The organism is Streptomyces sp. GESEQ-35 (genome assembly GCF_017948485.1).
Classification (GTDB): domain Bacteria; phylum Actinomycetota; class Actinomycetes; order Streptomycetales; family Streptomycetaceae; genus Streptomyces.
In genome coordinates this window covers 173015-220207 of record NZ_JAFFSX010000017.1, presented here as the reverse complement: position 1 = coordinate 220207, position 47193 = coordinate 173015, and the positions used below count along the sequence as shown (strand labels likewise).

Annotated in this window: 45 protein-coding genes (1 of these 45 running past the window's edge); 17 read left to right on the top strand and 28 right to left on the bottom strand. The window is 72.5% G+C overall.

Going from position 1 to position 47193, the window contains the following annotated elements:
- The first annotated feature begins 361 nt into the window (after window positions 1-361).
- The 3 genes from KCH87_RS29535 to KCH87_RS29525 all read left to right on the top strand — a co-directional run bounded on the left by KCH87_RS29535 (window position 362) and on the right by KCH87_RS29525 (window position 4070).
- Window positions 362-916: a hypothetical protein gene (locus tag KCH87_RS29535; protein ID WP_210589331.1), complete on the top strand. Its 555-nt coding sequence runs from the start codon at window positions 362-364 to the stop codon at window positions 914-916.
- Window positions 913-1716 (top strand): 4'-phosphopantetheinyl transferase superfamily protein, encoded by an 804-nt coding sequence (locus KCH87_RS29530; protein WP_210589330.1) that lies wholly within the window; start codon window positions 913-915, stop codon window positions 1714-1716. Before KCH87_RS29535 ends, KCH87_RS29530 begins: the two co-directional genes overlap by 4 nt.
- A 107-nt stretch (window positions 1717-1823) precedes the next feature.
- Complete coding sequence (locus KCH87_RS29525) at window positions 1824-4070, top strand: LuxR family transcriptional regulator (RefSeq protein WP_210589329.1); 2247 nt, start codon at window positions 1824-1826, stop codon at window positions 4068-4070.
- Window positions 4071-4390: 320 nt separating this feature from the next.
- On the opposite strand, the gene KCH87_RS29520 is transcribed toward KCH87_RS29525, so the two are convergent.
- Entirely contained in the window at window positions 4391-6148 is a 1758-nt protein-coding gene (locus KCH87_RS29520) for a 3-hydroxyacyl-CoA dehydrogenase family protein (RefSeq protein WP_247196996.1), read from the bottom strand.
- The gene (gene ccrA / locus KCH87_RS29515) at window positions 6145-7497 is read right to left on the bottom strand and encodes a crotonyl-CoA carboxylase/reductase (RefSeq protein WP_210589328.1); all 1353 of its coding nucleotides are present in this window, start codon (window positions 7495-7497) and stop codon (window positions 6145-6147) included. The genes KCH87_RS29520 and ccrA overlap by 4 nt, the downstream gene beginning before the upstream one ends.
- Before the next feature lie 156 nt (window positions 7498-7653).
- Here ccrA and tnpA point away from each other — a divergent pair, with 156 nt between their 5' ends.
- A complete protein-coding gene (gene tnpA, locus KCH87_RS29510; protein ID WP_210589350.1) occupies window positions 7654-8082 on the top strand; it encodes an IS200/IS605 family transposase in 429 nt (142 codons plus the stop codon).
- Window positions 8079-9299 (top strand): RNA-guided endonuclease TnpB family protein, encoded by a 1221-nt coding sequence (locus tag KCH87_RS29505; protein WP_210589327.1) that lies wholly within the window; start codon window positions 8079-8081, stop codon window positions 9297-9299. Before tnpA ends, KCH87_RS29505 begins: the two co-directional genes overlap by 4 nt.
- Window positions 9300-9401: 102 nt before the next feature.
- Here the strand turns inward: KCH87_RS29505 and KCH87_RS29500 are convergent, their stop codons facing one another.
- Both KCH87_RS29500 and KCH87_RS29495 read right to left on the bottom strand, forming a co-directional pair.
- Window positions 9402-10358: an aromatase/cyclase gene (locus KCH87_RS29500; RefSeq protein WP_210589326.1), complete on the bottom strand. Its 957-nt coding sequence runs from the start codon at window positions 10356-10358 to the stop codon at window positions 9402-9404.
- Between the two features lie 67 nt (window positions 10359-10425).
- Window positions 10426-11211, bottom strand: coding sequence for an SDR family NAD(P)-dependent oxidoreductase (locus KCH87_RS29495; protein ID WP_210589325.1), 786 nt, complete (start codon window positions 11209-11211; stop codon window positions 10426-10428).
- A 377-nt stretch (window positions 11212-11588) separates the two neighbouring features.
- Here KCH87_RS29495 and KCH87_RS29490 point away from each other — a divergent pair, with 377 nt between their 5' ends.
- The 3 genes from KCH87_RS29490 (at window position 11589) to KCH87_RS29480 (ending at window position 14108) form a co-directional block, all read left to right on the top strand.
- Window positions 11589-12038, top strand: a complete 450-nt coding sequence (locus KCH87_RS29490) for a nuclear transport factor 2 family protein (RefSeq protein WP_210589324.1) — start codon at window positions 11589-11591, stop codon at window positions 12036-12038.
- A gap of 238 nt (window positions 12039-12276) precedes the next feature.
- Window positions 12277-13353, top strand: coding sequence for a serine hydrolase (locus tag KCH87_RS29485; RefSeq protein WP_210589323.1), 1077 nt, complete (start codon window positions 12277-12279; stop codon window positions 13351-13353).
- A complete protein-coding gene (locus tag KCH87_RS29480; protein ID WP_210589322.1) occupies window positions 13350-14108 on the top strand; it encodes an SDR family NAD(P)-dependent oxidoreductase in 759 nt (252 codons plus the stop codon). Before KCH87_RS29485 ends, KCH87_RS29480 begins: the two co-directional genes overlap by 4 nt.
- Before the next feature lie 81 nt (window positions 14109-14189).
- Here the strand turns inward: KCH87_RS29480 and KCH87_RS29475 are convergent, their stop codons facing one another.
- Window positions 14190-15071 carry a class I SAM-dependent methyltransferase gene (locus KCH87_RS29475; protein WP_374199054.1) on the bottom strand — a complete coding sequence of 294 codons (882 nt, stop codon included), beginning with the start codon at window positions 15069-15071 and terminating at the stop codon, window positions 14190-14192.
- Window positions 15072-15216: 145 nt separating this feature from the next.
- Here KCH87_RS29475 and KCH87_RS29470 point away from each other — a divergent pair, with 145 nt between their 5' ends.
- Genes KCH87_RS29470 through KCH87_RS29460 form a run of 3 tightly spaced genes read left to right on the top strand, consistent with a single transcriptional unit; the run spans window position 15217 to window position 17396 of the window.
- Window positions 15217-15651, top strand: coding sequence for an ester cyclase (locus KCH87_RS29470; RefSeq protein WP_210589320.1), 435 nt, complete (start codon window positions 15217-15219; stop codon window positions 15649-15651).
- The gene (locus KCH87_RS29465) at window positions 15621-16493 is read left to right on the top strand and encodes an NAD(P)H-binding protein (RefSeq protein WP_308298943.1); all 873 of its coding nucleotides are present in this window, start codon (window positions 15621-15623) and stop codon (window positions 16491-16493) included. The genes KCH87_RS29470 and KCH87_RS29465 overlap by 31 nt, the downstream gene beginning before the upstream one ends.
- A 24-nt stretch (window positions 16494-16517) precedes the next feature.
- Window positions 16518-17396: an NmrA/HSCARG family protein gene (locus KCH87_RS29460; protein ID WP_210589319.1), complete on the top strand. Its 879-nt coding sequence runs from the start codon at window positions 16518-16520 to the stop codon at window positions 17394-17396.
- A gap of 71 nt (window positions 17397-17467) precedes the next feature.
- Here KCH87_RS29460 and KCH87_RS29455 read toward each other — a convergent pair whose 3' ends face one another.
- From KCH87_RS29455 to KCH87_RS29440, 4 genes are read right to left on the bottom strand one after another with little or no spacing between them, the layout of a single operon-like run.
- Window positions 17468-18415, bottom strand: coding sequence for an MBL fold metallo-hydrolase (locus KCH87_RS29455; RefSeq protein WP_308298942.1), 948 nt, complete (start codon window positions 18413-18415; stop codon window positions 17468-17470).
- Window positions 18412-18855: an ester cyclase gene (locus tag KCH87_RS29450; RefSeq protein ID WP_210589318.1), complete on the bottom strand. Its 444-nt coding sequence runs from the start codon at window positions 18853-18855 to the stop codon at window positions 18412-18414. Before KCH87_RS29450 ends, KCH87_RS29455 begins: the two co-directional genes overlap by 4 nt.
- Before the next feature lie 43 nt (window positions 18856-18898).
- Window positions 18899-19936, bottom strand: coding sequence for an alcohol dehydrogenase catalytic domain-containing protein (locus KCH87_RS29445; protein WP_210589317.1), 1038 nt, complete (start codon window positions 19934-19936; stop codon window positions 18899-18901).
- The gene (locus KCH87_RS29440; protein ID WP_210589316.1) at window positions 19933-20793 is read right to left on the bottom strand and encodes an NAD(P)H-binding protein; all 861 of its coding nucleotides are present in this window, start codon (window positions 20791-20793) and stop codon (window positions 19933-19935) included. The genes KCH87_RS29445 and KCH87_RS29440 overlap by 4 nt, the downstream gene beginning before the upstream one ends.
- 166 nt (window positions 20794-20959) lie before the next feature.
- Here KCH87_RS29440 and KCH87_RS29435 point away from each other — a divergent pair, with 166 nt between their 5' ends.
- Window positions 20960-21565 (top strand): DUF2269 domain-containing protein, encoded by a 606-nt coding sequence (locus tag KCH87_RS29435; protein WP_210589315.1) that lies wholly within the window; start codon window positions 20960-20962, stop codon window positions 21563-21565.
- A 276-nt stretch (window positions 21566-21841) separates the two neighbouring features.
- Here the strand turns inward: KCH87_RS29435 and KCH87_RS29430 are convergent, their stop codons facing one another.
- The 14 genes from KCH87_RS29430 to KCH87_RS29365 form a co-directional block, all read right to left on the bottom strand.
- Window positions 21842-22534, bottom strand: coding sequence for an indole-3-glycerol-phosphate synthase (locus tag KCH87_RS29430; protein WP_210589314.1), 693 nt, complete (start codon window positions 22532-22534; stop codon window positions 21842-21844).
- Window positions 22531-23199: an N-(5'-phosphoribosyl)anthranilate isomerase gene (locus KCH87_RS29425; protein ID WP_210589313.1), complete on the bottom strand. Its 669-nt coding sequence runs from the start codon at window positions 23197-23199 to the stop codon at window positions 22531-22533. The genes KCH87_RS29430 and KCH87_RS29425 overlap by 4 nt, the downstream gene beginning before the upstream one ends.
- Window positions 23199-23858 carry a transglutaminase family protein gene (locus KCH87_RS29420; RefSeq protein WP_210589312.1) on the bottom strand — a complete coding sequence of 220 codons (660 nt, stop codon included), beginning with the start codon at window positions 23856-23858 and terminating at the stop codon, window positions 23199-23201. Before KCH87_RS29420 ends, KCH87_RS29425 begins: the two co-directional genes overlap by 1 nt.
- Window positions 23859-23886: 28 nt before the next feature.
- The gene (locus KCH87_RS29415; protein ID WP_210589311.1) at window positions 23887-25026 is read right to left on the bottom strand and encodes an acyl-CoA dehydrogenase family protein; all 1140 of its coding nucleotides are present in this window, start codon (window positions 25024-25026) and stop codon (window positions 23887-23889) included.
- The gene (locus tag KCH87_RS29410) at window positions 25026-25400 is read right to left on the bottom strand and encodes an ectoine synthase (protein WP_210589310.1); all 375 of its coding nucleotides are present in this window, start codon (window positions 25398-25400) and stop codon (window positions 25026-25028) included. The genes KCH87_RS29415 and KCH87_RS29410 overlap by 1 nt, the downstream gene beginning before the upstream one ends.
- 16 nt (window positions 25401-25416) lie before the next feature.
- The gene (gene trpA / locus KCH87_RS29405; RefSeq protein WP_210589309.1) at window positions 25417-26493 is read right to left on the bottom strand and encodes a tryptophan synthase subunit alpha; all 1077 of its coding nucleotides are present in this window, start codon (window positions 26491-26493) and stop codon (window positions 25417-25419) included.
- Complete coding sequence (locus tag KCH87_RS29400; protein WP_210589308.1) at window positions 26486-26635, bottom strand: hypothetical protein; 150 nt, start codon at window positions 26633-26635, stop codon at window positions 26486-26488. Before KCH87_RS29400 ends, trpA begins: the two co-directional genes overlap by 8 nt.
- On the bottom strand, window positions 26628-27800 hold the full coding sequence (locus KCH87_RS29395; protein WP_210589307.1) for an anthranilate phosphoribosyltransferase: 1173 nt from the start codon (window positions 27798-27800) through the stop codon (window positions 26628-26630). Before KCH87_RS29395 ends, KCH87_RS29400 begins: the two co-directional genes overlap by 8 nt.
- A 2-nt stretch (window positions 27801-27802) precedes the next feature.
- Complete coding sequence (locus tag KCH87_RS29390; protein WP_210589306.1) at window positions 27803-28066, bottom strand: acyl carrier protein; 264 nt, start codon at window positions 28064-28066, stop codon at window positions 27803-27805.
- A 1-nt stretch (window position 28067) separates the two neighbouring features.
- On the bottom strand, window positions 28068-29561 hold the full coding sequence (locus KCH87_RS29385) for an AMP-binding protein (RefSeq protein ID WP_210589305.1): 1494 nt from the start codon (window positions 29559-29561) through the stop codon (window positions 28068-28070).
- A 154-nt stretch (window positions 29562-29715) separates the two neighbouring features.
- Window positions 29716-31002: a hypothetical protein gene (locus tag KCH87_RS29380; RefSeq protein WP_210589304.1), complete on the bottom strand. Its 1287-nt coding sequence runs from the start codon at window positions 31000-31002 to the stop codon at window positions 29716-29718.
- Complete coding sequence (locus tag KCH87_RS29375) at window positions 31002-33812, bottom strand: DEAD/DEAH box helicase (RefSeq protein ID WP_210589303.1); 2811 nt, start codon at window positions 33810-33812, stop codon at window positions 31002-31004. Before KCH87_RS29375 ends, KCH87_RS29380 begins: the two co-directional genes overlap by 1 nt.
- Before the next feature lie 37 nt (window positions 33813-33849).
- Complete coding sequence (locus KCH87_RS29370; protein WP_210589302.1) at window positions 33850-34674, bottom strand: ABC transporter permease; 825 nt, start codon at window positions 34672-34674, stop codon at window positions 33850-33852.
- Entirely contained in the window at window positions 34671-35681 is a 1011-nt protein-coding gene (locus tag KCH87_RS29365) for an ATP-binding cassette domain-containing protein (protein WP_210589301.1), read from the bottom strand. Before KCH87_RS29365 ends, KCH87_RS29370 begins: the two co-directional genes overlap by 4 nt.
- A gap of 143 nt (window positions 35682-35824) precedes the next feature.
- On the opposite strand from KCH87_RS29365, the gene KCH87_RS29360 reads away from it, so the two are divergent.
- The gene (locus KCH87_RS29360) at window positions 35825-36127 is read left to right on the top strand and encodes an antibiotic biosynthesis monooxygenase family protein (RefSeq protein WP_210589300.1); all 303 of its coding nucleotides are present in this window, start codon (window positions 35825-35827) and stop codon (window positions 36125-36127) included.
- A gap of 116 nt (window positions 36128-36243) precedes the next feature.
- Here KCH87_RS29360 and KCH87_RS29355 read toward each other — a convergent pair whose 3' ends face one another.
- The 5 genes from KCH87_RS29355 to KCH87_RS29335 all read right to left on the bottom strand — a co-directional run bounded on the left by KCH87_RS29355 (window position 36244) and on the right by KCH87_RS29335 (window position 41925).
- Window positions 36244-37866, bottom strand: a complete 1623-nt coding sequence (locus tag KCH87_RS29355) for an FAD-binding oxidoreductase (protein ID WP_210589299.1) — start codon at window positions 37864-37866, stop codon at window positions 36244-36246.
- A gap of 13 nt (window positions 37867-37879) precedes the next feature.
- Entirely contained in the window at window positions 37880-38143 is a 264-nt protein-coding gene (locus KCH87_RS29350) for an acyl carrier protein (protein WP_210589298.1), read from the bottom strand.
- A 79-nt stretch (window positions 38144-38222) separates the two neighbouring features.
- Window positions 38223-39509: a ketosynthase chain-length factor gene (locus KCH87_RS29345; protein WP_210589297.1), complete on the bottom strand. Its 1287-nt coding sequence runs from the start codon at window positions 39507-39509 to the stop codon at window positions 38223-38225.
- Complete coding sequence (locus tag KCH87_RS29340) at window positions 39506-40771, bottom strand: beta-ketoacyl synthase (RefSeq protein ID WP_210589296.1); 1266 nt, start codon at window positions 40769-40771, stop codon at window positions 39506-39508. Before KCH87_RS29340 ends, KCH87_RS29345 begins: the two co-directional genes overlap by 4 nt.
- 146 nt (window positions 40772-40917) lie before the next feature.
- Window positions 40918-41925, bottom strand: coding sequence for an AfsR/SARP family transcriptional regulator (locus tag KCH87_RS29335; RefSeq protein ID WP_210589295.1), 1008 nt, complete (start codon window positions 41923-41925; stop codon window positions 40918-40920).
- 697 nt (window positions 41926-42622) lie between these two features.
- Here KCH87_RS29335 and KCH87_RS29330 point away from each other — a divergent pair.
- The 4 genes from KCH87_RS29330 to KCH87_RS29315 all read left to right on the top strand — a co-directional run.
- Window positions 42623-43444 (top strand): AfsR/SARP family transcriptional regulator, encoded by an 822-nt coding sequence (locus KCH87_RS29330; RefSeq protein WP_210589294.1) that lies wholly within the window; start codon window positions 42623-42625, stop codon window positions 43442-43444.
- A gap of 82 nt (window positions 43445-43526) precedes the next feature.
- Window positions 43527-44291: a thioesterase II family protein gene (locus KCH87_RS29325; protein WP_210589293.1), complete on the top strand. Its 765-nt coding sequence runs from the start codon at window positions 43527-43529 to the stop codon at window positions 44289-44291.
- A 120-nt stretch (window positions 44292-44411) separates the two neighbouring features.
- Window positions 44412-45701, top strand: coding sequence for an FAD-dependent monooxygenase (locus KCH87_RS29320; protein WP_247196995.1), 1290 nt, complete (start codon window positions 44412-44414; stop codon window positions 45699-45701).
- 116 nt (window positions 45702-45817) lie between these two features.
- Window positions 45818-47193 carry the 5' portion of a class I adenylate-forming enzyme family protein gene (locus KCH87_RS29315; RefSeq protein WP_210589292.1) on the top strand. It continues 214 nt past the right edge of the window, so 1376 of the gene's 1590 nt are visible here — the first part of the coding sequence; the start codon lies at window positions 45818-45820; its stop codon lies off the right edge, out of view.

Below are 47193 nucleotides of genomic sequence, written 5' to 3'. Positions count from 1 at the left end.
GGGGGGGGGGGGGGGGGGGGGGGGGGGGGGGGGGGGGGGGCGGGGGGGGGGGGGCGCCGCGGTTGTTGGGGCGGGGGGGCTGGGGGAGCTTGGGGATGTGTCCGAACGGCCGAGCGTCGGCGGGGACGCTGCGGTCGTCGGGGTGGGGGAGATGTGGGGAATGGGTGGGCGGCAGGTTGGGGATGCCGGGGCTGTTGGTGGGGTTGTGGGGGTTACGGCTGCCGTGTTTCAGGTGGGGCAGGGGGTGCTTGCTCCGGGGCGGGGCGGGGACGGGGCCGTGCCGTGGGTGCGGGGGCGTGACGGGCACGGGCGGGAGGTGCCTCGTAGGGCTGTGGTCGAAGTGGTGGGCGACGGTGGGCTTGTGGCTCGGGCCGTTGTCGAGGAGTTCCTGGCCTTGCCCGGCGTGCCGGAGGCTCCGGTGCGGGCCGATGAGCTGGTGCTGTTGTCCGCGCCCACGCCTGCCCATCTCGCCGCCACCGCCTCCCGGCTGGCCGACTGGCTCGCCAAGGGCGTGGACACGGTCGTGCTCGCCGATGTCGCGCGGGCGCTGCGGGTGGGGCGGGCCGCCATGCCCTGCCGGGTCGTCTGTCTTGGCAGAGATGTGCCTCAACTGGTCGCAGAGCTGAGGCGGTTCGCCGATACCCGGACCGGGGGTGGCGGCCTGCGCTGCGCCGACCTGCGTGCCGGTGCGGTCGATCCGCTGGGGCTGGGCGCGGCGCCGGAGACCCGGGACTATCTGGCCGCGCTCTGGCGGGGCGGACGCCTCGAACAGCTCACCCTGCTGTGGCTGTCCGGGGTCGACGTCGACTGGGCCGCCATGGAGGAGGGCACAGGGGGACCGGGGGCCGTGCCGCCGCCGTCCGTGTTTCTCCGGCAGCCGTTGTGGCTGGACCCCGTGGAGGAGCAGGCCGGATGAACAGTGTGGCTCCGGTGGCGGTGAAACTCTGGTTCTGCCCCAATGAGGAGCTCGCCCCGGGCATCGCCGCCACCCTGGCCGCGCACTGGCTGGACGAGCACGAGCAGGAGATCGCGGGCAGGTTCCTCTTCGAGCGCGACCGGCGCCAGTATCTGGTCGCCCATGCGCTCGTGCGGCGGGTCCTCGCACTCGAGAGCGGGGTGCCGGAGGCCGAGGCCGTGATCTGGCGCACCTCGCGCGGGCGGCCGTTCCTTCAGAAGCCGCCCGAGGGACTGCCGCGCGGCGGGCGGGAGTTGGACTTCAACCTGTCCCACGCGCTCGGTCACAATCTGCTCGGCGTGGTGCGCAGGCACCGGATCGGCGTGGACGTGGAGCGGCTCGACCGCGGTGACCAGGGCTTCGACACCATCGTGGAGACCTTCGCCGAGGAGGAGCGGAACTGGGTGGCGCAGGCCGCCCCGGGCCGGCCCCGCGACCGGCGGGTGCTGCGGCTGTGGACGCTGAAGGAGGCGTACTCCAAGGCGCGCGGGCTCGGCCTCGGACTGCCCTTCGACAGCTTCGCCTTCACTCTGGCCGAGGACCGCGGAGTGACCGGTTTCCGGCCGCCGGAGAACGACCACGAAAGAGGGTGGCGCTTCGTGGAGCTGGAGCCGGTGCCCGACGTACTGGCCGCCGTGGCCGTCCTGGCCGAGCCTCAGGAGTCGCCTGTGCTTCAGCTGCATCACGGCTTTCCCTGGGGACGGGCCGCGCCCCGGGTGCTGGCTCTGCCCGAGCCCCCGAGAGTGTCGGCCCCGCGCTGACCGGCGCCGCCTCGAGCGCGGCTCAGGTCCAAGACCAGCGAACCTTCCATGATCCTGAGGAGACTTTCCGGAAGAGGCACGCGGCCTGACGCCCTGGGGGGACGCTGGTGGAGCTGGTGCGGCGAGGCGGCGAACTGGCGCTGCTCGACGAGCTGTTGGCGTCCGCCGGAGGGGTGGAGGGAGCCGCCGTACTCGTCACGGGCCGCTCCGGAACCGGCAAGAGCGCCCTGCTGGACGCCTTCGCGGCCCGGGCTGCGCAGCGCGGAGCACGCGTGCTGAAGGCCTGTGCGTCCCCGGCCGAGGAGTCCCTGCCGTTCGGCGTGGTGGGCCAGTTGCTCAGTGGCACCCGACGGGCGGCCCGCGAGGACCCCTACGAGCCCGGCGGCGGGCCCGGCGCGCTGCACGACGCGCTGTGTGCGCTGGGCGGGAACGGCCCCCTGGCCGTCGTAGTGGACGATGTCCAGCACGCGGACGAGCCGTCGGCGCGCAGCCTGCTGTATCTGTGCGGGCGGCTGGCGGACACCGGCGCCCTGCTGGTGATGAGCGGACGGCCGGACGCCGCGCTGCCGCTGCCGCTGGCCGAGTTGTTCCGGCACCCGCGCCGCGTTCCCGTACGGCTGACGACGCTCTCCGAGGCGGGGGTCGCCGGCTTCCTGCGCGGCCCGGGTGCCATGGATGCGGAGACGGCCCGGCGGCTCGCCGCCGACTGGTACCGGTTCACCGGGGGAAATCCGCGGCTGCTGCACGGCCTGCTCGACGACCACCGGGCCTGCCAACCCGTACGTCCCGCACGTCCCGTCGCCGGTACGGCCTTCCGCCGCGGAGTCGTCGACTGTCTGCGCGGCGCGGGTACGGCGGCGCTGCGCACGGCCCGCGCCCTGGCCGTGCTCGGCGACGAGGCCACCCTCACGCTGGTCGCCCGGTTCCTCCGGGTCCCCGAACGGGCCGTCGCCGCCGGTCTTGAGCAGCTCGACGCGACGGGGCTGCTCGACGGAGGGCGGCTGCGCCACGCGGGGGTGCGCGCGGCCGCGCTGGAGGACCTGTCCGCCGAGGAGAGCGGCCTGCTGCACGCGCGGGCGGCCCGGGTGCTCTACGACGACGGCGCCGAACCCCCCGCCGTGGCCGTGCACCTGGTCGCCGCCGCGGCCGACGGTGCGGCGGGGACCTCGCCCGCGTGGGCGGCGCCGCTGCTCACCGAGGCGGGCGGACATGCGATGCGGGCCGGCGAGGTGCGCCGGGCCGCCCAGTTCCTGCGGACCGCATACCGTGCGGGCGGCGACGAGCAGCACCACGGCATGCTCGAAACGCTCGCACGCGCCGAGTGGGAGAGCGACCCCGCAGCCGTCATACGGCACCTGCCCGCGCTGGAGAGGAACCTCGCGTCCGGGCGGCTCGATGCCGAGCGGACGGTGGAGGCGGCGGGGCTGCTGCTGTGGCACGGGCGGGCGGAGCAGCCGGCGCGGGCCGCCGGAACGCTCGAAAGCAGCGTGCCCGTACTGGAGTTGAGGGCCACGATCGACTACGTCCGGCCCGGTGCGGTGGGGGAGGACGGCGGCGGGCCGGACAGGGACACCGCCGCCGAGCAGGTCCTGGAGTCGATCGTCCATGGGCACGCGCCGCCGCCCTCCGTCGCCGCCGTGCTGACCCTGCTGCTGCACGCGGGGGAGACGGAGCGGGTCGCGCAGTGGTGTGCGCTGTCCGCCGGGGCCGGGCCGGCGCAGACGACGCCGGCGCGGCGGGCGGTGGCGGCCGCGGTGGCCGCCGTGGTGCAGGTGCGGGCGGAGGCGTACGACGTCGGCGCGGGGCATGCGGAGCGGGCGCTGGATCTGATGTCGCCGGGGGCGTGGGGGGTGGCGGTCGGAATGCCGCTCGCGGCGGCCGTGCGGGCCGCCACCGCGCGCGGGGCGTATCAGAAGGCGGAGCGTCTGCTGCGGGTTCCCGTCCCTGAGGTGCTGTTCCGGTCACGGGCCGGGGTGCACTATCTGCTGGCCCGGGGTGGCTGCCTGCTGGCCTCGGGACGGGCGCGGGCCGCGCTCAGGGACTTTCACACCTGCCGGGATCTGCTGGCCGAGTGGGGTGTCGAGGCGGGGGAGGCCGTCGACTGGCGGGGCCCTGCCGCGGAGGCGGTGCGGTCGCTGGCGGCCGGGGAGGCCGGACGCGATCCGATCGCCGTGCTGACCCGGGCCGAGCGCAGGGTTGCCGTGCTGGCGGCGGACGGGTGCACCAATCGCGGGATCGCCGCACGGCTGTATGTGACGCCGAGCACGGTTGAGCAGCATCTGACCAGCGTGTACCGGAAGTTGCGGGTGCGGTCCCGGGCCGGTCTGGTGGAGCTGGTGGGGGGCCGGTGCTGAGTGCGGGCCGCGCCCAGGTAGCCCGCGGTGATCAGGTCCGTGAGGGCTGTCGAGGGCTCGCACTGCGGATTCCAGAACCGGAAGTTGCGGGTGCGATCCTGGTCCGGGCTGGTGGGGTCGGAGGCTGAGTGCGTGTCACGCGGTCAGCGCGAACTCGTCGCCGTCCGCAGCCCTTTGCCGTTCTTGCGGCCCAAGTAGCCGGCCGTGATCAGGTCCGTGAGCGTTGTCGAGGGCTCGTACTGCGGATTCCAGAACCGGAAGTTGCGGGTGCGGTCCTGGTCTGGGCTGGTGGGGTCGGAGGCTGAGTGCGTGTCGCGTGGTCAGCGTGGACTCGTCGCTGTCCGCAGCCCTTTGGCGTTCTTGCGGCCCAGGTAGCCGGCCGTGATCAGGTCCGTGAGGGCTGGTGAGGGCTCGTACTCCGGAGTCCTGAAATGGGAGTGGAGGCGTTGCTGGATGGCGTGGGAGACGTCCAGGCCGATCGTGTCCAGGAGGGCGAAGGGGCCCATGGGGTAGCCGAAGCCCTGCTGGACGGCCGTGTCCGTGCGCTCCATGAGGGTGTCTTCCGCGCCCTGGCGGTCCAGGAGCGCGAGCGCCGCACTCAGGTAGGGGAACAGCAGGCTGTTGACGATGAAGCCGGTGCGGTCGGAGCACCCGACCACGGTCTTGCCCAGGCCCAGGCAGAAGGCGCGGGCCGTGGCGAGGGTGCGCGGCGCCGCCGTGTCCGTGCGGACCAGCTCGACCAGGCGCATCACCGGCGCCGGGTTGAAGAAGTGGATGCCGACGACGTCGGCGGGGCGGCCGGAGGCCTCGGCGCAGGCCGTGACGGAGAGGCTCGACGTCGTGGTGGCGAGCACCGCACCGGGAGCGCACACCCGGCCCAGGGACTCGAACAGCGGGCGCTTGACGTCGAGTTCCTCGGCCACGGCCTCGACGACCAGATCGCAGTCGGCCAGGGCCGCGAGCTCGCTGGCGCCCTCCAGACGGCCGAGGGCCGCGGACTTGGCCTCGGGGGTGGTCCTGCCCCGGCGCACCGCGCGCGTCAGCGAATCCGCCACGGCGTTCACGGCGGCGTCCGCCTTCTCGGCGCTCCGCGCCACCAGCACCGTCGGGTGTCCCGCCGCGGCGGTGACCTCGGCGATGCCCCGGGCCATGGCGCCGGAGCCGAGCACGCCGACCCGGCGCACGTCCACGGCGTCCGTGTCGGGGGCCGCCGCGGCGTCTGCCGGGAGCTGGGCGCCCGTCTCGTCGTACGCGTAGAAGCCGGAGCCGGTCTTCCGGCCCAGGAGCTGCGCCGCGACCATCCGGCTCAGCAGCGGCGCGGGTTCGAGGGAGCTGTCGCCGGTGCGCAGCCACAGCTCCATCAGGGCGGCATGGGCCGTGTCGAGGCCGATGCGGTCGAGTGTCTGAAGCGGTCCGGCCGGCAGACCGCAGCCCAGGCGCATCGCGGTGTCGATGTCGTGGTGGGTGGCGTAGCCCTCGTCGAGGAGGGCGACCGAGCGGTTCAGCAGTCCCAGGACGAGAGCGGTGGCGTCGCCGGCCGGCCGGGCGCCCACCTCGACCGGCGTGAGACCGGCCGCGGCCACGAGGGCGTCGAGCGCGGCCGTGCTCTCACGGGAGGCGAGGGCCGGGCGCACCGACTCGACGGGGCCGCCGGGGGAGGGCGGGGTGAAGAACCGCAGTCCGACCAGGTCCTCGGGGCGTGCGGTGGACAGCGCCAGGCGGGTGACGGGCAGCGCCGCCGTGGTGGTCACCAGGGTCGTGCCGGGCGGGCAGACGGCGGTGATCCGGTGCAGGGCGGAGGCCTTGGCGGCGGGGGTGTCGGGTACGGCCTCGACGACCACGGACGCGCCGCGCAGCAGGGCGTGGTCGGAGGTGAAGGTCACGGCGTCCCGCTCGGGGCCGTTGCCGTGGAGGGCCTTGAGCCGCCGGTCGGCCCGGGCCAGTACGTCGAGGTCCGTGTCGACGGCGACCACTCGGTGGCCCGCGGCGAGCAGCAGATGCAGCAGTGACTCGCCGACCGAGCCGAGGCCGACGATGCCCGTCATGGGTGCGGAGGAGTGCGGGGGCCGCTCGGTCATGAGATGTGCGCCTGCCCTTCACGGAAGCGGTTGATGGCGTGGAGGTGCCGGGCGCGCAGCTCGTGGTTGCGCACGCCGAGGCCTTCCTCGGGGGCCAGGCACAGGACGCCGACCTTGCCCTGGTGGAGGTTGCGGTGCACGTCGTAGGCGGCCTGGCCGGTCTCCTCAAGGGAGTAGACCTTGGACAGGGTGGGGTGGATCTTGCCCTTGGCGATGAGCCGGTTGGCCTCCCAGGCCTCGCGGTAGTTGGCGAAGTGCGAGCCGATGATCCGCTTCAGGGACATCCACAGGTAGCGGTTGTCGTACTCGTGCTTGAAGCCGGAGGTGGAGGCGCAGGTGACGATGGTGCCGCCCTTGCGGGTGACGTAGACGGAGGCGCCGAAGGTCTCGCGGCCGGGGTGCTCGAAGACGATGTCGACGTCCTCGCCGCCGGTCAGTTCACGGATGCGCTTGCCGAAGCGCTTCCACTCGCGCGGGTCCTGGTTGTGCTCGTCCTTCCAGAACTTGTAGTCCTCGGCGGTGCGGTCGATGATCGCCTCGGCGCCCATCGCCCGGCAGATCTCCGCCTTCTGCGGCGACGAGACCACGCAGACCGGGTTGGCGCCGCCGGCCAGTGCCAACTGGGTGGCGTACGAGCCGAGTCCGCCGCTCGCGCCCCAGATCAGGACGTTGTCGCCCTGCTTCATCCCGGCACCGTTGCGGGAGACCAGCTGCCGGTACGCGGTGGAGTTGACGAGGCCGGGAGCCGCCGCCTCCTCCCAGGTCAGATGCTCCGGCTTCGGCATCAGCTGGTTCGCCTTGACCAGGGCCAGCTGGGCCAGTCCGCCGAAGTTGGTCTCGAAGCCCCAGATGCGCTGCTCCGGGTCGAGCATCGTGTCCCCGTGTCCGTCGGCCGACTCCAGCTCCACCGACAGACAGTGGGCGACCACCCGGTCACCGGCCTGCCACCGGTTCACGCCGGGCCCGGTGCGCAGGACGACGCCCGCGAGGTCGGAGCCGATCACGTGGTACGGCAGGTCGTGGCGGGCCGACGCCGGTGACAGCGGGGCGTACCGCTTCAGGAACGAGAAGGTGGGCAGCGGTTCGAAGATGGCCGACCAGACGGTGTTGTAGTTCACCGACGAGGCCATCACCGCCACCAGCGCCTCACCCGCCGCGGGCTGCGGCACCAGCACGTCCCGCACCTGGAGCGACTTGCGCGGGTCCTTGTCCACCGAGGCCATGCCCTCGAACATCGAGACGTCTTCCTCGCGCAGTACCGCGCCGAGGTAGGACTCCGGAAGCCGCAGCCCCGCGAAGTCCTGCGCAGACGCGTCCTCGGCGAGAACAGCGCTGACGATCTCATCCATCAGGACCTAGCCAGGGGATGCCCCGCTTTAGCGGGGTGGGGAATGGCTTCTTGACCCTGCTCTGACCTCAACTGTGTGCACGGATCTGCACTGTTCACCTGAGCCCACCTTTCTGCCGCACTAGACCTGCGGCGTGTATATAGTGATCGCGTGACGGTGACCAGGAAGGTTCGTCGGTTCTCCGGAGGTGTGTACGATCTCGGGCTCCACGTGGTGTGGTGCCCGAAGTACCGCCGTCCGGTCCTCGGTGGGCGGGTCGCGGAACGCCTGGACGAACTGATCCGGCAGAAGGCCGGCGAGCGCGGGTGGGAGATCATCGCCCTTGAGCTGATGCCGGACCACGTGCACCTGTTCGTCAAGCACGACCCGAAGTCGTCGGCGTCGTATGTGGCCAACCAGTTCAAGGGCTTCACATCCCGCGTGCTGCGGGCGGAGTTCCCGCACCTGAAGTCGCGGATGCCCACCCTGTGGTCGTCGTCGTACTTCGCCGCGTCGGTCGGCGCGGTCTCGGCGGCCACGGTGGAGAAGTACATCGACACCCAGTGGGAACGCCCTTGGAAGAAGGAGAAGGAGGGGCAGCCTTGATACGGGCGTACAAGTTCCTCCTTCGCCCCACGGCCCAGCAGGAAGCCGCGCTGCGGGCGATGCTGGCCGACCACTGCTCCCTCTACAACGGCGCGCTCCAGGAGCGCCGGGACGCCTACCGGCACAGCTCGACGACGAGCATTAAATACGGCGACCAGTCCGGCCAGCTCAAGGCGATCCGGACGTTCGACCCGGAACGGCAGGGCCGCTGGTCGTTCTCCTCCCAGCAGGCGACCTTGCGTCGGTTGGACAAGGCATTCCAAGCCTTCTTCAAGCGCGTGAAGGCCGGTCTCACGCCCGGCTACCCGAGGTTCAAGGGTGTCGGGCACTTCGACACCGTGACCTTCCCCAAGGACGGCGACGGCTGTCGCTGGGACTCCACCCCGCACGACCGGCGGACCCGCGTACGCCTGCAAGGCATCGGCCACGTCCGCGTGCACCAGCACCGCCCCGTGAAGGGCCGGGTGAAGACAATCAGCATCAGGCGGGAAGGCCGCCGCTGGTACGTCGTCCTGGCCTGCGACGAAGTGCCCGCCGAGCCTTTGCCCGCGACGGGCAGCATCGTCGGAATCGACATGGGCACCGTGCACTTCTTCACCGACTCGGGCGGTGAGCACGTCGAGAACCCGAAGTTCCTCGACACGATGGCCGCCGAGCTGGCCGCCGCCCAGCAGCACCTTTCGACGTTCCCCAAACGCACCAAGAAGCGCACGAAGAAGCACCGGGCCGCAGCCCGGAAGGTCGCCAAGCTGCATGTCAAGATCCGGCGGCAGCGAGCTGACGACCACCACAAGAAGGCTCTCGCCCTGGTCCAAGAGCACGACGTGATCGGGCACGAGAAGCTGAACACGGCGGGCATGACCAAGGCGCCCGCACCCAAGCCAGATCCCGAGCAGACCGGCGTGTTCCTCCCGAACGGCGCCGCTGCGAAGGCCGGGCTGAACCGAAGTATCCTCGACGCGGGTTGGGGACAGTTCCTGAGCATCCTGGCGAACAAGGCTGAGAGTGCCGGTCGCCGAGTGATCCCGGTGGACGCCCGCAACACCTCCCGCACGTGCCCGGCCGCCCTCGGCGGATGCGGCCACGTCGCGAAGGAGAACCGTGTCACCCAAGCAAAGTTCGAATGCGTCAACTGCGGCCTGGTCGAGAACGCCGACCGCGTGGGCGCGCTCAACGTCCTGCACAGGGCCGGGCTGGTCCTCTGCGACGGTGCCTAGCCACCGACCCAGGAAGCCCGCGACTTTAGTCGTGGGTGGAGTCACGTGAGTTCCCTGATTCCCTTGAGATACGAGGACGGCGAAGGGCCTCGGAGTGCCCCGTCACCGGGTCGCGAGGGCCGATTCCGCGTGCTGCCTGGCGAGGTTGAGGGTGGCGGTGGAGTTGCGGCCGAGAGCCTCACGGACGTAGCGGCGTGCCTGCTCGACGGTGGCGTCCGCGCCGAGCACCCGCGTGACGGCTTCCTCGCGCAGGACCACGTCGTGCCGGGAGGTGACGGTCACACCGGTCTCGTCCGGTACGACGGACCAGGCGCCGGTGTGGGCGTCCATCAGGGCGGGCGTGGCGGTCTGCTTGTAGACGATGCGGCCGGTGTCGGGGAAGCAGACCCGGATGGACTCGGTGGTGTGCACGGAGCCGTCGGCGGTGCGCGTGTCCATGGCCATGACCTGCACTCCGGGGGCGTCCTCGGTCAGGTCCAGGCGGTCGACGTGCGGGACCAGCCGGGGCCAGTCACCGACCCGGTAGAGGAAGTCGTAGACCGGTCCGGCCGGGCCCTCGACCCGCACGCTGTCCTCGAAGGAGAGCACCAGGGCGTCCAGTTGTGGCCGGCGCTCCGCGAGGTCCTTGACCCGGTCCAGCTCCGCACGGCTGTTGGTGTCCGTGGCCCGCTCGACCCACTCGACGTCCTCGGGACGGTCCTCGCCCACCGTGAAGTCGTGCAGCAGGACCAGCCGGGACGCAGCTTCGCCCCGCTCCTCGACGATCCAGCTGCCGCCCATGCCCGTGAGCGGGGCGGCCGGCACCTCCTGGCGGAAGTCGATGCGGCGCCGGGCGGAGTCCAGCCGGCGGCGCGAAGTCCACGACTTGACCGTGCCGTTGGCGGTCGCCCACATCCGCAGCCGCTCGTCCGTGCCGTCGGACTCCAGCTGTTCCACGTGTACGTTCGGCGGGAAGAACAGCGGCCACCGCACCGCGTCCGAGATCAGCCCGTACACGACCGCCGCGGGCGCGGCGATCTCCACGTCGTGCGTCGTGCGGTGCACCTGTTCAGCCGACACCTTCACTACCTCGTCTTTCTGCGTCTCTCTACGTCTGTCTGCGTCTGTCTGCGGATGCCGGTACGGGTCAGAAGTTGCCGAGTCCGCCGCAGACGTTGAGCGCCTGGGCGGTGATGGAGGCGGCGGGTCCGGAGGCCAGGTAGCCGACCAGGGCGGCGACCTCCTCGGGGGTGGAGTAGCGGCCGAGGGGGATCTTCGCCTCGAACTGCTCCTGGACGTAGTCCTCGGTGGTGTCCCAGGCGGCGGCATAGCCCTGGCGCACCCGCTGGGCCATGGGGGTCTCGACGTAGCCGGGGCAGACGGCGTTGACGGTGACGCCGCTGGGGGCCAGTTCGCGGCCCAGGGCCTTGGTGAAGCCGACGACGCCGTGCTTGGAGGCGCTGTAGGGGGCGCCCAGCAGGACGCCCTGCTTGCCGGCGGTGGACGCGATGTTGATGATCCGCCCGTACGCCGCGTCGGACAGGCCGCCCTTCTTGAGGACCTCGCGGGTGACCAGGAAGACGCTGTTGAGGTTGGTGTCGATGACGTCGTACCAGAGGTCGTCGGCGATGTCGGCGGTCACCCCGCCGCCGCTGCGGCCCGCGTTGTTGACCAGCACGCCGATCGGCCCGAACGCCTCGACCGCGGCGGCGACCAGCGCGGTCACCGACTCGCGCGAGCGCACGTCGGCCGCGGCGCCGTCGACGGTCAGGCCCTCGCCGCGCAGGTCCTCGACCGTCTGCTTGACCTTCTGCTCGTCCCTGGCGCACAGGAAGACCGGGTGGCCGAGGCGCCCCAGCTCCCGGGCGGCGGCCAGGCCGATCCCGCTCGTCCCGCCCGTGATCAGCGCGGAGGGCTTCGTCGTTGTCGTCATCGGTGTCCTTCCAGAAACGCCGTGGTGACTCACGACCGTGTCCCGTGCCCCTTGAGGTAGGGCGGAAATTCCCTCAACCGGACCGGTGAGGGCGGGGCTTGAGGGATCTTCCAACCGGGTGCGAGAAGGCGCGTGCAGGCTCAGAGCCTGTGTCTGAACCCCCGCCTGCGCCCCGACGCCCGGCATGCACCCTCGCCGCATGTCGCCGCAGGACAGGTGGCTCCGCCACATGACCTGCAACGCCGCACTCCCCCAGCCTCCGGCCGGGGGGACCCCCAGGGCACGTATCGAACGCCGCTGCGCCCGCGCTCCGCGCGGACGACGGGGGTTCAGACACAGGCTCTGACCGGCGGCCGAATCGACCGAACGGAGACGCCATGACGATCGCGCCCGAACGTGCGCAGACCCCCGCCTGGTCCGCCGCGCTGCATGCGGAGGCCCAGCAGTTCTACGCCCACCAGATGCAGCTCCTCGACCTCGGCGAGGCCGAGCAGTGGGCGCGGACCTTCACCGAGGACGCGACGTTCGACGTGCCGACCCTGCCCGAGCCGGTACGCGGTCACGCCGGCCTCGTCGCGGCCACCCGCCGGGCCTCGGCGGAGCTCGCCGCTTCCGGGCAGCGCCACCGTCACTTCCTCGGCATGCTCGACGTCCGCCCGCGGCCGGACGGCGGGCTCGACGTCCGCTCCTACGCGATCGTGTACGCCTCGCAGATCGGCGGCGAGTCGCGGGTGCACCGCGTGTGCGTGTGCGAGGACGTCCTGCTGCGCCAGGACGGTGAACTGCGGGTCTCCGCCCGCACGGTGACCCGCGACGACCTCGCCTGAGCGGGGCTCCACCGGCACCCGGCCGCCTCTCCACCCCGCCGGGACAGCCTCGGCACAGCCGTACGGGTGCGTCACCGCTTAAGCGCTCCGCAAGAAGTGCCGCGATGGGCCGTCGATCGGCTGCGGGCCCGTCGTGGCTGGTCGCGCAGTTCCCCGCGCCCCTTCGGGGCGCGCCAGGACCGCTTAGAGCCGCGCACCGCCGTAACAACCAACTGCCACCCGATGGGGGTTTGCCGACATGACGCAGACGACGATTGCCCGGCCGGAGGCCTCGGCCCTTGAGCAGGCCGTTCAGGGCGCCGCTGACCGGCTCGTCGCAGCAGGAGCAGCAGGCGTGCAGTTCCGGGTCGCCCGCGGGGCCGAGTCCTTCGTGGTGACCTCCGGGATCGCGGAGCTGGGCTCCGACCGGCCCGTCCCCGCGGACGGCCGCTTCCGCATCTCCTGCATCACCAAGCCGTTCGTGGCCGTCGTGGTGCTCCAGCTGGTCGCCGAGGGCAAGGTGGACCTCGACCGCACGGTCGAGAGCTACCTTCCGGGCCTGCTGCCCTACGGCGAGAAGATCACCATCCGCAACCTGCTCCAGCACACCAGCGGCCTGTACAACTACATGGACTCGTTCCAGAAGCCGGGCGACCGCTTCCTGCGCGACCGCTACAAGCACTACGAGCCCCAGGACCTCATCGCCATCGCGGCCGCCAAGCCGCTGGAGTTCGAGCCCGGCACCAAGTTCGCGTACTGCAACACGAACTACTTCATCATCGGGCTGCTCATCGACAAGGTCACCGGCCGCTCGTACCGCGAGGAGATCACCGAGCGCGTCCTTGAGCCGCTTCAGCTGACGGAGACCGTGCTGCCGGGCGACGACCCGAACATCCCCGAGCCGCATGCCCGCGGCTACATGGACATCGGCGGCAAGCCCGTCGACGTGACGCTGATGAACCCCTCCGAGGCCGGCTGCGCGGGCGAGATCATCTCCACCACCGCCGACCTGGACCGGTTCTTCACCGCGCTGTTCAGCGGAAAGCTCCTGAACGAGCCGGAGTTCACCGAGATGACCACCCCGCTGCCGCCCGAGATGATCGAGAACCTGCCGATGGGCATCGGCTACGGCCTCGGCATCATGAAGCTCGAGAACGACGACGACCTCGACCTGTGGGGCCACGGCGCCGGCATCCCCGGCTACGCCACCTTCGCGGCCACCACCCGCGACCTCGGCGCCCGCGTGCAGCTGTCGTTCACGATCGGCGACAAGGACTTCGGGCCGGACGCCGAGCAGGCCGTCATCCGCGGTGTGAACATCGCGCTGTGCTCATGAGCACCGGGACGCGGAAAGCCGTCGTCGTCACCGGTGGCGGTACGGGAATCGGTGCGGCGACCGCGCGCGCATTCGCCGACGACGGCGCGCACGTTCTCGTCGTCGGCCGCAGTGAATCGACGCTGAAGGAAACGGCGGACGGTTACGAGGACAGAATTCGCGTCCTTTCCAAGGACATTCACGAACCGGACGCGCCGGACGTGGTCGTCGAGACCGCGCTGAAGGAATTCGGCCGTATCGACGTGCTGGTGAACAATGCCGCCGTCACCGGATTCGCCGCCCTGGACGGACTGGAGAGGGAATCGGTACGGGCCCAGCTGGGCACGAACCTTCTCGCCCCGGTGTTCCTGACCCAGCGCGCGCTGGATGCGCTGGAGGAGAGCAAGGGCGTCGTCGTGAACGTCAGTTCCGCGGGCTCGCTGGGCCGCCGGGCCTGGCCGGAGAACTCCGTGTACGGCATGGCCAAGGTGGCCCTCGACTTCCTGACCCGCACCTGGGCCGTGGAGCTCGCGCCGCGCGGCATCCGCTCGGTGGGCATCGCGCCCGGCGTCGTCGACACCGGGGTCGGGGTACGGGCGGGCATGCCGGCCGAGGCGTACCAGGCGTTCCTCGCGCAGATGGCGGAGCGGATCCCGGCGGGCCGGGTCGGCCGGCCGGAGGACATCGCCTGGTGGATCGTGCAGCTGACCCGGCCGGAGGCCGGCTACGCCAACGGCACGGTCCTGGCGGTGGACGGTGCGCTGTCCGTGACGTGATCGGCAGTGACATGGGTCCTGATCTGCAGTGACATGGGTGAGGCCCCCGCCAGGCGGGGGCCTCACCCATGAGCGGGGCCGTCAGCGGGACACCGTGGCCGTGACGTAGCGGACCGGGACGTCGATGTGGACCAGGCCGTCCGCGCCGCGCAGGTCGTCGAGTGCCGTGGTGAGGCGGGCGCGCAGGGCGGCGGCCTCGTCGGCCGGCAGGTGCTGCCACAGCAGCCGCATGCCCTGCGTGTGCGACCAGTCGACCCAGGCCTCGCCGGAGCGCGCCGTCATGTCCACCGTCTCGTCGGTGATCCCCACCTGGCCGAAACCGGCCGTGTGCAGAGCGGCCGTCAGGTCCGCGGGGTCCTCCAGCCAGGAGTGCAGCTGCCGGTGGAGCTGCTCGGGATGCCAGGCCGGCGGCAGGTGGCGCAGCAGGGACATCGGGATCAGGTCGGTGAACAGCGGCGGCAGGAACGGGAAGGTGTCCCGGGTGAACACCGGGCTGGTGAAGGCGATCCGGCCACCGTCGCGCAGCAGTCCGGCATAACGGGCGAGCGCGGCCCGCGCGTCCGGCAGGAAGATCACGCTGTAGCTGCCGAGCACCAGGTCGAAGGAGCGGGCGGGCAGATCCGGGTGCTCGCCGTCCATCACCCGCAGGTCGACGTTGCCGATGCCCTGCCGTGCCGCCTCCAGGCCGGCCTCCTCGATCATGGCCTCGGCGATGTCGATGCCGAGCGCGCTGCCCCCGGACCCCACCAGCCGCGCCGCGGGCAGCAGCGTGGCGCCCAGGCCGCAGCCGACGTCGAGGAGCCGCTGACCGGTCCGCGGCCCGGCGATGTCCACCAGCCGCGCGCCCATCGGCGTGAAGAATTCCACGCCCAGCCGGTCATAGGTCGCCGCGGCCCCGTTGAAGGCGGCGGTGACTTTCGTTTTGTACGTTGCCGTGTCCGTGTCCGTGACCATGTCGCCCATGCTGGGCCCGAGGCCCCGCGCGCAACTGGAGGATGACTGGAAAACAAAGGGATTCGGGAATTCTTCCCTTGCCCGCGCCGGACGGCCCCGCCCACAATTACGGCCAGGAGCCGACGCCCTTGGAGGCGACCGTGGAAGGAATTCGATGAGCAGCCAGATAACCGCGGTGCGCCGCATGATCGAGGCCTACAACACCGGTGACACCGGGGACGTCGCGGAATACATTCACCCGGATTATCTGAACCCGGCGACGATGGAACACATGGACCTGCGCGGCCCGGATTCCTTCGCGATGGCCGTCAAGTGGCTGCGTATGACGTTCTCCGAGGAGGCCCACCTGGAGGAGGTGCTGCTGGAGGAGCGCGGCGACTGGGTGCGCGCCAACCTCGTCCTGTACGGCCGTCACATCGGGGACCTGGTCGGCATGGCACCGACCGGCCGCAGGTTCTCCGGTGAGCAGATCCACCTCATCCGCTTCGTCGACGGCAAGATCCGTGACCACCGGGACTGGCCGGACTACCAGGGCACCTACCGTCAGCTCGGCTCGCCGTGGCCGGAGCCGCAGGGCTGGAGGGCCTGACCATGATCCTCGTCACCGGAGCGACGGGCAAGGTCGGCCGTGAGGCCGTCGGCCAACTCACCGCACTGGACCGCAAGGTGCGGGCGCTCAGCCGCACGCCCGAGGAGGCCGGCCTCCCCGAGGGCGTCGACGTCGTGGCCGGCAGCCCCGCCGACCCCGCCTCCCTGGCCGCCGCGTTCACGGGCGTCACCGCGGCGCTGGTGGTGCTCTCCGGCGATGTGGCGGGGGAGGCCCGCAACATCGCCGAGGCCGCCCGGGCCGCCGATGTCGAGCACCTCGTGTTCCTGTCCTCGGCGAGCGTGCTGCACCCGCTGCCGCACGGCATCGCAGAGGAACACCGGGCGGCGGAGCGGGAGATCACCGCTTCCGGCGCCGCCACCACGTTCCTGCGCCCCGGCCCCTTCCACGCCAACACCTCGTGGTGGACCAAGACGGTCCAGGAGAGTTCCTCGGTGCGCTGCTGGATCGGCAACAACCCCGGTGCGCCGATCGACGAGTACGACATCGCCTCCGCCGCCGTCGCCGCGCTCACCCAGGACGGCCACCGTGGCAAGGCGTACGTCCTGACCGGCGGCGAGGTCCTCACCTCCGAGGAGCAGGCCCGCATCCTGGGCGACGTCCTGGGCCGGTCCTTGAGCTTCTCCGTCGCCTCCCAGGAGGAGGTCGTGGAGGTCTTCGCCGGTATCACCGGCGACCGGGCGGCGGCGGAGACCAACGTGGCCGCGCTGCACAGCCCCGAGGTCCCGTGGGCCACGTCCACGACGGCCGTGCGGGACCTGACCGGCCGTGACCCCCGTCCCTACCGTGCCTGGGCCGTGGCCAACGCCGCGCTGTTCGGCTGACGAGAGCTCAGAGAGGCGTACGACATGACGACGACCGAGGCGAACGGCACGATCCTGGTCACCGGGGCCACCGGCCTCCAGGGCGGTGCCACCGCGCGCGAACTGGTGCGGCGCGGCCGGGACACGGCGGCCCTGGTGCGCAACCCGGACTCCGACGCGGCCCGCGCGCTCGCCGGACTCGGCGTGCGGCTGGTCACCGGCGACCTGGACGACGAGGCCTCGCTGCGTGCGGCCATGGAGGGCGTGCACGGAGTCTTCTCCGTGCAGACCTTCATGACGCCGAAGGGCCTGGGCGGCGAGGTCCGGCAGGGCCGTGCGGTGGCCCGGGCGGCGAAGGCCGCCGGTGTCGCGCACGTGGTGTACAGCTCGGTGGGCGGGGCCGAACGGCACAGCGGCGTCCCGCACTTCGACTCCAAGCGGCACATCGAGCGGTACCTGGAGGAGCTGGGCGTTCCCGCGACGGTGCTGCGTCCGTCGTTCTTCATGGACAACTTCGCCGCGCACGGCCCGCAGAACGTCGACGGCACACTGGTGGTGCAGCTGGCGCTGAAGCCGGACACGCGGGTGCAGTTCATCGCCGTGGACGACATCGGGTACTTCGCCGCGCAGGCCTTCGACCACCCGGAGGAGTATCTCGGCCGGGCGGTCGAGCTGGCGGGCGACGAAGTGACGGCCACCGAGGTCGCCGAGGCGTTCGCGGCCCGCAGTGGACTGCCGGCCCGCTTCGAGGAACTGCCGCTCGACGCGGTCGCGGCCAACCCGTACATCCCCAACGCCCCTGAGATCGCCCTCATGTTCGAGTGGTTCCAGGAGCACGGGTACCGCGCGGACATCCCCGCACTGCGTGCGGAGCACCCGGGGCTGCACACCTTCGCTACGTACCTGAAGGGCATCGACGTCTGACCGCACGAGAACGAGCACGAGTGAGGGGCGCGACCGCCGCACGGCGGTCGCGCCCCTCACCTCGTTGCGGGTCAGGCGCGGCAGTCCGGCAGCCTGCCGTGATACTCCGTCATCTCCTGGAACAGGGCCGGGATGTCCAGCCGCTGTCCGGGTGCGGCCCCGTGCTCCTCCGCGTAGGCCCGGTGCAGGTTCGGCACCAGCCGTTCGGCGTCCAGGAGTTCCGCGAACGGGCCGGGGCCGGTGGCCCGGGCCAGCTGAAGCGGGCTCGCCCCGTCCGCGACGCCCTTGCGGGCCAGATCCCGCAGCCAGCGGAAGTAGGCCTCGTTGGCGTCGATCACCTCGGGGCCGCCGACCGGTCCGTGGCCGGGCACGACCACCAGCGGATCCAGGCCGCGCATACGGTCCAGGGCGTCCAGGGAGCCGCTGACCGAGCCCATCACGCAGAACGGTGTGACACCGGACATCACCACGTCGCCGGTGAACAGCACCCGCTGCTCGGGCAGCCACACCGCGGTGTCGTTGGTGGTGTGCGCGGCCGGCCCGAGATGCAGCAGCTCCACCCGCACCCCGCCCGTGTGCAGGCTGAGCGCGTCGCGGTAGGTGATCTCGGGCAGCGCGAGTTCGATGTCGCCCCAGCACACGTCCGGCCACAGGGACGTCAGATGCAGGCCCGCCGCCGCCATGTCGGAGCGGGTCCGCTCGTGCGCGACGACCACGGCCTCCGGGAAGAGGTGGTTGCCGAAGGTGTGGTCGCCGTGGAAGTGCGTGTTGACCAGGGTGCGCGGCGGGGTGCCCGTATGCCGCAGCACCTCCTCGCGCAGCCGGCGCGCCCGGGCCTCGGTCGCCGCGGTGTCGACGAGCACACCGCCGCCCCCGTCGCCGACGACCAGGCCCGCGTTGCTCAGACACCAGCCGCCGTCGGGCTGCACGAAGGCGTACACCCCGTCGGCGACCTCGGTCAGCGCGGCCTCGGTCAGCGCGGCCTCGGTCAGCGCGGTCTCGAGCAGGCCGGCGCTCACATCACGTCCGCGGCGACGAAGTCCAGCTCCTTGAGCATCGGCAGGTAGTTGAAGACGTCGTAGTGCTCGATGATCCGGCCGGCGTCGTCGAAGCGCAGCTCCTCCAGCATGAACCAGGTGACCTTCTTCCCGGTCGGGGCCTTGCCCATGAACTCGCCCAGGTGGGTCGCCGTCACGGTGATCCGCAGGATGACCCGGTCGCCCTCCGAGACGGCGCTTTTGACGTCCAGGTGGAGGTCGGGGAAGGCGGCGAGGCCGCCCTGCATCGCGCCGATCATCTGCTGGGTGTCGACCTGACGGTCCTCGGAGAAGTGCCGGATGTCCGGGGACCAGTGCTTCATGATGCCGTCCAGTTCCCAGCGGTTCCAGGCGGCGGCACAGTCCAGCGCGATCTGCTTGTTGCGCTGCTGGACGGACTGCTCGGTCAGCGTCGTGGACATGGTGAATTCCTTTGTGTGATCGAAAGAGTCGGCGGCGCGCGGGTCAGGGAAGGAGGACGTGCTTGCCGACGGAGCGACCCTCCAGCAGCTGCCGCAGCGCGTCGGCGGCCCCGTCCAACTGGTGGCGGCCCGCGATCTCCGGCTTCAGCACACCCTCGGCGAGCAGTCCGTACAGGGCGTCCAGGGCGGCGTTGAAGTCCGGGCCCGGCTTGACGTAGTACATCGTCATCCGGCGTCCGCCGGTCAGCCCCAGCAGCCGGGCCAGGAAGCGGCGGGCGGTGCGCAGCAGCGCCGGGACGTGCGGGCGGAACCACTGCCCCGGCCGGTATCCGGCGACGGAGGAGTCGAACGACACCAGCGTGCCGCCCCTGGCGAGCATCGCCCAGCTGTCGTCCAGGCCCCGGCCGCCGATGTGGTCGAAGACCGCCTGCACGCCCCCGGGCGCCAGCCCGCGTACCGCCGACGGCAGGTCGGGGGTGCGGTAGTCGAGGGGCTCGGCGCCCAGCGCCCGGACGGTCTCGTGCTTGGCCGGGGACGCGGTGCCGATGACGCGCAGCCCGCGGTGGACGGCGAGCCGGGCGAGCACCGTGCCCACGCCGCCGCTCGCCCCGTGCACCAGCACGGTGTCGCCGGGCGCCAGGCCGGTCAGCCGGTCCAGCATCTGATAGGCGGTCACCCCGTTGGCGACCAGCGCGACGGCCTCGGCGGCGTCCAGGTCCTCGGGCACCGGGGCGAGGTGCTTGGCCGGCGTCTCCACGTACTCCTGCCAGGCGCCGTAGCGGGGCATGGCGGCGACCCGGTCGCCCACCCGCCAGGCGGTGACGCCCTCGCCGACCTCCGTGATCCGTCCCACCAGGTCGTAGCCCGGCACGAAGGGGAAGCGCGGCGGGAAGGGGTGCAGATGCTGGAGCATCTGGACCTCGGCGAACGACACGCCCGCCGCCTCGACCCGCACCACGACCTTGCCGCGGCCCGCGGCCGGGACCGTCTCGTGGCCGGTGACGAGCTGCTGCTCGGGCTCGCCGCTGCCCGTCATCGTGACCCGCGTACCCGTGAGCGCGGCGGTGGCGTCGACGCTCATACGGCGGCCCCCTCGGGCACGGACGCGAAGTCGCCGGCGTGGTCGGCGGCCCACCGGGCGAAGGTCCGGGCGGGTACGCCGGTGACGCGCTCCACGGTGTCCAGGACCGCGGGCGGGTTGACGACGGCGTCGGCCAGATAGCCGAGGACCATCTCCACCACCGGCGCGGGCATGGCCTGCCCCATCTGCTCGCGGGCCTCGTCGGGAGTGATCTCCACGAACGGGATCTCCCGCCCCAGCGCCCCGGCGATCGCCCGCACCTGGTCGGCCTGGGTGATCGCCTCGGGGCCGGTGAGGACGTACGCACGGCCCGTGTGCCCGTCCTGAAGCAGCGCGGTCGCCGCGACGGCCGCGACGTCCGCCTCGTGGATCAGCACGCGCGGGGCGTTGCCGTACGGGGCACGCACCACGCCCTCGGCGCGGATCGAGTGGCCCCACTTCCACAGGACGTTGGTGGCGAACTCGTCGGGCCGTACGAAGGTCCAGTCGAGGCCGGACTCCTCCACGGCACGTTCCACGGCACGGTGGTGCTCGCCGCTGTGGTTGTCGCCGGACTCGTCCAGGACGGAGGAGGACGAGAGCACGACGATACGGCGCACCCCGGCCTCCTTCGCTGCCGCGACGACCTCACGGGCGGTCTCCGGCACCGGGAAGAGATAGAGCCGCTCCACCCCGTGCAGCGCCGCGCGCAGCGTGTCGGGGCTGGTGAGGTCGCCCTCGCGGACGTCGACGCCCGCCGGCAGGCCGGCGGTGGCCGGGTTCCTCGTCAGCGCCCGCACCGGGACGCTCGCGGTCACGAGCCGCTCGACCACATGCCGGCCGACCGATCCTGTTGCACCTGTCACCAGAACTGTCACGCCTGCTCCACGAGTTCGTCGGTCATCCAAGTCGTGCTCAGCGTCCGGCGGGCCGCTGGAGGATGCCCGGAGAGCCGGTCGACCGGTCTCCACCAGGCCTCAAGCAGCGGAAGGAACCATCGGATCCGCTGTCGACACCCCCACAGGACGAAGGCGAGGCTGCGTTTTGTCCGCTCCCCAGAGCGCCGTCAGGAACCAGAACACCGCGAACGAGAACACCGCGAACCGGAAGACCGCGAAGAAGAAGAGGTTCGAACTCAGCCGCCGGGCCCGCAGGTTGACGCTCGCGATCCATGTCGTCACGTCCGTCGGCTGGGTCGGGCTGTCGCTATCCATGGCCGTCCTGGCCGTCATGGGGTTCACCACCGAGGACGCGGCGATCGCCAAGGGCGTCTTCTACGCGATGTACGTCTTCGACGACACCAGCGTCACGGTGTTCAGCGTCACCGCCGCGATCTCCGGCATCCTGCTGTCCTGCGGCACGGCCTGGGGCCTGCTGCTGCACTGGTGGATCATCGCCAAGTGGGTGATCACCCTCTTCATGACGATCTTCGCCTGGTTCGTCATCCACCCGATCGTCATCGAGGCCACCGAGAACACCGCCGAGGCGGGCGGCGTCCCGCCGCGGCCCGGCTGGCCCGCCGACTTCCTGGTGTGGAGCGTGCCGTTGCTGTTCGCCCTGCTCACGGCTGCGGCCGTGATCTCCGTGTACAAGCCGTGGGGCCGCACGGCCCGCGGCCGCCGTGTCACTGGCCGTGCCCGGCGCGCCTGAACCACTCCGAGCGTGTCCGCTCCGCTGGATAGGCGGTTCGTTGGCCGCGGGCCGGTGGGGGCTGGTCGCGCCCACGCGGCGGAGCCGCAAATCAATGCAGCCCCGCGCCCCTTCGGGGGCGCTGCCCCCGGTCTCGCCCACGCCGGTTCGTTTTCCGCGGGCCGGTGGGGGCTGGTCGCGCAGTTCCCCGCGCCCCTTTGGGGCGCTGCCCCCCCCGGGTCGTGGCGGAGCCGCATATCAGTGCAGTCCCGCGCCCCTTCGGGGGCGCTGCCGACTTCACCTCGACCTGGCCCGTGCCGTGTCCAGGGCCGTGCACCACTGCGTCGGGTGCGTTGCGCGCAGTAGGCCGGTGCCGATGAGCAGGCCGTTGAAGCCTGCGTCGAGCAGTCGGGCCGCGTCGGTGGGGTCGGTGATGCCGCTTGCGCTGACGGTGCAGCGGGGGGCGGTGTTCAGCACGGCGGGGAGCAGGGCGGCGCTGCGGTCGAGGTTGCCGGGGAGCCGCTCGCGGGTGGCGATGTCCTTGTTGTTGACGGCGATCACGCACGCGGACGGCCGGGGCACCGCGGCCACCTCGGCCGCGTCGGCGACCTCGACGAACGGGGTCAGGCCCAGGTCGAGCGCATGGTCCACCAGCCTTGCCAGGACGTCGGCGGGCAGTACCTTCACCGTCAGCAGCACTGCGGAGGCGCCGAGTTCACGGCTGCGCTCCAGCTGGCGGCGTGAGGTGAGGAAGTCCTTGCGCAGCAACGGCAGACCGGTGCACGCGGCGACCTCGCTCAGCAGCTCCTCGCTGCCGCCGAACCAGCGGCCGGTGACCACCGAGACGCACGGCGCCCCTGCCTCCTCGTACCCGGCGACGACCTCGGCGACCGTGCGCGCGCCCATGAGGTCGGTGCCGTCGGCGTCCCGCCGCTTGACCTCCATGATCACCGGACGTGCGGCCGACGTCAGTGCCTGAACGAACGTCATGACGTCCTCCAGGCGCCGGCCACCGCCGCCGCGTTCGCCGGGGCGAGCAGTCCGTCCGCGCCGCGCGCGGCGGAGTCCACGTCGATGCCGAGGAAACGGGGATGGGTGACTGCGTCGGCGAACCGGTCCCGGTTGTCCGCGCTCAATCCGCCCGCCAGGAGGAAGGGACGGGTTATACGGTCGGCCAGAGCGGTCACCGTGGCCTCGTCCAGGCTCTCCGCCGTGCTGCCGATCCGCCCCTCGGCGGTGACCGCGTCCAGCAGGAAACAGTCCGTGCCGGCCCGTTCGTAGGCGCCGATCAGCCCCGCCTCCACACAGGAACCGCCTTGTACGTGCAGCACTTTGACGATGCGTACGCCGTCGGGGACCAGTGTGCGCAGGGCGCGGACCGTTGCGGGCGGCTGGTAGCCGTGCAGCTGGATCCACGACGGGCCGCCGCCGGCCGTCAGCCGGGCCAGGGCCTCGGCGTCGGAGCCGAAGGTGACCAGCACGGCATCGAGCCGGCCCGTGGCCCGCGCCTCGGCGGCCAGCCCGGCCAGCCGCCGTACGGACAGCTCCGCGCGCCCGCCCGGAACCCCGTGCCACAGCCCGACCAGGTCGGCGCCCGCGTCGGCGACGCCCCGCACCTCGGCCGCGGTCGTGGCACCGCAGAACTTGACCAGCACTAGGCGGCCGCCTCGCGTACCAGGGAACCCTCGGCGAAGCGCTCACCCGCCGCGTCGAACAGCCGCGGGTGAGCGGTCCGCAGGTCGCCGATCACCCGCTCATAGGGAAGGTCGTCGAACTCGCCGTGCTCGCGCAGGAACTCCATCTGGCGCCGGCCCTGCACGTCGAAGGGGTGGTGGACGCTGTCGGCGGTGCCGTCGAACTCCAGCGGGGCCATCCGGTACAGCCGGCACAAGGTCTTGTTGAACACCGGGGTCGCCCTCACCCAACGCCCGTCGAGGCGCAGTGCGGTCAGCCCGTGCTGGTGGAACACGTCCCCGCCCAGCAGCTCCTTGAGCCGCTCGGACGCGAGATGGTTGCGTACGTCGGTCAGGACCAGGCGGGCCGGGATGCCGAGGGAACGCAGGGCGGCCGTGTACAGCACCGACTTGTGCAGGCACATCCCGGCGCCGGTGCGCACGACCTGACTGGCACGCAGGCCCTCGCGGGTGAGGTCGGCGCCGTAGACCTCGTAGCGGATGCCGTCCCGTACGGCGTAGTACAGGGCCACCGCCCGCTCGGTGGGGGTGGTGGCGGTCGGCGGCAGGGTCCGGTGGACGAAGGCGTGCACCTCCGGGCTGTGGTGGTCGATGAACTCGGTTGCTGCCAGGGCGGTCATGGTGGTGTGGTCCGCTTTCCTTGGGGGGTCACAGGCCGAGCATCGAGGCGATGCGGTTGCGCTGGATCTCGGACGTGCCGGAGTAGATCGTCCCGGCGACCGAGTTGCGCAGTTCCTTCTCGATGCCGTACTCGGCCATGTAGCCGTTGCCTCCGAAGATCTGCACCGCGGCGAGCGCCGAGGCGACGTTGGCCTCGCTGGTGACGAGCTTGGCGATCGCGATGTCACGGGTGACGTTCTCGCCGGCGGCCAGCTTGGCCGCGGCCGAGTACAGCCAGTGCCGGGCGGTCTCCACCCCGATCTCCATGTCCACGATCTTGTGGGACACGGCCTGGAAGGAGCCGATCGGCTGCCCGAACTGGGTACGGGTACGGGCGTACTCGGCGCAGCGCCCGACCCGGTCGCGCATCTCGCCCGCGTTGATGACGAAGGAGCACAGGATCTCCCAGCGCATCACATGGTCCAGGACGAGGAAGCCGCCGCCCCTGCGGCCGACGATCTGCGTCGCCGGGACCCGGCATTCGTCGAAGTACAGCTCGCACAGCGGGGAGGTGCGCAGCCCCATCTTCGCCACCGGCCGCCCCACGGTGAGACCGGGCGTGTCACGGTCGACGAGGAACGCGGTGACGCTCAGCGGGCCGGGGCGGTCGCTGGTGCGGGCGTACACGGTGATCACATCGGCGACCGGGCCGTTGCTGACGAAGGCCTTGCCGCCGGTGAGGACGTAGTCGTCGCCGTCCCGCTCGGCCCGGGTACGCATCGCCAGCGCGTCCGAACCGCTGTCGGGCTCGCTGATCGCATGGGCGCCGATCAGCTCGCCGGAGCACAGCCCGGGCAGATAGCGGGCCTTCAACTCCTCGGAACCGAAACGCTGCAACGGGACGCCGGTGCTGACCAGGTGGCTGCACACGGAGAAGTTCAGCCCCGCGTCACGGCAGCCCAGACCCAGCCCTTCCAGGACGTACATCGTGGTCAGCAGATCCTGGCCGAGCCCGCCCCACCGCTCCTCGAAGGGCAGGCCCAGGATCCCCGTCGCGCGCAGCAGGTCCCACTGCGCGCGCGGGAACGCGGCCTCGGCGTCCCGCTCGACGTGTCCGTCGCTGAGCTTCTCCAGCAGGGGCGCGAGACCCTCGCGCAGCCGTCGCTGGTCCTCGGTCCACGTGATCATCAGTAGTGGGAGAACCCGTCCGAGTCGAGGTGGTGACGCTCGTCGCCGCGCAGCGCCGGCGTGAACATGCACACCAGGCGCAGGTCCTCGTCCGGGCCGGCGATCAGCCAGTGCGCGTCGTGCTGGTCGAGGGCGTAGAGCGTGCCGGGGGCGATGGGATGGGAGTCGCCGCTCATGTCGACGATCTCGCCGCTTCCCGCGATGCAGTAGCAGGCCTCCAGGTGACGGCGGTACTCCAGCCGCGACTTGGTGCCGGCCCGCACGATCGTGTCGGTGACGGTATAGCCGAGGCCGTCCGACTCGGTGAGGAACCGGCGGCTGAGGCCGTTGCCCCAGTCGACGCAGCGGACGCTGTCGATGTTGCGCACGATCATGTGTGGCTTCCTTCCTTCATACGATGGTGAGGTGGCGGACGACCGGGCGGCGCAGCTCCGTGACGAAGGAGGCGAACTCCCGTACGGGGTCGCGCCGTTCGGCCAGGGCCCGCTCGATACGGGCCACGCCGGCGCTGCCGACGACGGCGGCGTCAGCGCCCAGCTCCTCCATGGCGGCGATGTCGGCCCCTGTGCGGACGCCGAATCCGACGGCGACCGGGACGCGGGTCGTGGCGCGCAGTGCGGTGAGGGTCGCGGCGAGCCGGTCGTGGTCCGGGGCGGCGGCGGTGCCGCTGCGGCCGTAGTGGGCGACCAGATAGAGGTAGGCGGAGGCGTGTTCGGCGGCCTCCGCCACGACCGCCGGGGCGGAGACCGCATAACAGGTCGTGACCAGCGGCAGTCCGGCCAGGTGGGCGGCCTCGTAGTGGGCGGCCCGCAGCCTCGGCGGCAGACCGTGCAGCAGCAGGCCGTCGCAGCCGGCGTCGGCGACGGCGTGGGCGAAGTCGCCCAGGTCCCGGTCCTTGACCGTGTGGCTCCAGTCGGCGAGCAGGGCGATCCGCAGCCGGCGCAGGGACGGGCGCACGGCTGCCACCGCGTCCAGGACGGCGTCGAGGGTGATCCCGCGGGACAGCGCACGGTCGGCGCTGCGCCGGATCACGGCGCCGTCGGTGACGGAGTCCGGGAACGGCACGGCCAGTTCGAGACAGTCGATGTCGCTGTCGTCGAGCATCGCGGCGAGCTCGGGCAGGGTCTCCAACGGAGGATCGCCTGCGTTGAGGAACACGGCGATTCCCGGGCGGCCGGGGCGGCGGTGCGCGAAGAACCCGCCGCTGCCTGCGGGGACTTGGGGGTGCGCGCCCTCGGACCCCCGGCCGGCGCTCACGCGCCCCCCGTCTGCTGTCGGCCGACGGGCGCGGCGAGGCTGTCCTGACGGCCCGGACGAGGGGCTGGCCGGGGCGTCGGCTGCGGCCCGGCAGGACGCCGACGACAGGGCCGCCACGCCCGTCACCGCGTCCGGGGCCAGGCCCGCCAGCGGCGGCGGGACGGGCACGTGGCCCGATGCCGGGGTCGTGGGCAGGAGACGCTCAGGCATGGGCTGCCTCCCTCGTCCGCAGGTGGTCGATCAAGGACAGGGCCGCCACGCCCGGTACCGCGTCCGGGGCCAGGCCCGCCAGCGGCGGCGGGACGGGTACGTGGCCCGATGCCGGGGTCGTGGGCAGGAGACGTTCAGGCATGGGCCGGCTCCCGGGTGCGCAGGCGGTCGATCAAGGACAGGGCCGTGCCGTCGTGCACCGTGGCGTGGGCCGCGCGCAGTGCCTCGTGCCAGTCGCCCGTCATCCGGCCCGCTACCGCCAGGGCGGCGGCGTTGAGGCAGACGGTCTGGGTGGCCGCCGGGGTGCCGTGGCCGGCGAGGACCTCCAGGAAGAGGTCCGTGGCTTGCTGTACACCGGCCTCCTCGGGCCGGGTCAGGTCCGCCAGGCTGCCGGAGCCCAGGCCCAGCGCGCCGGGCGACAGGGTGAACTCGTCCTCGGCGCCGTCCTCGTAGGACCGGACCCGGTTGGCGGTGAAGGCGAGGAGTTCGTCGGCGCCGGCGTCGTTGTCGGCCAGCCATACTGTCCGGCCCGTTGCCCGGGAGACATGCCCGGCCGCCTGTCGCAGCCCCGCGAGGCGCTCCGCGGGTTGTGCCGCGATGGGTCGTCTCTCGGCTGCGGGCCCGTTGTGGCTGGTCGCGCAGTTCCCCGCGCCCCTTTGGGGCGCGGCTGAACCGCACCGAATTTCGCCGGACCCGCTTGTCGCCTGCGGCCGGGACACCCCGGTCACCTGCGCGCGCACCGGCATGTCGGCCAGGAAGGGGCCGAGCGTGTTGATGAACGACCCCAGTCGGCGCAGGTCGAGCGGTGCGACGGCCCGGGCGAGCAGCGCGATCTCCGCGGGGTACACGAAGTACCCGGCGAAGGCGACACCGCAGCGCTCCAGGGTGTCCCGGGTCTGCTCGTACGACGTGGTCGGCGCGATGCCGAGCCGCTCCAGCAGGTCGAGCGATCCGCAGGAGCTGGTGTAGGCGCGGGAGCCGGTCTTGACGACCCGCACGCCCATCGCCGCCGCCACGAAGGCGGCCGCCGTGGAGACGTTGAAGGTGCGCGGACCGCCGCCGGTGCCGACGATGTTGACGGCGCCGGCGAACACGTCTGCCGGACGGGCCGGCCGGCGCTCGGCCAGCGAGTCCAGGAACGCCTGAAGCGTGACCCGGTCGGGCATCCTCGTGGACAGCGAGGCGAGCAGGGCCGTGGCCTCGCCCCGGCGCAGGCCTCCGGCGTGCAGCTGGTCCCAGAACGACCGCCACACCGGCAGCTCCACGGGACGGTCCCGGCCGATGAGCGAGACGACGGCCTCATGCATGGCTACGCGGCCCCCGCGTGCTCGCGCGGCGCGTCCGCGAGGAAGGAGGCGATCGCCGCGACGGAGGTGAAGGACTCCGGGTCCAGGTCGACGGCGTCCGTGTTGACGCCGTAGCGGTCCTCCAGCCAGGCGATCACCTTGAGCAGCCCGAGGCTGTCGATGACGCCGTTCGCCATGAGGTCGAGGTCGTCGGCGAGCTCCTCGGCCGGCACGTCCGGCAGGAACTCCTTGACGACGAACTCCTTGACGGCCTGGGCGTACTGCATGTCAGTTCTCCTTGGTGAAGTGGGCCGAAGCGACCCGGTCGCGGTCGACCTTGCCGGTGGAGGTCCTGGGCAGCGGGTCGTCGACGATCCGCAGGCCGGAGGGGACCGCCGCCCGGGGCAGTCGGCGGGCGAGATGCCCGCGCAGCGTCAGGCTGTTGAGCCCCGAGCCCGGTGCCCGCCGGACGACCGCGTGCAGCAGCCGTCCCGCGACCGGGTCGGGCAGGGCCAGGACGGCCGCCTCGGTGACCTCGTCGTGGCCGAGCAGGACGTGCTCCACCTCCTGGGCGTTGACCCGTACTCCGCGCACCTTGACCTGGAAGTCGGTGCGGCCCTGAAGGGTGAGGGAGCCGTCCGGGTGCCGGCGCACCAGGTCGCCGCTGCGGAAGTAGCGGCGACCTGGTGCGCCGCCGCGGGCCGGGTGCGGCACGAACACCCGCGCGGCGGCCGCGGCGCCCAGATAGCCGCGGGTCTGGAACGGGGTGGAGACGAGAAGTTCACCGGTGCCGGGTCCGGCGAGCACCGTGCCCTCGTCGGTGACGACGAGGGCATCGACGCCGGGCAGCGGCCGGCCCAGCGGCAGCGGACCGCCGCCCGCCGCGGCCGCGGCGGGCACCTCGTGGACAAAGCTGTCGTTGGTCTCGGTGCACCCGTAGATGTTGTGCAGCCGGGCGCCGGGCAGCAGCCCGGGCAGCCGGGCGAGCAGCGGCCCGGGGACGGCGTCGCCGGTGAACATGGCGTGCCGTACGGCGGGCAGGACCGTCCCGGCGGCGTCCGCCGCGTCGGCGAGCAGCCGGAAGAACATAGGGACGGCCTGGACGACCCGGACCTGATGCCGGGTCAGCAGGCCGAGCAGACGCGGACCGTCGAGGGCGTGGTCGGGGTCGACGAGGACGACCCGGCCGCCGTGCGCGAGGGTGGTCCACACGTCGAGCAGGCACAGGTCGAAGTTGAGCGGCGCGTAGTTGAGCACCGTCGTGCCCGGCCCGATGCCGAAGGCCTCGGCGGCCCAGCCGGTGAAGGCGTCCACCGCGTCCGCGTCCAGCGGGACGATCTTCGGCGCTCCGGTGGAGCCGGAGGTGGTGAGCAGCAGCGCGGGCCGGCCGGCGGACGGCGCGGGCGGTCGCGGGGCGTCCGTGCCGGGCGGCGGAGGATCGTCGCAGGGCCGCAGTACGTGCCGTACACCTGCCTGCTCGTGCAGCCGGTCGAGGGCGTCGGGTCCGAGTGTGGCGGCGGGCAGCAGGACCGGGCGGCGCTCCAGCAGACAGGCCAGGACGAGCGCGACGGTGCCGGGGGACTTCACGGCCGGTACGGCCACCGGCTCGTCGCCCGGCAGACCCGCCAGGCGGGCCCGTTCCCGTTCCGCCCGGCGCAGCAGCGCGCCGTAGCCGATCTCCTCGTCCCGCCACACCAGGGCCGTCGCGTACGGGGTGAGCTGCGCCTGCGTGAGCACGCCGTCGAGGAGAGCGGAACGGTGTGCCGTGGCGTATCCGGTCAAGATCCCTCCCCCGTTTCCGTGCGCACCTCGCGGTACCTGTGGCTCCCGATCGTGCTGTCGTGGTCTGGAGGATTGATCGAGCCACGGTGCACCTCCAGCACGAAGGGGTCCCGTCACCGGGTGGTGACGGGACCCCTTCGTGCTGCGCGGTCGTTCAGTCGTCGGTCAGGTCCACGAGGACGTCCGACGGGTCGCTGTGCGGAGGTCCGGCCGGCCACCACTCGTCCGCCCGCAGGCGGTACGGGTACCAGCGCCCGTCGCGGCCCAGGCGCAGCTGGATGCCCTGCCCGGCCGGCGTCCAGTGGTTGTCCCGCACCTGGAGCTCCGGCAGTTCGTCCGCCTCCCAGCCCGCCGAGAGCGCCGCTCGCGCCCGCGCGGTCTCCTGGACGGACGGCGACCAGGTCCGCTCCAGCACCTCCAGGCCCGCCGCGCCGCCGGTGCGCCATGCCTCGGCCGCGCGGTCCAGCTCCTCGGGCGGCCTGCCGCAGCTCTCGCGCAGCCGCACCGGCACCCTCGGATCGGGATGGGTGGCGGCGATGCGTACGGTGTCCTGCCACAGGTCGAGCGGCGGCGCGGGCCCGTCGGTCAGGCCCCGGGCGTACCCGAGCAGCGATCTGGCGCGTACGGCCGCGTCGGCGACCAGCTGCTCCAGCGGGTCGGCCTCGATGCCGGTGACCGGCTCCTCGGCGCCGTCCGGCGCGGCGGGCAGCGGCGGCAGCTCCGGCAGCGGCGACGCCTGGCGCGACCAGGCGGCCAGCGGGTCCACACCGGGCAACGGGCCGTCCGGCAGGGCGAGTTCGGCCGGACTCTCCTCGGCTGCGTCAGTGTCGTTGTCGGCGTCGTCGTCGCCCGCCATGGCCCGCAGCAGCAGCTCGGACTTCAGCTCCTCCACCGCCTCGGCGGCGCCCCTGCCCCGCACCAGAAGCAACAGCCACGGATCCGTGTCCAGGAGCCACGACACCTGGTAGCACAGGGCCGTGGCATGCGGGCACGGATGGTCCAGGGCGTCGCAGTCGCAGTCCGCGTCCAGGTCCCCGTACCCGGGCAACAGCCGCACCCGGGCGTCCTCCACCGCCTCCAGGAGGTCCTCCGGCAGCTCACCCGCCAGCAGCGCCTCCGTCTCCTGAGGCCGGTCGGCGGTCTTCTCCCACAGCAGCTCCCACTCCTGGTCGTCCAGCTCCCGCAGAGTGACCACCGTCGTGTGGGCTTCCTCGCCGCCGTACACCTCCGCCGAGATCCGCCCCGGGCTGACGGTGACCGGACCGATCCGCCCGGTGCGGGCGAAGGCCCGGCCCTGCTTCAGCGGCTCCTCCTCCGGCCAGGTGTCCTCGACGGCCTCGGTCCAGGCCTTGGCCCAGAACGACTGGCCGCGGGCACGGCCGCCCTTGCGTGCGGCGAACGCGGGAAAGCCCCGGGCACCGCTGTCCTTGCCCCCGGCCATCACACGCTCCTCAGCTCGACCAGGTTGGCCAGTTCGTCGTTGGTCAGCTCCGTCAGCGCCTGCTCGCCGGCGCCGAGAACCGAGTCCGCCAGCTCCTTCTTCGACTCCAGCAGCGCGGCGATACGGTCCTCGACGGTGCCCTCGGCGATCAGCCGGTGCACCTGCACGGCCCTGGTCTGGCCGATCCGGTACGCGCGGTCCGTGGCCTGGGCCTCCACCGCCGGGTTCCACCAGCGGTCGTAGTGCACGACATGCTCGGCCCGGGTCAGGTTCAGGCCGGTGCCCGCCGCCTTCAGCGACAGCAGGAAGACGGGCACCTCCCCGTCCTGGAAGCGCTGGACGAGCTCCTCGCGCTTGGGCACGGGCGTACCGCCGTGCAGGAGCTGGGCGGGCACGCCGCGCTCGCGCAGATGCCGCTGAAGCAGCCGGGCCATGGCGACGTACTGCGTGAACACGAGCACGGCGCCGTCCTCGGCGATGATCGTGTCGAGCAGCTCGTCGAGCAGCTCCAGCTTCCCCGAACGCCCCGTCAGCGCCGTGTCCTCCTCCTTGAGGAACTGGGCCGGGTGGTTGCAGATCTGCTTCAGGCCGGTGAGCAGCTTCAGGACCAGACCGCTGCGGGCGATCCCCTCACTGCCGCGGATCTGCCCCAGCACCTCCGCCACCCGCCCGCGGTACAGCGCCGACTGCTCGGCGGTCAGCGCGACCGGCCGGTCCGTCTCGGTCTTGGGCGGCAGCTCCGGCGCGATGCCCGGATCGGACTTGCGGCGGCGCAGCAGGAACGGGCGTACCAGGCCGGCCAGCCGCGCGGCCGTGGGCCGCTCTCGCGTGCCCTCGGTGCGCTCCGCCTCGATCGGTGCCATCCAGCGCCGGCGGAACTCGCCGTATCCGCCCAGCAGTCCGGGCGTCGTCCAGTCCAGCACCGCCCACAGCTCGGACAGGCTGTTCTCGACGGGGGTGCCGGTGAGCGCGATCTTCGCGTCGGCGGGGATCAGCCGCAGCGCCTTCGCGGTGCTGGAGTGCGGGTTCTTGACGTGCTGGGCCTCGTCGGCGACGACCATGCTCCACCGGTGCCCGGCCAGCCGGTCGGCGTCGAGGCGCATCGTGCCGTACGTCGTCAGGACGAACCCCTCGTCGGCGCCGTCCAGGGTGCGGCCCGGACCGTGGTAGCGGCGTACCGCCGTACCGGGCGCGAACCGGCCCACCTCGCGCTGCCAGTTGCCCAGCAGCGAGGCCGGGCAGACCACCAGGGTCGGGCCGCTGGAGTCCTCGTGCCCCTGGCGCAGCAGATGCAGCGCGATCAGCTGGATCGTCTTGCCCAGGCCCATGTCGTCGGCGAGACAGCCGCCCAGCCCCAGCGAGGTCATCCGCTCCAGCCAGCGCAGGCCGCGCAGCTGGTAGTCGCGCAGGGTGGCGGCGAGCGCCTCGGGCTGCCGTACGGGCTCGGAGCCGCCGTCCGGATCGGTGATGTGGGCCCGCAGCGCCAGCAGCCACGGCGTGGGCGCCACCGGCACCTGCTCCTTGCCGGCGCGCGCGTACCCGGTCAGGGCGACGGCGAGCGCCTCGATCGCGGAGAGCGAGCCCACCTCCCGCTCGCGTGCCTTGCGGGCCAGGCCGGCACCGGTCAGGATCCAGCCACCCCGCAGTCGTACGACAGGGCGGCCGGTGGCGACCTCGTCCGTCTCCTCGTCCGTCAACGGGTCGCCGTCGAGGTCGAGTTGCCAGCGCAGGCCGACGGTGCCGTCGCCGCCGAAGAAGGACCGCAGGTCGGCCGGCGGCGGAAGGTCGGCGCCGACCACGGCACGGGCGGTCAGCGAGCGGCCGGTCTCCCCGGGCCACAGCACGTCGATGCCGTGGGCGCGCAGCCGGCCGGCTCCGCCGCCCAGCAGGTCGGTCACGTCCCGGTCGGACAGGTCCATGGCACGCGGCACGGGCAACAGCCGCTCCAGCGGCTCCCACACGCCCGCGGCACGGCGTACGGCCAGCACGGTGTCGGCCTGGGCACGGTGGCCGAGGGCGTGGTCGACGCTGGCGAAGAGCTCCTCCGCGTCGAGGGCGAGAGTGGGGTCGGCGAGGCTGTGGGCGCGGGGGACCAGGCGCAGGGCGGGAGGGGCTTCGGTACCGGTGTCCGTGAGCTCCACCCGCAGGGACACCCGTACCCCCGAGTCCAGCCCCGCCGAGATCTCCTCGGCCCAGGCCCGCAGTTGGGGCACGTGCTGGGGCTCGACGGCGGCGAAGGCGGCCCGGCCGGTGGCCGCGTGGGCCGCCGGGGTACGCGGCAGCGTGTCGGCGACGGCATCCAGGAACGCCCGTACCAGGCCTTCCGGTTCGGCCATCCGCACCGCACCACCGGTGCCCGGCAGGGCGGCGGCGTACGCCTCGGGCGGCGCGGCGCCGGCCAGCGCGCGCAACCGTCGTACGTCGTCCAGGTCCAGCGGGCCGGTCCGCCAGGCGTCGTAGCCGCCCGGCGAGACGCCCGGCAACAGCCGCTCCCGGGCCGCGAGGTGCAGGGCGATCGCGGTCGCGCCGCCCCAGAACGCGGCGGCCGGATGGGCCCCCGCCCCCGGCCGGGCCGCCTCGGCCAGCACCGGCAGGGCGTCCGCGACGGACAGCCGCACGGCCGCCACGGTGCGGGTGACGGGGATGCCGCCCTCGACGGTGACGACGTCCACGGCATCACTCGTGTCTTGGGTCACCGGACCCGGCGGATCCCAGAACACCACGGTGCCGGCCCGAGGCGGGTCGGCAGCCTCGAAGAGCACCGCGCACCGCGTGAGGTCGTCGGCCCGAACGCCCGTCATCACTGCCATGTTCCTCTGGGTTCCCCTTCGTTCGAGGTGGCCGGTGTCAGCTGCCGAGCCGCTGGTAGCGTCGCACGGAGAGCGGGAAGAAAACGGCAAAAATGATCACCGGCCACACCACGGCCATGACAATGGCCTGATCCGTCGCCCAGGTCCCGGTGTCCCAGCCGGGGTTGCCGAACAGCCGCCGTACGGCCGTCACCGTCGCCGACAGCGGATTCCACTCGGAGACCGCGGCGAGCCAGCCCGGCATGGTGTCCGGCGAGACGAAGGCGTTCGACAGGAACCCGAGCGGCCACACCAGTGTCTGTACGGCGGTGACGGCGGCCGGGTCCGTGAAGACCAGCCCCAGGTAGATGCCCACCCACAGCAGGGCGAAGCGCAGCAGCAGGAGCAGGCCGACGGCGGCCAGCGCCCGGCCGAACCCGTCGTTCGCGCGCCAGCCGACGGCCAGCCCGCACAGGACCATCACGGTCAGCCCGAGGACCGAGTTGAGCATGTCGGCGATGCTGCGCCCGGTCACCACCGCCGCGGCGGACGTGGGCATCGACCGGAACCGGTCGGTGACCCCCTTGGCGGCGTCGCTGATCACGGCCAGCATCGTCACCTCGATGCCGAAGACCATCGTCATGGCGAACATGCCCGGCACCAGGAACTCGCGGTAGCTGCCCCCGCCGGGAACCTGCATCGCCCCGCCGAACAGGTACCCGAACATCAGCACCATCATGATCGGGAAGAGCAGGCCGATGACGACGGGGGCGGGGTTGCGGGCCCAGTGGGCAAGCGAACGGCCGGTCAGCACCCAGGAGTCGGACAGGGCCCAGCGGACGCCCCCCGTACCGGCTTCGGACTGCGGGACTGCGGTGGTCACACCGTCACCTCTTCCTTCTTCTCTTCCTTCTCGGTCCTGTCCGTGCCGGTGAGGTGCAGGAAGACCTCGTCCAGGGTGGGGCGGCGCAGGGCGATGTCCTCGGCCACGACGCCCGCCTCGCCGAGCGCGCGCACGATCTCGGACAGCGCGGCGACCCGGTCCCGGACCGGGGCACCCACGCGCCGGTTCTCGGTGTCCGTGTCCGGCTCCTGACCCGTGATCCGGGTCAACACGCCCGCCGCGGCGGCGAGTTCACCGCTGTGGCGGACCGTGACGTCGATCCGGTCGCCGCCGATCTGCGACTTCAGCTCGTCGGGGGTGCCCTCGGCGATCAGCCGCCCGCCCGCGCCGCCGGGGGAGGCGATCACCGAGATCCGGTCGGCGAGCTGGTCCGCCTCGTCCAGGTACTGCGTGGTCAGCAGGACCGTGGTGCCGTCCTCGACCAGCGAACGCACCGCGGCCCACACCTCGTTGCGGCTGCGCGGGTCAAGGCCCGTCGTCGGCTCGTCGAGGAACAGCACCCGCGGCGCAAGAATCAGACTGGCCGCGAGGTCCAGCCGCCGTCGCATACCGCCCGAGTAGTCCTTGACCTGCTTCGACCCCGTGTCGGCGAGCCCGAACTGCTCCAGCAGCGCGTCCGCGCGCACACCGGCCGCGCGTTTGCCCAGGTGGTACAGCCGGCCGAACATCACCAGGTTCTGGCGGCCGCTGAGCACCTCGTCGACCGCGGCGGACTGGCCGAGCAGCCCGATCCGCGCCCGCACCTTCGCGCTGTCGCGGACCACATCGAAACCGGCCACCTCGGCGCGGCCCTCGTCCAGCCGGGCCAGCGTGGACAGGATGCGGACCGCGGTCGTCTTGCCGGCTCCGTTGTGGCCGAGCAGCCCGTGCACCGTGCCCTCGGGCACCCGCAGCCCGAACCCGCTCAGGGCCGGGGCGTCGCCGTACCGCTTGCACACGTTCTCGGCGAGGATCGCGTACTCGGATCCCGTCGATGGCCTAGCCATGGGTGTCCCTTCCGGTAGGTCGGCGGCAGTCCGAGCAGTGTCGACGCCGCCGCTCGGTCCTCCTTCGAGTCCGGCTCGAGCCGCGCGCGCAAGCGTGCGTGTGTACGTCTACGTCAGCCCGTTGCACCGGCCCGGAGGAACACGTGGTCACCTTCATCAACCGGTTCACGGTCACCGGTCCGGCCGAGGAGTTCGAGCGGCTCTTCGACGACACCTCGGCCTTCTTCCGTGACCGCCCCGGATTCCTGCGCCACCGGCTGCTGCGCCACACGCAGCAGCCCGGCGCGTACGTCAACATCGCCGAATGGACGGACGCCGAGGCCTTTCAGGCGGCGGTCACCCACCCGGACTTCGCCCCGCACGCGGCGGCGTTGCGGGCGCTGAGCACCAGTGACCCGAACCTGTACGCGCCGGTGCTGGAGCGGGAGGCGACCACGAGTCGCTGAGCCGCGATGGGTCGTCGATCGTCTGCGGGCGCGTCGTGGCTGGTCGCGCCCACGCGGCGGAGCCGCACATTGATACAGCCCCGCGCCCCTTTGGGGCGCGGCTGTCCCCGTATGACTCAGCGGGCCGCTCGTACGGACAGCGGGTGGTGGAACACGCCCCGTGGGTCCCACTTCGACTTGACCGCCTGTAGGCGGCGGTAGTTGTCGCCGAAGTACAGCCGGTGCCAGGGGACGCCGGAGGTGTTCCACTTCGGGTCGGCCATGTCGATGTCGGGGAAGTTGATGAAGCAGCCGTCGTTGCGGCCGTTCGGGGCCGGTACGCCGCCCGTGTCGCGGTAGACGCCCGCGTAGAGGCGCCGCAGCCAGTCCACGTTCGCCGCGTCCTGGGCCGGGTCCTGCCAGGTGTTCATGAACAGGGCCTTCATCACCGAGTCGCGCTGGGCCGAAGCCGTCTCCGCCGGGGCGACGGTGTTGACCCTGCCTCCGTAGGACTGGATGGACACCGAGCTGGATTCGTTGGTGTGGTCCGTGCTGCCGAGGCGGTCGTACAGGACGTCGATCTGGGCGCCCGTGAACGCCCTGCGCAGATATGCCGACTTGATCTTCTGACGGCCCGTCTCCGCGTCCTGCGCCGTCGCCAGCGCTTCCACCGAGGCCAGCCACGGCAGCGTCTCCGGTGGTGCGACGTACGCCTCCACGCCCACTCCGGCGCTGATCGCGGCTATGTGGTCGTCCAGCAGTTTCTGCGCGTCGGGCAGCGTCGCGTCCAGGTGGGTGAAGGCGATCGCGCTCAGGCCCTGGTCGTTCTGGCCCTGGTGACCCAGCAGGACGAGGCCGCTGAACAGGCCCGTGTACGGCGAGCGGGGGCCGCTGTTGCGCTCGTGCCAGCGGCCGTGGTTGCCCACCAGCGTGCGGAACGCGCTCCTGGTCATGCCCTCGCGCGGGAACATCACGTTGGAGGTGAGCACGCTGCCGTGCGGGCGCGGCAGCGCGGCCCTGGGGTCGGTGCCCCTGGCCGAGGGCGAGCGGAACCAGTAGCGGGTGACGACACCGAAGTTGCCGCCGCCCGCCCCCGTGTGGGCCCACCACAGTTCCCGGTTCGGGTCGTGTGCCTCCCGCGTGGCGACCACCGCGCGGACCCGGCCGGCGGCGTCCACGACGACCACCTCCACGGCCAGCAGGTGGTCGCTGGAGATGCCGTCCCGGCGGGACAGGGCGCCGTAACCGCCGCCCTGCACATGCCCGCCGAAGGCGACCGTCGCGCTGGCGCCGCCCGGTACGGTCACACCCCAGCCGTAGTAGAGGGCCCGGTACACGTCCATGAGGCGGGCGCCCGCCCCGATCTCGAACGCGCCGCGCTCCGCGTCCCAGCGGACGGTGTCCATCGCGCCCAGGTCGATGACCCGGCGGACCGAGGCCTCGCCCACGAAGTTCTCGTAGCAGTGGCCGCCGCTGCGCACCGCGATGCGCTTGCCGTCACGTACGGCCTCACGCACCGCCCGCACCACCTGCTCGGTGGTCGTCGCCAGCACGAAGGACTCGGGGCGGGCGGAGAACCGCTTGTTGCTGCCGCGCCGGGCGAGGTCCTCGTAGCGCGGGTCCGCCGGGTCGACCACGACGGGCTCGGACCCGGCCGTGGTGGCGGCCGGGCTCGCGGCGGCCGGATTCGCCGAGATGCCGGCCGCGGCGGTCGCGGCGATCGTTCCCGCCACGAAACTTCTGCGGTTGGGAGCAGTCATCTCACGCACCCGCTCAGACGCCGGCGCGCTCGGACAGCGCCCGGTTGATCAGCTCCAGGTACGCGCGCGGGGTCTCGGCCTCGTCCACGGCCTCCTCGTCCAGGAGCACCTCGAAGTCCCGCTCTATGCGCCCGGTCGTCTGGAGCACGGCCAGCGAGTCGTAACCGAGCTCGGAGAACGGGACGTCCAGGATGTCGCCGTCCAGGTCCACGCCCTCCTCCTCGCCGGCGCACTCGCGCAACAGGGTCTTCAGATCAGTGAGTTCGAGCCGGTTCACGGATACCTCTTCCTTCGTGTTCCTTCGTGTTCCTTCGTGTTCCTTCGGTACGTGCGGTGCGGGCGACGGCGGACCGCGGCTACGCGCGGACCACGGCCGCGGCGTTGAAGCCCCCGCGGCCGCGCGCCAGCACCAGCGCCGTCCGCAGTTCGACGCCTCGGCGCGGTGTGCCCGTCACCAGGTCCAGGGGGCAGTCCTCGGCGGGGCGCCGCGTACCGGTCGTGGGCGGGATCACCTGGTCGCGCAGCGAGAGCAGAGCGGCGGCCAGGTCCAGGGAGGCACCGCCGGCGGCGAGCCGGCCCGTCATGCTCTTCGGGGCGGTCACCGGGACGCCGTACGCCCCGAACAGGTCGCCGAGCGCCTGGGCCTCGGTGCGGTCGGCCGCCCGCTCGCCGGCCCCGTCGGCGAAGACCACGTCGACCTGGTCGGCGCGTACACCGGCGTCGGCCAGGGCCAGTTCGGCCGCGGCACCCAGCCGGGAACCGCCGCCCGTCTGCGGGGCCGGGTCGAAGGTGGACGCGTATCCCGCGACCGTGCCGTACGTCCGGGCGCCGCGGGCGCGGGCCGAGTCGGCGGCCTCCAGGATCAGCAGGGCGCCGCCCTCACCGGGGACGTAGCCGCTCGCGTCCGCCGAGAAGGGGAGGAAGGCGCGGGCGGGGTCGTCGCTGACGCTGATACGGCCCTCGGCCAGGTGTGCGGCCCAGCCCCACGGGCACAGCGCGGAGTCGACCGCGCCCGTGACGACGACCGAGGCGCCCTTGCGCAGCTGGCGCCGGGCCTGCCCCACGGCGTCGAGACCGCCCGCCTGCTCGGACACCAGCACTCCGCTGGCGCCGCGCAGCCCGTGGCGGATGGAGATCTGACCGGTGTTCACCGCGTAGAACCAGGCGAAGGACTGGTACGCGCTGACATGCTGGCTGCCCTTGCTCCACAGGGCCTGCAACTCGCGCTGGCCGAACTCGAAGCCGCCCGCGGAGGACGCGGTGACCGCGCCCGCCGCGTAGTCGGGCAGCTCGGCCGGGTCGATGCCGGCGTCCCGCAGTGCCTCCTCGGCGGCCACCAGCGACAGCCGGGTCACCTGGTCGGTCTGCGACAGCAGCCGGCTCGGCACATGGTCCTCGGCGACGAAGCCGGGTACCTCGCCCGCGAACCGGGCCGGATACCGGGAGGCGTCGAAGCGGGTCAGCGGACGGATGCCGCTCTCGCCGCGCAGCACCGCCGCCCACCAGGCCTCGGCGCCCAGCCCGTTGGGGGCGGCGACACCGATGCCGGTGACCACGGCGTGGGTGCTGCGGACCGCCGGGGAAGCGCCCGGGGGCGCCGGGGCCGGGGCGGTGGGGCGTTCGAGGAGGGACGTGCCGGTCATGCGCTCACTCCCAGGTGCGGACGGGTCAGGACCATGGCGCTCTGGAAACCGCCGAACCCGCTGCCCACGGTGAGGACCGTGTCGGTCACCTGCTCGCGGGCCACCAGCGGTGTGTAGTCCAGATCGCAGGCGGGGTCGGGTTCGTGCAGATTCGCCGTCGGCGGGACGACGTCGTGCTCGATGGCCAGCGCGCTGGCGGCCACTTCGAGGGAGCCGATCGCGCCGAGCGAGTGCCCGATCATCGACTTGATGGAGCTGACGGGCACTTCGTGCGCCCGCTCGCCCAGACTGCGCTTGAACGCGGTCGTCTCGTGCCGGTCGTTCTGCTTGGTGCCCGAGCCGTGGGCGTTGATGTAGTCGACGGCGTCGGGGCCGAGCCGGGCCTCGTCGAGGGCGGCGGTGATGGCCTCGGCCATCTCCCTGCCGTCCGTGCGCAGGCCGGTCATGTGGTAGGCGTTGCTGCGGCTGGCGAAGCCGGCGATCTCGGCGTACACATGCGCGCCGCGGCGGCGGGCGTGCTCCAGCTCCTCGACGACCAGGACGGCCGAACCCTCGCCGAGCACGAACCCGTTCCGGGTCCGGTCGAAGGGCCGTGAGGCGCTCTCCGGCTCGTCGTTGCGGGGGGTGGTGGCCTTGATCGCGTCGAAGCAGGCCAGCGTGATGGGGGAGATCGGTGCCTCGGTGGCGCCGGTGACCATGACGTCGGCGCTGCCCTCACGGATCAGCTCGACGGCGTGCCCGACGGAGTCCAGGCCCGAGGTGCAGCCCGTGGACACGAGCGAGACCGGCCCCTGGGCGCCGACGGTGTGGGCGACCTCGGCCGCCAGCGAGCTGGGCACGAAGTAGTCGAACAGATGGGACACGGCCCGGGTGTGGTCGACCAGCCAGTGGGCGCCGTTGTCGCTGACCTCCGCGTACTCCGCGTCCAGGCCGGAGGTGCAGCCGACGGCGCTGCCGAGCGTGACCCCGGTGCGCAGCGGGTCGAGCTGCCCGCCCAGCCCGCTGTCGGCCAGTGCCTCGCGGGCGCTGACCACCGCGAACTGCGCGGCGCGGTCGAGCCGTTCGGCCTCCGCCCCGGTGAACCCGTGCGCGGCGGCGTCGAAGTCCACCTCCGCGGCGATGCGCGAACGGAACCGGGCCGGGTCGAGCAGGGTGATGCCACGGGTGGCCGTGCGACCCGCGGTGAGCTGCGACCAGAACTCCTTGGCACCCACTCCACCCGGGGCGACCACTCCGATTCCGGTGATCACGACCCTTCTCATCGGCTGTCCCTCACAGTTGTCCTCCAGGTGTCACGACGGCGGCGCGAATCGTCGCCCAGCCGACAAACACGAGCCCCACGTCGACGGTCCGAGCGTCGCCGACGTACCTGGAGAACGGCTTGAACACGACGCAGGACCGAGAGCGCCTACGTCGTCTCCGGCAGCCGGGCGACCAGCGCGTCGAAGCGGCGCACCAACGCCTCCTGGCGGCGGCACAGTTCGTCGATGTGCCGCTGAAGGCGGGCGATCTCGCTGCCGAGTTCGAGGGTGTCGGTCAGCGTCGTCGGCCCGGCGGGCAGGCCGGGGCCCGTGGGGACGGAGAGGTCGGGGGCGTGGTTGAGGATCGCCTCCAGGCGCCCGCGCAGGACCGGGCCCGGCTCGATACCGAGGGCCTCCACGAGCCGGCGGCGGGCGCGTTCGTAGACGCCCAGGGCCTCGGCCTGGCGGCCACTGCGGTAGAGGGCGACCATCAGCAGGTCGTAGAACCGCTCGCGCAGCGGATGGTCCGCCGTCAGCTTCTCCAGTTCGCCGGTGATCTCGCCGTGCTGGGCGCAGCGCAGACACGCGTCATAGAGGGTCTCCACCGCCGTCAGCCGGTTCTCCTCGAGACGGTTCGCCTCGCTGGTGCAGATCGGTCCGTCACGGCTGTCCTGGAGGGCCGGGCCGCGCCACAACGCCAGGGCCCGGCGCAGCAGTTGGGTCGCGTAGCCGGGGTCCGTGGCGACCGCGGCCCGGCCCTTGGCGGACAGCCGGGCAAAGCGCTGGACGTCGGTGGTGGCGCGGCCCAGGCTCAGCAGATAGCCGGTCGGCAGGGTGGTGATCCACTCGTGGCCGGCGACGGTTACGGCGTTCTCCGGCAGCAGCCGGCGCAGCCGGGCCACATGTGCCTGCAACGCGTTCGCCGCGTTCGACGGGGGACTGTCGCCCCACAGCTCCTCGGTGAGCTGGTCCACGGACAGCGGCCGGCCGGCGTGCAGCACGAGAGCGGACAGCAGCACGCGCTGCTTCGGCCCCGGCGGCACGATGTCGGTCCCCGCCCCGCCGTCCCGGATCTCCACCGGCCCCAGCAGCCGGAACTCGGTCTCCTCACGGACGGGCGAAAGCGCGGCCCCCCGCCCGGCGACAGCCGCGACGCCCCCACCCGACACGCTCATCGCGGCACCGCTCGGTCCGGCGAGAGCCCGGGCCACCGCCAGCGGTGCCCGTCGTCGGGCTGCCGGGGATTCGGGCGGTGTGTGGTTCGGGGTGCCCGAGAGCGGTGCTCGTCGTCGGGCTGCTGGGGATTCGGGCGGTGTGTGGTTCGGGGTGTCCGTACGCGCTGGCGGGAGCGGCACCCGCCGTTCGGCTGCCGGAGACCCGGGAAGCGCGCGGGCAGGGGCGTCCGTACGGCGGGGTGGTGTGGCGGTGCGGGTGTGCCGTGGGCGTCTCCGTGGCCGAACACGGCGACGTGGTCGCTCAGTTCTGTGTCGCCGGGGAGCTCGGGCACGGGCCGGCACTGTTCCATGGTGACTCCGTCGCTGGTCGGGTGTGCGGCGGCCAGGGGTGGCGTGGTGCGGCCGTCGTGATCCGGTCGGGGTTCGGCCATCGCGACGGCCGCGGGGTGGCGCGGTCGTCTTCCGGACGATAGCCACCCGAAGCGGGCGGCGGCCGTCCGTGCGAGCCCGGCTCCAGCATTCGTACAAGCGCTCTTGAGCGGGCTGATCCCAGGTGGAAAGGCCGCGTGTGGAAGGTCGCTTGAACGCGGCTGGAGATACCGACGGGCGCCACGAGAACCGGGCTAGCGTGCTGCACGGCCGACGGCTTTGAGCCAACGAGTGGAATCAAACACTCAACCGGTACGGGGAGGAAACTGTGGAGATACAGGTTCTGGGTCCGTTGAGCGCTCACGTCAACGGAGTCTCGATCGTTCCGACTGCGGGCAAGCCGAGGCAGATCCTCGCTCTGCTCGCCTTCTACCCGGGCAGGGTCATGCCTGTGCCCACCCTCATGGAGGAGATCTGGGGAACCAACATGCCCCAGAGCGCGATGACCACCATGCAGACGTACATCCTGCAACTGCGCCGCCGCCTCGGCACCGCCATGGGGCCCGACGCCCCCGGCACCGCCAAGGAGGTGCTGGCCACCCGGCACGGCGGCTACCTGCTCCAGGTCCCGCCCGAATGCGTCGACGTACAGCGCTACGAGCGGTTGGTGACGGCCGGTCAGTCCGCCTTCGATGAGGGCGAGGACGCCAACGCGGCGAGCCTCTTCGGGGACGCGCTGTCCATGTGGCAGGGGCCCGCGCTCGTCGACGTACGCGTCGGACCGATCCTGGAGATCGAGGTCATGCGGCTGGAGGAGAGCCGTCTGGTCACCGTCGAGCGCCGCATCGACTCCGACCTACGGCTCGGCCGGCACACCGAACTCATCGCCGAGCTCACCGATCTGATCGCCCGTCACCCGCAGCACGAGGGCCTGCACTCACAGGCCATGGTGGCGCTCTACCGCTCCGGCCGGCAGGCCACGGCGCTGGACGTCTACCGTCGGCTGCGCAAGCGGCTGATCGAGGATCTGGGCGTGGAGCCCTCGCCGCAGCTTCAGCGGCTGCACCAGGCGATGCTCACCGTGGACCCGGCGCTGGACGTGGTGTGCGGGCCGCGGCCCACCTCCACCTTCAATCTGTACGCGGTCTGAGCCCGAGCGTGCCTCAAGGACCCGGCGCGACCCTCGTGGGGCGCGGGGATCCGACGAGGCGCGACGAGAAAAGGGACGGCCGATGTCCGACGAACAGCCGGTGCTGCTCCACTGCTTCGCGCACGCCGGAGCCGGCGTCTCGTCGTTCCACGGCTGGACCGCAGAGCTCGGCACCGGCGTCTCGCCCGTGCCGCACCTGCTCCCCGGCCGTGACAGCCGGCGCCGCGAACCCCGGGTGACGGGACGCGAGGCGCTGCTGGCCGACCTGATGGACGGCTTCCGGACCGCGCCGCACACGCCGTACGTGCTGTACGGGCACAGCCTCGGCGCGCTGGTCGCCTACACGCTCACCCGGGCACTGCACGAGGCCGGGCTGCCCGGCCCGGCGCTGCTCGCCGTGGGGGCCTGCCCGCCGCCCGACACCGCCTCCCGACTGGCGGACGCCTGCCGGGATTCCGACGAGCAGCTGCTGCGGCTGCTCGACACCACGGGTGCCGTGCCCGAGGACGCCGCCCCCGGCGGCTTCTGGTACCGGTCCGTGATGCCGGTGCTGCGCGCCGATCTCGCCCTCGCCGACGGTCTGCGCCGCGCCGCCCGCACCCCGGTCGCGGACGGCCCGCTGACGGTGCCGGTGCTGGCCGTCGCCGGCGCGGACGACGCGCTGGTACGGCCCGCCGAACTGGCGGACTGGCGACGCTGGACCACGGGCCCGCTGACCACCCGCACACTCCCCGGCGACCACTTCTTCGTCCGCGGCCCCGAACTGCCCCGCCTGCTCGGCCGGGCCTGCCGGGTCGTACGACGGCTCGCTGTGGCTTCCCGGGTGCCGGTCGGCGCGCACGGCTGAGCGGCCGGGGCAAATTCGGCTGCGGTCCGGCAGCGCCCCGAAGGGGCGCGGGGAACTGCGCGACCAGCCACAACGGGCCCGCACCCGATCGACGGCCCGTCCCACCACAGGAGGACGAGCATGAAGGTGCCCGAGATGGGTCGGGTCAACGAACTGCGTACCGACGTCTGTGTGGTCGGCGCAGGCCCCGCCGGGCTCGCGCTCACCCTGATGCTGCTGCGCTCCGGCGTCAGCGTCGCCCTGCTGGAGCGCTCCACCGGGCTGCGCCGCGACTTCCACGGCGAGATCCTCCAGCCCGGCGGGCAGCGCATCCTCGGCGAACTGGGCGTCCTCGACGGCGCCCGGGCCCGCGGAGCCTGCACGCTGAAGGGCTTCCAGGTCCTCCAGGACGAACGGCTGCTGCTCGACATCGACTACCGGCGCCTGACACCGCCGTACGACTGTCTGCTCGCCCTGCCCCAGCGCCATCTGCTGCACGAGCTCCTCGCCGCCTGCCGTGCCCTGCCCGGATTCACCCTGCTGGAGGGCTACCGGCTCAGTGCGCTGCTGCGCGACGGCGACCGGGTCACCGGGGCCGTGGCGCAGCACGGGAACGGGCACACGGCGATGGTGCGGGCGCACGTCGTGGCCGGCGCCGACGGCCGGTACTCCCGGACCCGGATGCTGGCCGGCATCGACGCCGGACGGACCGAGGCGTTCGACCAGGACGTGGTGTGGTTCGCGCTGCCCGCGCCGGGCGGGGCCACCGGGCACGTACGGGTCCACCGCACCGAGCGCGGCGCCCTCCTCGTCCACGACACCCACCCCGACCGGCTGCGCATCGGCTGGACCCTGCCGCACGGGACCTGGAACCGGGTCGCGGCCCAGGGGATCGACGCGATCCGCCGCGAACTGACCGACGCGCTGCCGCAGTTCACGGAACTGTTCCGCGAGCATCCGCCCGCTCTCGCGGACCTGAAGCTGCTCGACGTGTTCGCCGCCCAGGCCGAGGAGTGGGTGCGCGACGGGCTGATGCTCGTCGGTGACAGCGCCCACACGCACGGGCCGATCGGCGCCCAGGGCATCAACCTCGCCCTCCAGGACGCGGCCGCCGCCCACCCCGTCCTGCTCGACGCCGTCCGCGCGGGCGACGCGAGCCGCACCCGGCTGCTCCCCTACGAGCTGCGCCGCAGGCCCGCGGCCGCCGCCGTGCACCGGATGCAGCGGCTTCAGGCCAAGGCGCTGCTCGGCCGCGGCGGACCCGTCACCACCCGGCTGCGCGCCCGCGCCGCCTCGGTGGTCACCCGCACCCCGCTCGGCGAGCGCATCACCCGCAGGATCGCGTACGGCGCCGACCCGGTCAGCGTGCGCAGCGACCTGTTCGTGCCCAGCAGCACAAGTGAGGGGACACGGTCCGGCGTTCGAGGGTGAGCAGGGGTGCAGTGCAGTACAGATCGAGCACCCTTCGAACATTCCTCAAGCGGTCCGGCGGAACGTGAACCCGTCGAGCGGTGTGCGCGCCGCCTACCGAGACCCGGAGGAGAACCGTGCCGAAGTTCACGTATCCCGAGTTCCCGGTGGACGGTCTGCTGCGCGCGGCCGCCGAGCGCGACCCGGACGGCACCGCCGTCCGCACCGCCCGCGCGGCCCTCTCCTTCCGTGAACTCGACGCCCGGGCCGACCGGATCGCCGTGCTCGTGCAGCAACTGACCGCCGGCCGGCCGGGCGTGCGGATCGGCGTGGCCAACGTCCTCGACCCGGTCTTCGCCGCCGGCTACTACGGCGCGATACGCGGCGGGGCCACGGTCGTGCTGGTCAACCCGCTGATCGGCGAGGACGGACTGCGGCACGTCTTCGCCGCGTCCGGGGCCGAGATCGCTCTGGTGCCCGCCGCGACGGCCGGACTGCTGGCCAAGATGCGGGGTGCGCTGCCCGCGCTGCACACCATCGTGGTGACCGACGCGCCCGACGCCGTGGTGCCCCCCGGCTGCGTGCCCCTGCACACCGCCCTGGAAGGGATGCCGGACACCCCCGAACCGGTCCACGCCGAGCGGGACGCCGTCGCCTGCGTGCAGTTCACCACCGGGACCACCGGCCGCCCCAAGGGCGTACTGCTCACCCACCGCAACGTGGTCGCCAACGCCCGGCAGACCGCCCTCGCCCACCGCCTGGGCCGCGACTCGGTGACCGTCAACCACCTGCCGCTGTACCACGTCATGCACCTCAACTCGGCGCTCGACGCGGGCGCCTGCCAGGTGCTGTGCCAGGACCCCGACCCGCTTCTCTCGCTGGCCGTGGCCGCCGGCACCGGCGCCACCCACTACTACGGGCTGCCCGCACGACTGCACCGCCTCGCCGCTGACGGACGCCTCGCCGCGACCGAGCGCGCCGCGCGGGGCGGACCCGCGCTCACGGCCGTGCTCTCCGGCGGCTCCGGACTGCGCCGGGAAGCCGCCCGCACCCTGCGCGACCTGCTCGGCGTCCCCGTCGTCCAGGGCTACGGCATGGCCGAACTCTCCCCGCTCACCCACTGCCAGCAGCCCGACGGCTACCGGCCCGGCGCGGTCGGCGCCCCGGTGCCCGGAACCGAGTGCCGGCTCGTCGACCTCACCACCCGCCGCCCGGTCGACGTCTGGTCCAGCGGCGAGGTGCAGGTCAAGGGCCCCCAGCTGATGGCCGGCTACCTCGGCGAGCAGACCTGTGAGCGCATCGACGCGGACGGCTGGTTCTCCACCGGGGACGTCGGATACGTCGACGACGACGGGGCCCTGTGGCTGGTCGACCGGATCGACGACATCTTCAAGTACGACAACGAGATCGTCTCGCCCAGCCGTGTCGAAGGGATCCTCGCCACCGACCCGAGGGTCGCCGACTGCGTGGTCGCCGGCTGGCCCGACGAAGAACACGGCGGCCTGGTCTGGGC

What these genes read in the sequence shown, in the direction of transcription:
- KCH87_RS29530 (WP_210589330.1), top strand. Translation starts at nt 913, where the DNA reads ATGAACAGTGTGGCTCCGGTGGCGGTGAAACTCTGGTTCTGCCCCAAT.
- KCH87_RS29520 (WP_247196996.1), bottom strand. Translation starts at nt 6,148, where the DNA reads ATGACCGAGCGGCCCCCGCACTCCTCCGCACCCATGACGGGCATCGTC.
- ccrA (WP_210589328.1), bottom strand. Translation starts at nt 7,497, where the DNA reads ATGGATGAGATCGTCAGCGCTGTTCTCGCCGAGGACGCGTCTGCGCAG.
- KCH87_RS29495 (WP_210589325.1), bottom strand. Translation starts at nt 11,211, where the DNA reads ATGACGACAACGACGAAGCCCTCCGCGCTGATCACGGGCGGGACGAGC.
- KCH87_RS29490 (WP_210589324.1), top strand. Translation starts at nt 11,589, where the DNA reads ATGACGATCGCGCCCGAACGTGCGCAGACCCCCGCCTGGTCCGCCGCG.
- KCH87_RS29485 (WP_210589323.1), top strand. Translation starts at nt 12,277, where the DNA reads ATGACGCAGACGACGATTGCCCGGCCGGAGGCCTCGGCCCTTGAGCAG.
- KCH87_RS29480 (WP_210589322.1), top strand. Translation starts at nt 13,350, where the DNA reads ATGAGCACCGGGACGCGGAAAGCCGTCGTCGTCACCGGTGGCGGTACG.
- KCH87_RS29475 (WP_374199054.1), bottom strand. Translation starts at nt 15,071, where the DNA reads ATGGGCGACATGGTCACGGACACGGACACGGCAACGTACAAAACGAAA.
- KCH87_RS29470 (WP_210589320.1), top strand. Translation starts at nt 15,217, where the DNA reads ATGAGCAGCCAGATAACCGCGGTGCGCCGCATGATCGAGGCCTACAAC.
- KCH87_RS29460 (WP_210589319.1), top strand. Translation starts at nt 16,518, where the DNA reads ATGACGACGACCGAGGCGAACGGCACGATCCTGGTCACCGGGGCCACC.
- KCH87_RS29450 (WP_210589318.1), bottom strand. Translation starts at nt 18,855, where the DNA reads ATGTCCACGACGCTGACCGAGCAGTCCGTCCAGCAGCGCAACAAGCAG.
- KCH87_RS29445 (WP_210589317.1), bottom strand. Translation starts at nt 19,936, where the DNA reads ATGAGCGTCGACGCCACCGCCGCGCTCACGGGTACGCGGGTCACGATG.
- KCH87_RS29430 (WP_210589314.1), bottom strand. Translation starts at nt 22,534, where the DNA reads ATGACGTTCGTTCAGGCACTGACGTCGGCCGCACGTCCGGTGATCATG.
- KCH87_RS29420 (WP_210589312.1), bottom strand. Translation starts at nt 23,858, where the DNA reads ATGACCGCCCTGGCAGCAACCGAGTTCATCGACCACCACAGCCCGGAG.
- KCH87_RS29415 (WP_210589311.1), bottom strand. Translation starts at nt 25,026, where the DNA reads ATGATCACGTGGACCGAGGACCAGCGACGGCTGCGCGAGGGTCTCGCG.
- KCH87_RS29410 (WP_210589310.1), bottom strand. Translation starts at nt 25,400, where the DNA reads ATGATCGTGCGCAACATCGACAGCGTCCGCTGCGTCGACTGGGGCAAC.
- trpA (WP_210589309.1), bottom strand. Translation starts at nt 26,493, where the DNA reads ATGCCTGAGCGTCTCCTGCCCACGACCCCGGCATCGGGCCACGTGCCC.
- KCH87_RS29400 (WP_210589308.1), bottom strand. Translation starts at nt 26,635, where the DNA reads ATGCCTGAACGTCTCCTGCCCACGACCCCGGCATCGGGCCACGTACCC.
- KCH87_RS29395 (WP_210589307.1), bottom strand. Translation starts at nt 27,800, where the DNA reads ATGCATGAGGCCGTCGTCTCGCTCATCGGCCGGGACCGTCCCGTGGAG.
- KCH87_RS29390 (WP_210589306.1), bottom strand. Translation starts at nt 28,066, where the DNA reads ATGCAGTACGCCCAGGCCGTCAAGGAGTTCGTCGTCAAGGAGTTCCTG.
- KCH87_RS29380 (WP_210589304.1), bottom strand. Translation starts at nt 31,002, where the DNA reads ATGGCCGGGGGCAAGGACAGCGGTGCCCGGGGCTTTCCCGCGTTCGCC.
- KCH87_RS29375 (WP_210589303.1), bottom strand. Translation starts at nt 33,812, where the DNA reads ATGGCAGTGATGACGGGCGTTCGGGCCGACGACCTCACGCGGTGCGCG.
- KCH87_RS29365 (WP_210589301.1), bottom strand. Translation starts at nt 35,681, where the DNA reads ATGGCTAGGCCATCGACGGGATCCGAGTACGCGATCCTCGCCGAGAAC.
- KCH87_RS29355 (WP_210589299.1), bottom strand. Translation starts at nt 37,866, where the DNA reads ATGACTGCTCCCAACCGCAGAAGTTTCGTGGCGGGAACGATCGCCGCG.
- KCH87_RS29345 (WP_210589297.1), bottom strand. Translation starts at nt 39,509, where the DNA reads ATGACCGGCACGTCCCTCCTCGAACGCCCCACCGCCCCGGCCCCGGCG.
- KCH87_RS29340 (WP_210589296.1), bottom strand. Translation starts at nt 40,771, where the DNA reads ATGAGAAGGGTCGTGATCACCGGAATCGGAGTGGTCGCCCCGGGTGGA.
- KCH87_RS29335 (WP_210589295.1), bottom strand. Translation starts at nt 41,925, where the DNA reads ATGAGCGTGTCGGGTGGGGGCGTCGCGGCTGTCGCCGGGCGGGGGGCC.
- KCH87_RS29325 (WP_210589293.1), top strand. Translation starts at nt 43,527, where the DNA reads ATGTCCGACGAACAGCCGGTGCTGCTCCACTGCTTCGCGCACGCCGGA.
- KCH87_RS29320 (WP_247196995.1), top strand. Translation starts at nt 44,412, where the DNA reads ATGAAGGTGCCCGAGATGGGTCGGGTCAACGAACTGCGTACCGACGTC.